Annotated in this window: 45 protein-coding genes, 4 tRNA genes and 1 pseudogene (1 of these 50 cut by a window edge); 16 read left to right on the forward strand and 34 right to left on the reverse strand. The window is 53.6% G+C overall.

The features are described from left to right. The 5 genes in view from ccoG to MRBBS_RS11500 are tightly spaced (at most 54 nt apart) and all read left to right on the forward strand, a layout consistent with a single transcriptional unit that may run on beyond the window. A protein-coding gene (ccoG, locus tag MRBBS_RS11480; protein ID WP_014871687.1) for a cytochrome c oxidase accessory protein CcoG crosses the window boundary here: on the forward strand, window positions 1-1,248 show its 3' portion. 180 nt of this gene lie to the left of the window's left edge; 1,248 of the gene's 1,428 nt are visible here — the last part of the coding sequence; its start codon lies beyond the left edge, outside the window; it ends in the stop codon at window positions 1,246-1,248. Between the two features lie 54 nt (window positions 1,249-1,302). Further along, entirely contained in the window at window positions 1,303-1,806 is a 504-nt protein-coding gene (locus tag MRBBS_RS11485) for a FixH family protein (RefSeq protein WP_014871688.1), read from the forward strand. Then, window positions 1,803-4,256: a heavy metal translocating P-type ATPase gene (locus MRBBS_RS11490; RefSeq protein WP_041635269.1), complete on the forward strand. Its 2,454-nt coding sequence runs from the start codon at window positions 1,803-1,805 to the stop codon at window positions 4,254-4,256. The genes MRBBS_RS11485 and MRBBS_RS11490 overlap by 4 nt, the downstream gene beginning before the upstream one ends. Window positions 4,257-4,295: 39 nt before the next feature. Continuing rightward, window positions 4,296-4,607: a cbb3-type cytochrome oxidase assembly protein CcoS gene (gene ccoS, locus MRBBS_RS11495; RefSeq protein ID WP_014871690.1), complete on the forward strand. Its 312-nt coding sequence runs from the start codon at window positions 4,296-4,298 to the stop codon at window positions 4,605-4,607. Further along, the gene (locus tag MRBBS_RS11500) at window positions 4,607-5,308 is read left to right on the forward strand and encodes a sulfite exporter TauE/SafE family protein (RefSeq protein ID WP_014871691.1); all 702 of its coding nucleotides are present in this window, start codon (window positions 4,607-4,609) and stop codon (window positions 5,306-5,308) included. The genes ccoS and MRBBS_RS11500 overlap by 1 nt, the downstream gene beginning before the upstream one ends. Window positions 5,309-5,323: 15 nt before the next feature. Here MRBBS_RS11500 and ttcA read toward each other — a convergent pair whose 3' ends face one another. After that, entirely contained in the window at window positions 5,324-6,238 is a 915-nt protein-coding gene (gene ttcA / locus MRBBS_RS11505; RefSeq protein WP_014871692.1) for a tRNA 2-thiocytidine(32) synthetase TtcA, read from the reverse strand. A 128-nt stretch (window positions 6,239-6,366) separates the two neighbouring features. On the opposite strand from ttcA, the gene MRBBS_RS11510 reads away from it, so the two are divergent. Both MRBBS_RS11510 and MRBBS_RS11515 read left to right on the forward strand, forming a co-directional pair. Next, on the forward strand, window positions 6,367-7,068 hold the full coding sequence (locus MRBBS_RS11510) for a DNA-J related domain-containing protein (RefSeq protein WP_041635270.1): 702 nt from the start codon (window positions 6,367-6,369) through the stop codon (window positions 7,066-7,068). Between the two features lie 52 nt (window positions 7,069-7,120). Continuing rightward, window positions 7,121-8,143 carry a polysaccharide deacetylase family protein gene (locus tag MRBBS_RS11515; protein ID WP_014871694.1) on the forward strand — a complete coding sequence of 341 codons (1,023 nt, stop codon included), beginning with the start codon at window positions 7,121-7,123 and terminating at the stop codon, window positions 8,141-8,143. A gap of 34 nt (window positions 8,144-8,177) precedes the next feature. On the opposite strand, the pseudogene MRBBS_RS11520 reads toward MRBBS_RS11515, so the two are convergent. Beyond that, window positions 8,178-8,768: pseudogene (locus tag MRBBS_RS11520) on the reverse strand (SLC13 family permease); the annotation flags it as partial. Between the two features lie 307 nt (window positions 8,769-9,075). Between MRBBS_RS11520 and MRBBS_RS11525 the strand changes: the two are divergent. Continuing rightward, a complete protein-coding gene (locus MRBBS_RS11525; RefSeq protein WP_014871697.1) occupies window positions 9,076-10,848 on the forward strand; it encodes a diguanylate cyclase domain-containing protein in 1,773 nt (590 codons plus the stop codon). Here MRBBS_RS11525 and MRBBS_RS11530 read toward each other — a convergent pair. The 8 genes from MRBBS_RS11530 to MRBBS_RS11565 form a co-directional block, all read right to left on the reverse strand. Next, window positions 10,802-11,329, reverse strand: coding sequence for a methylated-DNA--[protein]-cysteine S-methyltransferase (locus MRBBS_RS11530; protein ID WP_014871698.1), 528 nt, complete (start codon window positions 11,327-11,329; stop codon window positions 10,802-10,804). The genes MRBBS_RS11525 and MRBBS_RS11530 overlap by 47 nt on opposite strands. Before the next feature lie 85 nt (window positions 11,330-11,414). Continuing rightward, window positions 11,415-13,421: a methyl-accepting chemotaxis protein gene (locus MRBBS_RS11535; RefSeq protein WP_014871699.1), complete on the reverse strand. Its 2,007-nt coding sequence runs from the start codon at window positions 13,419-13,421 to the stop codon at window positions 11,415-11,417. 202 nt (window positions 13,422-13,623) lie between these two features. Next, window positions 13,624-15,372, reverse strand: a complete 1,749-nt coding sequence (locus MRBBS_RS11540; RefSeq protein ID WP_014871700.1) for an ABC transporter substrate-binding protein — start codon at window positions 15,370-15,372, stop codon at window positions 13,624-13,626. Window positions 15,373-15,638: 266 nt separating this feature from the next. Continuing rightward, a complete protein-coding gene (locus MRBBS_RS11545; protein WP_014871701.1) occupies window positions 15,639-15,914 on the reverse strand; it encodes a DUF2160 domain-containing protein in 276 nt (91 codons plus the stop codon). Window positions 15,915-15,925: 11 nt separating this feature from the next. Then, the gene (locus MRBBS_RS11550) at window positions 15,926-16,732 is read right to left on the reverse strand and encodes a carbohydrate ABC transporter permease (RefSeq protein WP_041635271.1); all 807 of its coding nucleotides are present in this window, start codon (window positions 16,730-16,732) and stop codon (window positions 15,926-15,928) included. 10 nt (window positions 16,733-16,742) lie between these two features. Next, window positions 16,743-17,609 carry a carbohydrate ABC transporter permease gene (locus tag MRBBS_RS11555; protein WP_014871702.1) on the reverse strand — a complete coding sequence of 289 codons (867 nt, stop codon included), beginning with the start codon at window positions 17,607-17,609 and terminating at the stop codon, window positions 16,743-16,745. Next, the gene (locus MRBBS_RS11560; protein ID WP_014871703.1) at window positions 17,609-18,709 is read right to left on the reverse strand and encodes an ABC transporter ATP-binding protein; all 1,101 of its coding nucleotides are present in this window, start codon (window positions 18,707-18,709) and stop codon (window positions 17,609-17,611) included. The genes MRBBS_RS11555 and MRBBS_RS11560 overlap by 1 nt, the downstream gene beginning before the upstream one ends. After that, window positions 18,709-19,803 carry an ABC transporter ATP-binding protein gene (locus MRBBS_RS11565; protein WP_014871704.1) on the reverse strand — a complete coding sequence of 365 codons (1,095 nt, stop codon included), beginning with the start codon at window positions 19,801-19,803 and terminating at the stop codon, window positions 18,709-18,711. Before MRBBS_RS11565 ends, MRBBS_RS11560 begins: the two co-directional genes overlap by 1 nt. 329 nt (window positions 19,804-20,132) lie before the next feature. On the opposite strand from MRBBS_RS11565, the gene MRBBS_RS11570 reads away from it, so the two are divergent. Continuing rightward, complete coding sequence (locus MRBBS_RS11570; protein WP_014871705.1) at window positions 20,133-22,040, forward strand: sigma-54-dependent Fis family transcriptional regulator; 1,908 nt, start codon at window positions 20,133-20,135, stop codon at window positions 22,038-22,040. Between the two features lie 34 nt (window positions 22,041-22,074). Here MRBBS_RS11570 and glpK read toward each other — a convergent pair whose 3' ends face one another. Then, the gene (gene glpK / locus MRBBS_RS11575; RefSeq protein WP_014871706.1) at window positions 22,075-23,547 is read right to left on the reverse strand and encodes a glycerol kinase GlpK; all 1,473 of its coding nucleotides are present in this window, start codon (window positions 23,545-23,547) and stop codon (window positions 22,075-22,077) included. Between the two features lie 202 nt (window positions 23,548-23,749). Here glpK and MRBBS_RS11580 point away from each other — a divergent pair, with 202 nt between their 5' ends. Both MRBBS_RS11580 and glpD read left to right on the forward strand, forming a co-directional pair. Next, window positions 23,750-24,508, forward strand: a complete 759-nt coding sequence (locus tag MRBBS_RS11580) for a DeoR/GlpR family transcriptional regulator (protein WP_014871707.1) — start codon at window positions 23,750-23,752, stop codon at window positions 24,506-24,508. Between the two features lie 179 nt (window positions 24,509-24,687). Continuing rightward, complete coding sequence (gene glpD, locus MRBBS_RS11585) at window positions 24,688-26,184, forward strand: glycerol-3-phosphate dehydrogenase (protein ID WP_014871709.1); 1,497 nt, start codon at window positions 24,688-24,690, stop codon at window positions 26,182-26,184. Window positions 26,185-26,358: 174 nt separating this feature from the next. Here glpD and edd read toward each other — a convergent pair whose 3' ends face one another. Continuing rightward, window positions 26,359-28,191, reverse strand: a complete 1,833-nt coding sequence (edd, locus tag MRBBS_RS11590; protein ID WP_014871710.1) for a phosphogluconate dehydratase — start codon at window positions 28,189-28,191, stop codon at window positions 26,359-26,361. Window positions 28,192-28,362: 171 nt separating this feature from the next. Here edd and gap point away from each other — a divergent pair, with 171 nt between their 5' ends. Then, window positions 28,363-29,367 carry a type I glyceraldehyde-3-phosphate dehydrogenase gene (gene gap, locus MRBBS_RS11595; RefSeq protein WP_014871711.1) on the forward strand — a complete coding sequence of 335 codons (1,005 nt, stop codon included), beginning with the start codon at window positions 28,363-28,365 and terminating at the stop codon, window positions 29,365-29,367. A 68-nt stretch (window positions 29,368-29,435) separates the two neighbouring features. Continuing rightward, window positions 29,436-30,884, forward strand: a complete 1,449-nt coding sequence (gene pyk, locus MRBBS_RS11600) for a pyruvate kinase (protein ID WP_014871712.1) — start codon at window positions 29,436-29,438, stop codon at window positions 30,882-30,884. A 79-nt stretch (window positions 30,885-30,963) separates the two neighbouring features. Here the strand turns inward: pyk and MRBBS_RS11605 are convergent, their stop codons facing one another. The 3 genes from MRBBS_RS11605 to zwf are packed head-to-tail and all read right to left on the reverse strand — an operon-like array spanning window position 30,964 to window position 33,834. Beyond that, window positions 30,964-31,638, reverse strand: coding sequence for a bifunctional 4-hydroxy-2-oxoglutarate aldolase/2-dehydro-3-deoxy-phosphogluconate aldolase (locus MRBBS_RS11605; protein WP_041635608.1), 675 nt, complete (start codon window positions 31,636-31,638; stop codon window positions 30,964-30,966). Window positions 31,639-31,646: 8 nt separating this feature from the next. After that, complete coding sequence (gene pgl, locus MRBBS_RS11610; protein WP_014871714.1) at window positions 31,647-32,372, reverse strand: 6-phosphogluconolactonase; 726 nt, start codon at window positions 32,370-32,372, stop codon at window positions 31,647-31,649. After that, window positions 32,359-33,834: a glucose-6-phosphate dehydrogenase gene (gene zwf, locus MRBBS_RS11615; RefSeq protein ID WP_014871715.1), complete on the reverse strand. Its 1,476-nt coding sequence runs from the start codon at window positions 33,832-33,834 to the stop codon at window positions 32,359-32,361. The genes pgl and zwf overlap by 14 nt, the downstream gene beginning before the upstream one ends. Window positions 33,835-33,998: 164 nt before the next feature. On the opposite strand from zwf, the gene MRBBS_RS11620 reads away from it, so the two are divergent. Next, window positions 33,999-34,886 carry a MurR/RpiR family transcriptional regulator gene (locus MRBBS_RS11620; RefSeq protein WP_014871716.1) on the forward strand — a complete coding sequence of 296 codons (888 nt, stop codon included), beginning with the start codon at window positions 33,999-34,001 and terminating at the stop codon, window positions 34,884-34,886. Between the two features lie 143 nt (window positions 34,887-35,029). Here the strand turns inward: MRBBS_RS11620 and MRBBS_RS11625 are convergent, their stop codons facing one another. The 11 genes from MRBBS_RS11625 to MRBBS_RS11675 all read right to left on the reverse strand — a co-directional run bounded on the left by MRBBS_RS11625 (window position 35,030) and on the right by MRBBS_RS11675 (window position 45,066). Beyond that, window positions 35,030-36,883, reverse strand: coding sequence for a SurA N-terminal domain-containing protein (locus MRBBS_RS11625; protein ID WP_014871717.1), 1,854 nt, complete (start codon window positions 36,881-36,883; stop codon window positions 35,030-35,032). A 194-nt stretch (window positions 36,884-37,077) separates the two neighbouring features. Continuing rightward, on the reverse strand, window positions 37,078-37,350 hold the full coding sequence (locus MRBBS_RS11630; RefSeq protein ID WP_007352523.1) for an HU family DNA-binding protein: 273 nt from the start codon (window positions 37,348-37,350) through the stop codon (window positions 37,078-37,080). A 253-nt stretch (window positions 37,351-37,603) separates the two neighbouring features. Beyond that, window positions 37,604-40,021 carry an endopeptidase La gene (gene lon / locus MRBBS_RS11635; RefSeq protein WP_014871718.1) on the reverse strand — a complete coding sequence of 806 codons (2,418 nt, stop codon included), beginning with the start codon at window positions 40,019-40,021 and terminating at the stop codon, window positions 37,604-37,606. Between the two features lie 126 nt (window positions 40,022-40,147). Beyond that, the gene (clpX, locus tag MRBBS_RS11640; protein WP_014871719.1) at window positions 40,148-41,431 is read right to left on the reverse strand and encodes an ATP-dependent Clp protease ATP-binding subunit ClpX; all 1,284 of its coding nucleotides are present in this window, start codon (window positions 41,429-41,431) and stop codon (window positions 40,148-40,150) included. A gap of 84 nt (window positions 41,432-41,515) precedes the next feature. After that, window positions 41,516-42,151 carry an ATP-dependent Clp endopeptidase proteolytic subunit ClpP gene (gene clpP, locus MRBBS_RS11645; protein ID WP_014871720.1) on the reverse strand — a complete coding sequence of 212 codons (636 nt, stop codon included), beginning with the start codon at window positions 42,149-42,151 and terminating at the stop codon, window positions 41,516-41,518. A 196-nt stretch (window positions 42,152-42,347) separates the two neighbouring features. After that, window positions 42,348-43,652 carry a trigger factor gene (gene tig / locus MRBBS_RS11650; RefSeq protein ID WP_014871721.1) on the reverse strand — a complete coding sequence of 435 codons (1,305 nt, stop codon included), beginning with the start codon at window positions 43,650-43,652 and terminating at the stop codon, window positions 42,348-42,350. Window positions 43,653-43,824: 172 nt separating this feature from the next. After that, window positions 43,825-44,352 (reverse strand): PaaI family thioesterase, encoded by a 528-nt coding sequence (locus tag MRBBS_RS11655; protein WP_041635272.1) that lies wholly within the window; start codon window positions 44,350-44,352, stop codon window positions 43,825-43,827. Between the two features lie 177 nt (window positions 44,353-44,529). Continuing rightward, window positions 44,530-44,614: transfer RNA gene (locus tag MRBBS_RS11660), tRNA-Leu, on the reverse strand. A gap of 114 nt (window positions 44,615-44,728) precedes the next feature. Beyond that, window positions 44,729-44,804, reverse strand: a tRNA-His gene (locus MRBBS_RS11665). 74 nt (window positions 44,805-44,878) lie between these two features. Then, a tRNA-Arg gene (locus MRBBS_RS11670) sits at window positions 44,879-44,955 on the reverse strand. Window positions 44,956-44,989: 34 nt separating this feature from the next. Next, window positions 44,990-45,066: transfer RNA gene (locus tag MRBBS_RS11675), tRNA-Pro, on the reverse strand. A gap of 219 nt (window positions 45,067-45,285) precedes the next feature. Here MRBBS_RS11675 and folD point away from each other — a divergent pair. Continuing rightward, window positions 45,286-46,143, forward strand: a complete 858-nt coding sequence (gene folD, locus MRBBS_RS11685; protein WP_014871723.1) for a bifunctional methylenetetrahydrofolate dehydrogenase/methenyltetrahydrofolate cyclohydrolase FolD — start codon at window positions 45,286-45,288, stop codon at window positions 46,141-46,143. Window positions 46,144-46,281: 138 nt separating this feature from the next. Here folD and MRBBS_RS11690 read toward each other — a convergent pair whose 3' ends face one another. The 6 genes from MRBBS_RS11690 to dctP form a co-directional block, all read right to left on the reverse strand. Then, window positions 46,282-47,037, reverse strand: a complete 756-nt coding sequence (locus tag MRBBS_RS11690; protein ID WP_319795907.1) for an Asp/Glu racemase — start codon at window positions 47,035-47,037, stop codon at window positions 46,282-46,284. 29 nt (window positions 47,038-47,066) lie between these two features. Further along, entirely contained in the window at window positions 47,067-48,590 is a 1,524-nt protein-coding gene (locus tag MRBBS_RS11695) for a malonate--CoA ligase (protein ID WP_014871725.1), read from the reverse strand. After that, complete coding sequence (locus MRBBS_RS11700; RefSeq protein WP_014871726.1) at window positions 48,587-49,948, reverse strand: malonyl-CoA decarboxylase; 1,362 nt, start codon at window positions 49,946-49,948, stop codon at window positions 48,587-48,589. Before MRBBS_RS11700 ends, MRBBS_RS11695 begins: the two co-directional genes overlap by 4 nt. Before the next feature lie 40 nt (window positions 49,949-49,988). Next, complete coding sequence (locus MRBBS_RS11705; protein WP_014871727.1) at window positions 49,989-51,320, reverse strand: TRAP transporter large permease; 1,332 nt, start codon at window positions 51,318-51,320, stop codon at window positions 49,989-49,991. A 2-nt stretch (window positions 51,321-51,322) separates the two neighbouring features. Continuing rightward, window positions 51,323-51,778 (reverse strand): TRAP transporter small permease subunit, encoded by a 456-nt coding sequence (locus MRBBS_RS11710; RefSeq protein ID WP_014871728.1) that lies wholly within the window; start codon window positions 51,776-51,778, stop codon window positions 51,323-51,325. Between the two features lie 186 nt (window positions 51,779-51,964). Then, window positions 51,965-53,002 carry a TRAP transporter substrate-binding protein DctP gene (gene dctP / locus MRBBS_RS11715; RefSeq protein WP_050996638.1) on the reverse strand — a complete coding sequence of 346 codons (1,038 nt, stop codon included), beginning with the start codon at window positions 53,000-53,002 and terminating at the stop codon, window positions 51,965-51,967. Window positions 53,003-53,121: 119 nt separating this feature from the next. Between dctP and MRBBS_RS11720 the strand changes: the two genes are divergently transcribed. Beyond that, a complete protein-coding gene (locus MRBBS_RS11720) occupies window positions 53,122-53,823 on the forward strand; it encodes a GntR family transcriptional regulator (protein ID WP_014871730.1) in 702 nt (233 codons plus the stop codon). 65 nt (window positions 53,824-53,888) lie between these two features. Here the strand turns inward: MRBBS_RS11720 and MRBBS_RS11725 are convergent, their stop codons facing one another. Both MRBBS_RS11725 and cysS read right to left on the reverse strand, forming a co-directional pair. Beyond that, complete coding sequence (locus MRBBS_RS11725; protein ID WP_014871731.1) at window positions 53,889-56,069, reverse strand: malate synthase G; 2,181 nt, start codon at window positions 56,067-56,069, stop codon at window positions 53,889-53,891. A gap of 138 nt (window positions 56,070-56,207) precedes the next feature. Next, on the reverse strand, window positions 56,208-57,608 hold the full coding sequence (gene cysS / locus MRBBS_RS11730) for a cysteine--tRNA ligase (RefSeq protein ID WP_041635274.1): 1,401 nt from the start codon (window positions 57,606-57,608) through the stop codon (window positions 56,208-56,210). Window positions 57,609-57,671 lie beyond the last annotated feature (63 nt).

The following is a 57,671-nucleotide window of genomic DNA, read 5'->3' on the forward strand; positions in this document are numbered from 1 at the left end:
TTCGCCTGGCTGACGCTGAACGGTGATCCGTTGATTCACTTTGATCTGCCAGCCCGCGAATTCCACCTGTACGGTGCTACCTTCTTCCCGAAAGACTTCTTTCTACTGTCAGGCATGCTGATCATCAGTGCTTTTGGTCTGTTTTTTATCACCACCCTTTTAGGTCGCGTATGGTGTGGTTACACCTGCCCGCAAACGGTATGGACCTTTATCTTCATGTGGGTGGAAGAACGCATCGAAGGTGGCCGCAACAAGCGTATGAAGCTCGACAAAGCGCCCAACTCCCCCTCAAAAGTCGCAAAGAAAACCGCCAAACACTTCATTTGGCTGCTCATTGCGCTGGCAACGGGTTTGACCTTCGTTGGCTATTTTTATCCAATTCGTGAGCTGGTTGTCGATCTTTTTACCCTGCAGGCCAATGGCTGGGCTTACTTTTGGGTGGCGTTTTTCACCATCGCCACTTACTTGAATGCCGGCTGGATGCGCGAGCAGGTATGCCTGTATATGTGCCCGTACGCACGCTTCCAATCGGTTATGTTTGACCCCAACACCCGTATTGTGTCCTACGACCCTAATCGTGGCGAACCCCGCGGCGGCCGCCGGAAAGAAGTCAAACCCGATGAAGTCGGCCTGGGCGACTGCATCGACTGCGGCCAGTGCGTTCAGGTGTGCCCGACCGGTATCGACATTCGTGACGGCCTGCAGTACGAGTGTATCGGCTGCGCCCTGTGCATCGATGCCTGCGACGACATCATGGACAAGATGGATTATCCGCGAGGTTTGATTCGCTACACCACCGAAAACGAGCTGGAAGGAAAAACCTCCAAGCTACTGCGCCCGCGCACCTTCGGTTACGGCTTTATGCTAGCGCTCATGTTTTGCGCTATGGGCTACACGGTAGCCAGCCGGGTTCCAGCGCAATTAGATGTGCTGCGAGATCGTGGTGCACTGTTCAGCTTTAACGGCCAGGGCCGGATCGAAAATTCCTACACCCTGAAGCTGGCCAATATGTCTGAAGCAACGCAAATCTTCACCCTGAGCGTAAGTGGCATGGACGACATCCAGATTCTGACGCCGACCCAGATCACCGTGACAAGCGGCGAAAAATACTCGCTGCCGACCGTGGTGGACGTTCCGCCGGAATCTATTAGCCAAAGCAACAGCGATATTGTCTTCACCGCCGTTTCTGATGACGAAATTGTTCTGACGCTTGAAACTGAAAGCCGATTTGTCGGTCCAACGCGCTAGCGGCGATTGAGCCGCAACGCACCGCGTTTGAATTTAACACCGAGACATAACTATATGACCGCTGAAACACCCGTTGCACCCTGGTACCGCCAGCCCTGGTTCTGGTTTTTGACCATCGCTCCACTGGCCGCCATTACGTGGAGTATGACCATGTTGGTCGTTGCCGTTAACATGGAAGACAGCATGGTGTCAGACGACTATTCGAAGGAAGGTCGGGGTATCAACCTTGAATTAGCCCGTGACGACAAAGCCACCGAACTGAAACTGGCCGCCGACATCCAGTTTAATGGTCGCCAACTGTCCCTGGACCTGACCTCCACCGAGGATTTTCCGTATCTGGTTTTGAACCTGTTTCACCCTACCCTGGACAAGTACGATCGGGTGCTACAGTTCCGCCGCGAGAGCGCGGGCCACTATACGGCGCAGATGAATGAAAACATCGAAGGGCGCTGGTACTACGATTTGCGCGGGCCTACCAACGAATGGCGACTGAAAGGCGAAGCCTGGCTGCCAGCAGAGAAGGGACTCAGGCTGAAAGCGGGCTTGATCACAGAGTGACCCTCTTGAATTGCTTCCACTGCGGCGAGCCGGCAAACGGTGAGCCGCCTATTACCCTGCTATTGGATGACCAACAAAGGCTCTTTTGCTGCCAGGGCTGTAAAGCCGTTTGTGAAACCATCCATCGGGAAGGCCTGACCGGGTTCTACGATTTTCGTACAGAACCCGCTATTACTCCGCGACAACTGACCAACGCCGAACTTGGGCGCCTGCGCGAACTTGACCATCCTTTAGTTCAACAATCGTTTGTCAGCCCGGTAAAAGCCGGCCAGGAAGCCCAGATCTTAATTGGCGGCATTACCTGCGCAGCCTGCATCTGGCTGCTTGAAAACCACCTGCAGAGACAGGCCGGAGTGCTGTCGTTTACCGTCAACTACACCACCCAACGCGCGCGACTGGTGTGGGCCTCAGATCAGGTTCAGCTCAGCGACCTTTTGGTAGCGGTGCACCAGTTGGGCTATACCGCCCGGCCCTACCACGCAGACGAAGTAGAAAGTGCACTAAAAGTAGAACATCGCTCTATGCTGATCCGCCTGGCCGTGGCGGGCATTGGCTCGTTCCAGAGCATGATGCTGGCGTTTCCCATGTATTTTGAGATGGTCAGCGGCTTATCGTCGGATTTTATCAGCTTCTTCCGCTGGTTCAGCCTGCTAGTCGCCACCCCGGTGGTGTTTTACAGTGCCAAACCGTTTTTCCAGAACGCCAGCCGCGACCTTCGGAGCCGCCACCTGACCATGGACGTGCCGGTCGCTATTGCCATCGGCTTGGCCTTCGGCGCCAGCGCCTGGGTAACGGTAATGGGCGGCGACGAAGTCTATTTTGAATCGGTATGCATGTTCACCTTTTTCTTGTTGCTGGGCCGTTATATTGAAGTTCAGGCGCGTTATCGTGCCGGCCTGTCCGGTAACGCTCTGGTGGGCTTTCAGCCCAGAGTAGCTACACTTGTTAGCAGTCAAGACAGTGAAACCAGCATTGTTGCCACCCACAGCCTGAAAGCCGGCGACGTGGTGCGCATTCGCCCGGGCGAAACGCTACCCGTCGACGGCGAAATACTTCGCGGCCAGTCTACCCTCAACGAAGCCGCGTTAACCGGTGAGTATCTTCCGGAAACCCGAATACCCGGGGATACCGTGCACGCTGGCAGCGTTAATGGCGAAAACCCGCTGGATATCAAAGTGGTGAGTGCCGGCGCGCAAACCCGCCTTTCGAGTATTCTGCGGGTGCTTGACAGAGTGCAGTCAGAAAAACCCAAGGCAGCCCGCATGGCCGACCAGATGGCTGGCAAATTTGTCGGCCGAGTGTTGATTCTGGCGCCGCTAGTGTGGCTGGGCTGGTGGTGGTACGGCGCCGATAACGCGTTTGATATTACTCTGTCAGTGCTGGTGGTTACTTGCCCCTGCGCGTTGTCGTTGGCAACGCCCACGGCCATTACAGCAGCCACCGTAAAGCTGCGCAAACTGGGCCTGCTGCCCACCCGCGGTCATACCCTTGAGTCCATGAACGATGTCGATACCGTGGTGTTTGATAAAACCGGCACTCTGACCCGTGGTGAACTCAGTCTGTTGAGCCAGCACAGCGCTGGCACTCTGGATGCTGACCAGTGCCTGCGCCTGGCCGCCGGCCTGGAAGCGTTTTCTGAGCACCCCATTGCCAGGGTGTTTCACGATTTGCCAAAAGCCCAGGTCAGCAACGTCAAAAATTACCTGGGCGGCGGTTTGTCTGGCCACTGGGGCGACCAAACTTTGTACATCGGCCATCCACAATTTGTTGCCGAGCACAGCGGCCTGGCCTTGCCAGAAGCGCCTGAATGCACAGGTATCGCCATTTGGCTGGCCTCAGACCAGCAATGGCTGGCCCGCTTCCAGCTTGACGACCAACCCCGTGCCGATGCGGCCAACGCCATTGCGGCCCTGCACGAGCTCGGCATTCGCACCCTGTTGCTCAGCGGTGACCGCTCCGGACACGTGCAGCAGATTGCGCGGCAGCTGGGTATTGGTGAAGCCATTGGCCAGGCCTCGCCAGAAGACAAACTGGCGGTGTTACAAAAACTCAATGCCGAAGGCTGCAAGATTATGATGGTGGGCGACGGCCTGAACGATTTGCCGTCTATGGCCGGTGCCAGGGTGTCTGTGGCCATGGGCTCGGCGGCAGATCTGACCCAGCTTAAAGCCGACGCCGTTCTGCTCAATGGCCAACTGATGCAACTGGTGGAAGGTCTGGCCACAAGTCGCCAGACCCGCAAGGTTATTCGCCAGAACTTGTGGTGGGCACTGATTTACAATCTTGCCGCGCTGCCTTTGGCGGCGGCAGGCCTGGTGCCACCTTGGTTGGCGGCCATCGGTATGTCCGCCAGTTCTCTGGTGGTGGTATTAAACGCGCTGCGACTGGGCAACATGCCAACGCCCGCGCGCGAGTCACGGCCATTATTGAGTAGCATAGCGTTACCCTGATAGCCTGATTTTTTTAACCCCAAACTCCGGGAGTGCATTGTGGAAATTGTTGTGGTGCTTGTGCCAATAATGTTGATGCTGGTCACTGGTGGCATTGTTTTGTTCAACTGGGCGGTCAAAAACGGCCAGTATGACGACCTCGAAGGGCCCGCCCACCGCATTCTGTATGACGACGACAAAGACCTGATTCCGGAAGACGCCATCACCGGGCTGGAAAAAACCCGGCGCAGCGCCAGTGATGTGCAAGGCGAGCCGAAAACCAACACCGAAACCGAAACCGAAACCGAAACTGACGCAGATCCATCGAAAGCCGATGAAGCGGCCAGCAATCGTGGCAATAGCAGCACCTGATGGCGGGCGAACTTTACCTTAGCTATCCCAGCGCGTTTCTGATTGGCATTCTCGGCAGCACTCATTGCCTGGCCATGTGTGGTGGAATAAGTGCGTCGCTGTCCATGGCCATGCCAGTAGGCCAGGGGTTTCGCCTGCGCCAGACACTAACGCTGCTGGCGTTCAACGGCGGGCGCATTGGTAGCTATGCGCTAATTGCCGCCTTGGTGGCATTATTGAGCACCTCGGCGGCAAGCCAATGGGCGTCTATGGGGTTAGTATTACGCACTCTGGCAGGGCTGCTACTGATTTTTATGGGGCTGTCCATGGCGCAGTGGTGGCAGGGCATTCGCTACGTGGAAAAACTGGGGGCGCCGGTGTGGAAAAAACTGTCGCCGCTAACCCACAAACTGCTGCCGGTGCATAACCCCTTGCAGGCACTGGCGTTGGGCGCGCTTTGGGGCTGGCTGCCCTGCGGCCTGGTGTACAGCACTCTTGGCTGGGCAGCACTGCAGCCAACCGTGCCCTCAGCGGCACTGACCATGTTTTTCTTTGGCCTTGGCACCTTGCCCTCTATGCTGGCCACCGGTTATGCCGCGCGCTGGGTGCGCGGACTGCAAAGCCACCGGTTGTTCCGTAGGTTCAGCGGCGTGATGCTGATTGTGTTCGGGGTCTGGACCCTGCCGCTGATGGCATTGCTGGGCACCGGTGGCGGACACTAGCCAGAACCTGCAGCGTCACAGATTCAGGACGTCAAGGCGCCCGAACTCTTCCGCAGCCTTGCCTGAAACCGACGTAACGCCCTTCTTTGCGGCGCCATTCGGAGCAACAGAGCGCGGCGCCGACTTTCTAGAATTGTCAGCAAAATTGTATAACTGCGGGTCTGCCAGATGTGACGGTTCTACGTTACGCAAAGCGCTGAACATGGTTTCCAGACGTCCGGGGTGCTCTTCATCCCAAACCTTGAACATGTCTTTTATCACTTGGCGTTGCAGATTTTTCTGAGAGCCGCACAAGTTGCAGGGAATGACGGGATAGTTTCGCAGCTCGGCGAACCGCTCGAGGTCCTTCTCGCGGCAGTAAGCCAGCGGTCGGATAACCGTATTCCGGCCGTCGTCACTGCGGAGCAGCGGCGCCATCGACTTGAGTTTGCCACCGTAGAACATATTTAGAAACAAGGTTTCCAGCAGATCGTCACGGTGATGGCCAAGAGCAATTTTGGTGACCCCATTGGCCTCGGCAAAGGCATATAAAATCCCCCGCCGCAGGCGTGAGCACAAACCACAAGTGGTTTTGCCGGCGGGAATTTTGTCTTTAACGACGCTGTACGTATCGCGCTCGATAATATGGTATTCGATGCCCATGTCCTGCAGGTATTGCGGTAGAACATGCTGCGGGAAACCTGGCTGTTTCTGGTCCAGATTGACCGCAATCACTTCAAAGCGCACCGGTGCCTTTTTCTGCAGGCTCAGCAGAATGTCCAGCATCGCATAGGAATCCTTCCCGCCGCTGAGGCAACACATAATTTTGTCGCCGGCCTCGATCATCGCGAAGTCCGCAATCGCTTGCCCGGCTTCCCGTTGCAGACGCTTCTGCAGTTTTTGTTGCTCGTGCCGCGCGTCGGGTTTTTGCGCATCGGTTACTGGGTGCATAGCAGCTTCAACGTTGGAAAATGTTAGGCCGAATTATACCCGTCACCTTCCGCTGTTAACACTGACACAGGACCACATAGGTGCCATCAGGCTGGCAGGCGGACCCTTGTTTGCTCTACCATAAAGTCATGACCAACTCCTCAACACCCAAACAGCCCGGCGCCATTACCCACCCTGGTGATTCTCGGCCTCATGAGGCTCTGCAAAGCCACATAGCTCACCTGCAAGTTGCTCTGGAGCACGAGCTACGCCAAGCATCTGGCGGGCTGAGTGAATATACCCTGATCAAAAAACTGCAGCAGTCACCCTGGCAACTTCTGGGTGAGGTGCACTTCGATCAACCCGAGCGGTTATACCAGGTTCACTTCTTGCTGTTTCACACCCTCTATACGCTGCGCGATCAATTGGCAGAAGACGGCGAAACCCTGGCGATATCACCCATGCTGACCCGCCTTGAAAACCGCTCCGAAGAGCCTCGGCACCAGCTGTCTGACCACAGCCCGCTAGCCCAGGCAGATTCTTTGCGGGCATTCTATCTGGATCTGAATCAATACCGGCTATCCACAGCGCAGATCCACGCCATGCTTGACAACTTCTACGCCGGTCATCGGGGTGCCAATCATTATCACGACACATCGGAGGTTGCCGCAGCCGCTAACTGTCTGGGCTATGGCGACAGGCCTTTGCCAGACTGTTTTCACGAGGTAAAACAGCGTTTTCGCCGTGCCGTCATGCAGGCGCACCCCGACAGAGGCGGCAGCACCGAGCAAATCCAGAAACTTAACGCAGCCTTTGCCGTTATCAGACAGCACTATCGCGGGCGCGACTAAGTCGCTGCGGTAAGCAGCGTGAGGGCCACCCTTTAAAATGAAGGAATTTTACATGCGCCGACAGGATTTTGTAGCCACCACGCTGGCTATCGCACTGGCATTGCCTGCGGGCGCCAGCGCAGATCTGGCCATATTGCAGTACCACCACATCAGCAATAACACGCCCGGCGCCACCAGTACTTCGCTGGCACTGTTTCAAGCCCAACTGCAAATGATCGAACAACTCGGGCTGTCGGTTGAACCACTGTACGAGGCAACGCAAAAAGCCTTGGCGGGTGATGGCGGCGATGCCGTTGCCCTGAGCTTTGATGACGCCTACAGTTCTGTATATTCCAACGCAGCACCCATTTTGACGCGACTGAACTATCCCTACACCCTGTTTGTGAACACCGACACCATCGGCAACAGCGGTTTTATGACGTTACAGCAGCTGCAAGAACTGGAGTCTACGGGCCTGGCGACCATTGCCAACCACAGCGCTGGCCACGGGCACCTGGCCAAAGCACCTAACGAGAAAGTGGAGCAGTGGCGAGAGCGTGTTCGTCAAAGCCTTGATGGTGCGCAAACGTTGCTTGAAAGAGAGTTTGGAAGTGCCCCGCCAATGTTTGCCTACCCCTATGGCGAATTTGATGCAGCACTGGAACAGCAAATGAACCAGCGTGGCTGGCTGGCCTTCGGGCAGCAATCCGGCCCCGTCGGCGCAACCTCAAGCCGCACCCGACTGCCACGATTTCCCATGGCCAACGCCTATGGGCAGCTACAAGGCCTGGAGAACAAGTTGCTGAGTAAGGCTTTACCCGTGCCGGCCAAGGATCTTCCAGACGGTATTGTCAGCGCTAACCCGCCGCACCTGCGGATGACTCTGCCGAGTGGATTCACGCCAGATAAACTGACCTGCTTTGGCTCCGGCCAGGGCCGAATCAAGGTAACCGCCAACGCACAGCAGGCGAATGTTCAAGCGCCCGCTGCATTCAGCAGCCGCCGCTTTCGCTATAACTGCACCTACCCCGCAGGCGACGGACGTTTTTATTGGCTGTCCCAACCCTGGCTGAATTTATCCCGGCCAGAAGATTAAATGCCTGAGCGCCACCACAGCTGGCGCCTAGACATCACAGGCCAAACACCCAGTTCATCAACCAATAACTGGCCAAGCCGGAGCTGCTAATAGCGCCAGCCATGGCGAGGCCACCGCCGAACAGCAGCAACACACCCCAAAGCAATTTTTCAGCGATCTCCCAGTCCAGCAGAAATTTGCGCTCGCGGGTGTTCACCGGAATCAGGAACAACGCCAACGCAGCGGCAATGGCGATACCCGTATCACTCAGCCAGGGCGCCAGGTTAGCCGACAGCAACGGGCGGAATATCCAGGCGCTCGCCGTTAGTACAAACACCAGCCCCACCAGTTTTTCACCGCGGCCAAGAGGCCCAAGGGCCTCGATCTCGCGGCGGATCATTTCGCTGCTGTCATCAGCGCGACCGATACCAAAATCGACTCGGGTCAGCCACCACCACACTAGCAATAGCATCACCACAGCAACCGGCAGCCCCAGCAGCATCCATTGTGAAAAGCCCACTTCAATATCCTAGGTATCCAACAAATAAACCGCCAACAAGGCGTTGGGATGCGTGCCAATCAAGGTGGCAATACCGCCAATACTGGCGGAGTAGGCAATCGCCAGCAGTAACGCTGTGCCGAAGCGGCACAGGCCTCGACTGACATACCACCAGGCGGCGGTATAATCAGGCACGCCAAAAAGCCGGCCAAACCGACCACCAATCCGATTACCTGACTTCGCGGCAAACCTTTCGGCGGCTCCACTGACAAAGGCTGGTTGCTAATATCATTTGTTCCATTTTGTTAAGACACCGATGTAAAACCAAACACTGTATACACAACACAAAAGCGACAGGTGCTATTGGTAGATCAACCCGTTTAAGGCATACTTAATCAAATTCTTCTGTAAATTCATGCCTTCAGCATGGCACCGCAAACAGGATTCTATTCGTATGGTACCGCAACTTCTTGTCTCCCGACTGATGCACAGCGGTGCCCTTCTACATTGCGAGCCTGATACTACTATAGCCACGGCCGCCGCAATGATGGCGGAGCGAAGTGTCAGTTCCATTCTGGTTATCCGCAATGACGACGTGTTGGGCATCTGGACAGAGCGCGATGCCCTGGGCCTTGATTTTACATCATCTTCGATCTTTGCCCTGCCGGTCAGTTCGGTAATGAGCTCACCGGTTATCTCCGTGCCCACCTACATGCCCATGCAGGAAGCCGCGGTTAAATTCCGTGAAACCGGTAAACGTCACTTACTGGTGGTCGACGCCGATGGCAAGGCAGCCGGTATTCTCTCGCAAACTGACATGGCGATAAACCAAGGTATTGAACCCTATCTGCGTTTGCGAGACGTGCGCTCCGCCACCGCCACAATGCCACTGTCTATAGACGGTGATAAGACCCTGGCGGAAGCAGCGGCTAGCATGTACAAAAACCGCGCTCATGCGGCGATTATTGATTGTAAAAAGCTGGGATTGGGGATTCTTACCGAGCGCGACATAGTCCGTCTTATCAGCCGCAATACCGGTAATAAAGTGGTCGGCCCCCTGGCTAGCCGCCCATTGATAACCGTGCACGAGGACGAGCCGCTTATTCACGCCCGTGATCGCCTTATGAACCTGCGCATCCGTAACTTGGCGGTGATCAATGACGATAACCAGGTGATCGGCCTGGTGGGCTACGGTCAGATGCTTGCCGGTGTGGAACAGCTATATATGCAGGATTTACGCGCTGCACTGGAGCTTCGGGACTCGGCCCTGGCCCAGTCGCGGCGAACCCTGCAATTGGCTGAGCGGGTGATTTCCTCTTCAATGGAAGGCATCATGATTACCGATGCCAAATCGCGCATAGAATTCACTAACCCCATGTTTACCCAACTGACCGGTTACAACACGGACGATGTCATTGGTAAAACGCCGGCGCTGCTTTCGTCTGGTCGCCATGACAAAGCCTTTTACGACCAGATGTGGCAAGCCCTGGGGCGGGAAGGCGTATGGCGTGGCGAAATCTGGAACCGGCGCAAAACCGGCGAGCTGTATCTGGAATTGCTGACCATTACTGCAGTAACAGATGATGATGACATCATAACCCACTACGCGGCCCTGTTTACCGACATCACCCAGAACCGCCGCAACGAGGAACGCATTTGCCAGATGGCCTATTACGATGCGCTCACCGGCATCCCCAACCGCCGGCTGATGGAAGACCGCCTGGAACACGCTATCCGCCAGGCCCACCGCAACCGACTGGTGCTAGCCGTGCTGTTCATTGACCTGGATCATTTCAAACAGATTAACGACACTCTGGGGCATCAAGTAGGCGATTCTTTGCTGCTTCAGTTCACCGAAAGAGCACAGACCTGCCTTCGCGAGGGCGACACATTAGCCCGCCTTGGCGGCGATGAATTTGTGGTGATACTGCCAGAATTGAACAGTCCCGAAGCGGCAAAAAAGATTGCGCAGCGCTTGCTGAACAAGCACCGCGAGGACTATCAAATTGATGGCCATACCCTGAGCGCCAGCGCCAGCGTAGGCATAAGCCTGTATTCGAGCGAAGCCGACACCGCCCGTCAGCTGCTGGAGAGGGCCGATGCGGCCATGTATTCGGCCAAACGCGCCGGCCGTAACGCCATTTGCTTATTTACAAACGCCGAAAACGAAAAAAACGAAATTAGCGGGCAGATAGCGTCTGCTCATGTGCCAGCAGCGCTTTTTTGATAGCAACACCACCGTTATAGCCGCCCAGGTCGCCATTGCTGCGCAATACCCGATGGCAAGGCACCAGCACAGCCACCGGGTTGGCCCCGCAAGCGCTGGCGGCGGCGCGCACAGCTTTTGGGCACCCTGCCCGCCGCGCCAGCTCGGCGTAGCTGATGACTTCACCACTGGGAATGCTTTGTAGCGCTTGCCAGACTTGCTGCTGAAACTTCGTACCGCGCAAATCCAGAGCTAGGGGTTCCGCGCTGCGGCCGTCTGTCAGGTGGGCTTTCACTTTGCCCAGCCAACTCGGGCAAGCACTCTCTGCTTGGCATAATTGAGCGCGTGGGAAGCGGCTGCGCAATCGCTCCATTAGTGGTGGCAGTGTCTGCCCGGTCAGCAAAGCGCACACACCCGTGTCACTGCAGGCCACAAGCACCTGGCCGAGATAGCATTGCGCTGATTGCCAGGTGATGTGCTCTGCGACTTGAGATGATGACATAGCGACCTCCTCTTTTTACGCCAGCGTAAGAAAGCAGTATGGCGCAAATTTCGGCCGCCGCGTAATCAGAACCGAGCAGGCCAAATTAATTAACGCGGAATCGCCCCGCCAAAGCTTCGATATTGCCGACAGAGGCCTCAAGGCGCTCGCAGGTTGCAACGAGTTCGTCAATTTCATCAAGGCTGGCGTTTGCGGAGCTGCTGATTTCGTTTACCTGGCGAGCAACCGACTTACTTACACTTTCCTGTTCATCCATCCCCAAACGGGTTTGATCGGCTCCGTGATGAATTCGCGCCATGGCACTGCGGATCTTTTCGGCGCCTTCGGAAACACTGGCCATCAGCGTTCTGACTGCCGCCAGTTGCGAAAAGTTATTATTCATTGAGCGGACGGATTCTGATGCCTCACCCTGAAGACGCTCTACCAACGTGCGGATGGTCTCGGTGCTTTCCGTGGTTTTCCGGGCCAGGCCCCGAACCTCGTCCGCGACGACTGCAAAGCCGCGCCCGGCTTCTCCGGCCCGGGCAGATTCAATCGCGGCGTTCAATGCCAGTAGATTCGTCTGATTGGCGATACCATCGATCACTTCGGTAATTCGCCCGATGTCCTGAGACGCCTTTTCAAGTTCATGAAGCTTGGCCGCCGTGTGACCGGATTGGGTCTCGAGCTCTGCCACACAGAGGCTTCCACGTTCTGCATCGGACAGGTTCTCTGCAACCTGCTGATTTATCTCACCGACCAATTCGTGAGTTCCCCGTACTGAACCCGCCACCTCGCGAGCAGACGCCTCCATTTGGGTCATAGCCGCCGCTATGGCAACGAGTTCTTCAGACTGTCCGCGCACCCGTTCATTGAAGTCCCGGGCAAAACGGGCATTGCCTGTTGCAATAACGGCAATGTCGCCACCCGCCTGCTGCAGGCTTCCCAGAACAGTCGCCATAGCGTCTGACAACTGGTTCACGGAAGCTTTAAGGTCAATAAACTCACCCTTGGCGTTGAACTCCAGTCGGCGCGAATAATCACCCTTTGCCATGCTGGCCAAGTGCGAAAGTGTGGCCCTAAGGGGCAGGCTGATCATTCTGGCAAGCCACACCGAGGTACCCAAAGCGAACAAAACAACCAGCGATAACAACCAGTAAACCAACTGTTCGGACCGCCTGGCAGACTCGTCAAGCACCGCGACCGTTTGGGTAATCCGGTCTGAAACCGCCACTCTCATCCCGTCGAGATTATCCGCAAGATCACCCAAGTGCTGATCCACTTCCCGCCCGGCCTCAGCCAGCTTCAGGCGATTCTGACGATAACCCAAGTACTGGTTAATGATGCCGTCATCTTGATTCACCGCCGCCATAAAATGACTGATCAAAACGGGAAGCCCTTCCAGTCGCGGAACTTCTGACACTAACGCATTAATATCCGGTTCAATGATCTGGGTATTCATCCGCAGATTCTCGATGACACTCGCGAGTTTATTTGCATCGTCGGTACTGACCATTCGCATAATGAGCAGTTCAATGTTCGCCAAGTTTTCCATAATCGTAGTAAACAAGTCCCGGATATAAATATCGTCACCGGCGGGTTCCGTGCCCTCTCTCACTAAGAGCCGTTTCATTTCTGCGTTATTAGCCAGAAATGCTGACAAACCTTCGTTAACTATTTCGGAAACTTCCAACACCGAACGATTGTATTCGTCCAGCTGATCAACGGACAATTTCAACGCGATAACATTCTGTGCGACACGTTGATTTCGAGTTTGCACCACAGGAAATTTTTCTATGTTGTCTAACGAAGAAATACCATTCGCTAACATGTTTAATGTACTAATGGTTGTTTCAAGCGCAGAGAGCCTGACAGACAACACATCGGGGTCTTCTGCCGCCATCATAGAAAGCGCCTGCTTTCCGGCTTCAGCCCGGTGAGTGTCAACTTGTTGGATTTGAGCAGCGAGGGGAAAGTAGTCTGATGTCAGCTCGTGGGTGGTGTCCGAGAAAGACGACATAATGCGACTGTTAAACACGCCCCAACAAACAATGATTAAACAAAGAATCGCAAAACCAGCGTAGAGCCGGTGAATGACTGAGATTTTATTCATGTTTTTTTACTCTCACCACTAGCCCAAAATGAACTGAGCAAAAGAGCAGAAAAGGCCGACAAAAAACACGTGGGCCAGGACAGATAATGTGACCTAATATAATCGGGGGGGAAATGAGAAATTAACCAGACTCACCATGGTAACGGTGAATTGCAGGTCGCAATCGAGAGATTCGATTGCGACCTGCATCGGTCTTCGGGAGTTAGCTCTTGCGAGCGTCTTCCCAAGTTTTGAGCAGTTCATTGTAAGGTACGGTTACGCCTTGTACCTTTTCGTTGGCCAGCTTGGGCTTGGGTGCGCCCGGCTGATCCAACCAGTACTGCGGGTCACGCGGCTCGTTCAGCTTAGGACCGCAGGTTTCCAGTACGTTGGCACGTTCCAGACGCTCCATTACGCGATCTTGAGCATCTGCCAAGCCATCCAAAGCTTCCTGAGGAGTCGCTTCGCCACTGGCTGCCTGGGCAATGTACTGCCACCACAACTGGGCCAACTTCGGGTAATCAGGAACGTTGGTGCCAGTCGGCGTCCATTGAACCCGTGCCGGGCTGCGATAGAACTCAACCAGACCACCGAGCTTCGGCGCCATTTCCGACATTACGTCAGAGTTGAGGTCAGATTCGCGAATCGGCGTCAGGCCAGCAACGGTTTTTTCCAGAGACACAGTCTTGGAAACCGTGAACTGGGCGTACAACCAAGCCGCCAGGCGACGCTTCTCAGGAGTTGATTCCAGGAAGGTCCAGGAACCTACGTCCTGATAGCCCAGCTTCATGCCTTCTTCCCAGTAAGGGCCACGGGGCGAAGGCGCCATACGCCATTTCGGAGTACCGTCTTCATTTACAACCGGCAGTCCTTCTTCGATCATGCTGGCGGTAAAGGCCGTGTACCAGAAAATCTGCTGGGCGATGGCGCCCTGGGCAGGTACTGGGCCAGATTCAGAGAAGGTCATACCCGTTGCTTCGGGCGGCGCATACTTTTGCATCCATTCCACGTACTTGGTGGTCGCGTAAACCGCTGCTGGGCCGTTGGTGGCACCGCCACGGGACACGTTGGAACCGACCGGACGACAGTCTTCAACCCGAATACCCCACTCGTCTACCGGCAAGCCGTTAGGCAGGCCTTTGTCGCCGGCACCCGCCATAGAAAACCAGGCATCAGTGAAGCGCCAGCCAAGAGACGGGTCTTTCTTGCCGTAGTCCATGTGGCCGTATACTTTCTTGCCATCAATTTCTTTCACGTGAACCGAGAAAAACTCGGCAATATCTTCGTAGGCCGACCAGTTTACCGGAACGCCCAAGTCATAACCGTAGATATCTGAAAACTGCTTTTTCAGGTCTTCACGTTCAAACCAGTCAGCTCGAAACCAGTACAGATTGGCGAACTGCTGAGTAGGCAACTGATACAGTTTGCCATCAGGCCCAGTGGTAAACTCCAACCCGATAAAATCTTCAAGATCCAGCGTTGGCAGAGTTAGATCTTTGCCAGAGCCAGCCATGATGTCGTCAACTGCTACAACCTTACCGTACCGGAAGTGAGTACCGATCAGGTCGGAGTCATTCACATAGCCGTCGTAAATGTTTCGGCCTGACTGCATCTGGGTCTGCAGCTTTTCGATAACGTCGCCTTCCTGGATCAGGTTATGGGTCAGTTTGATGCCGGTAATTTCGGAGAATGCTTTAGCCAGAACGTTGGATTCATACTCGTGAGTGGCAATGGTTTCTGAAACCACGTTAATTTCCATTCCACGGAACTCTTCCGCAGCCTGGGTAAACCACGCCATCTCCGCCAGCTGCTGTTCCTTGCTGAGAGTCGACTTTTTGAATGACTCACTCACCCACTTTTCAGCCGCGTCCGAATACTGATCGGCGTAAGCTTGCAGGCTCAGACTCATACTGGCAGCGGCAATCGCGGCACTGAGTATAAGAGTTTTAGGATGTTTGTTATTTTTGAACATACCCGACCTCATTTACTTTTTATGGATGGAGCGGGACCAGACCGCACTCCGTTTTTACATCTACATCACTTATAGCACTAGAGTCCTTAAAGCGTGGTACACATTGCACGTTATACGCACTAAACGTTGTGCTCGCGAATTGGTTAATGATCGCTTTCGATCATGGATTTAAAAATAGTTCGGTTCCGAATCCTTTACAACCACTTTTAACCAAATATTGTCCATTATTTCAAGACACACTGTGCTTTTCAATGCACCGCTTTGGTTTAACCCCAGCGCAGCAACACGCCCATCCAGGCTACAGAGACCGCCAGCGCTACCCACAAGCTCACATCGCTGACCGCAAGAAAGGTCAGATGAATGTAAGCGGTCGACAGCAAGCCAATAAACAACCGGTCGCCACGAGTGGTTTCGATAGGCAAAAATCCTTTGCGCTCACGACAAGGCGAAACGACTTCGTAAACAGTCATAACCGCAAGAATCGAAGCGATCACCACAAAAAAGATTACGACCGTGGGGGTCCAGTTCATCCAGTCAATCATCAGTATTCTCCTTATACGCGTCCGAGAGCGAAGCCTTTGGCCACATGGTTACGAACGAACCAAATCACCAATATGCCGGGAATAATCGTCAGAACGCCGGCTGCCGACAGCACACCCCAATCAATACCGCTGGCCCCGATGGTCCGCGTCATGATGGCGCCAATCGGCTGGGCGTCTACAGATGTCAGAGTGCGGGCAAGCAACAGTTCTACCCATGAAAACATAAAGGTAAAAAACGCGGTTACGCCGATGCCAGAGCGGATCATTGGCAGGAATACTTTGATAAAGAACCTTGGAAAGCTGTAACCGTCAATAAAGGCCATCTCGTCGTACTCACGCGGTACACCTTTCATAAAGCCTTCCAGAATCCACACTGCCAGAGGTACGGTGAACAAACAGTGCGCAAGTGCAACGGCAATGTGTGTATCAAACAGACCAATCGACGAGTACAGCTGGAAGAATGGCAACAGGAATACCGCCGGCGGCGCCATTCGGTTGCTCAGCAGCCAGAAAAACAGATGCTTGTCGCCCAGGAATTTGTAGCGGCTGAATGCGTAAGCGGCCGGCAACGCCACCAGAAGCGTGATGACCACGTTCATGGACACATACGTCATCGAGTTCAAGTAGCCATTGTACCAACTGGGATCACTAAAAATGACCGCATAGTTATCAAGGGTGAAGATTTTTGGAAAAAACGTAAGGCCCCCCAGAATTTCCTGGTTTGTTTTGAACGACATATTCAATAACCAGTAAACCGGGGTTAGCAAAAGCGCTATAAAAAGGGTGATCGCGACGCTTTTTAAACGGGTTTGTTTCATCACACTCTCCTTATTTTTCTTTGTCAGCTTGAGTGATGGCGGTAAAGAACAGCCACGAAATCAACAGCACAATCATGAAGTAGATCAGCGAGAAGGCAGCTGCACGACCCAGGTCAAACTGTCCGATGGCCATGGTGGTCAATGTTTGGCTCAAGAAGGTGGTCGAACTGCCAGGCCCACCGCCGGTCAATACAAACGGCTCGGTATAAATCATAAAGCTGTCCATAAAGCGCAACAGCACCGCAATGATCAACACGCTTTTCAGCCGTGGAAGCTGGATGTAACGGAACACTGCCCATTTAGAGGCGCGGTCAATCTCAGCTGCTTGATAAAAGGCTTCCGGGATGGCGCGCAGGCCCGAGTAGCAAAGCAGCGCTACCAGCGGAGTCCAGTGCCACACGTCCATTAGCAAAACCGTTAACCACGCGTCGACGGTGTCGCCGGTGTAGTTGTAGTCAAAGCCAAGCTCGTTAAGACCCCAGCCAAACAGGCCAATGTCGCCCCTGGCGAAAACCTGCCAGATGGTGCCTACCACGTTCCAGGGAATCAGCAGCGGAATAGCGATCAGAATCAGACACACAGACCCTTTAATGCCAGACTTCGGCATCATCAGCGCAACGCTGATGCCCAACGGGATCTGAATAAGCAGCACAGCGCCAGAGAACATGAACTGGCGAATCAGGGAATCCTGCAAACGCTCGTCACCCAGGACCTCTTTGAACCACTCGGTACCGACGAAAAACGCCTGCCCCGGGCCAAAAATATCCTGTACCGAATAGTTTACAACGGTCATCAACGGGATCAACGCTGAAAAAGCGACCAGCAAAAATACCGGCAACACCAGCCACCACGCGCGGTTATTCTGAATTTTTTGCATCACTGCTGCTCCTGTACCAGGAATTCATCGACATACAGCTTCAGCCACTGTTGCGGGAACGAAAGGTTCGTGCGGCTGCCAATGGCGCCCTCAAACTCTTCGTTCATCCGCACTTTCATCTCCTGCTGATCCAGCTGCACGGTGATAATTTTGTAGGTACCGAGGTCTTCCATATCCAGAATCTCGGCCTCGTAGGTGTCGTCCGAAGCAGTCGGGGACAGCTGGATAAATTCCGGACGGATCCCGATTTTGATGTTTTTGGATGTGAGGCGTTTCAACAGTTCGACCTGCCACGGCGCCAGGTCTACCTGAGTAGACCTGAAACGAACCCCTGCGGCGCTACGCTCTACTTCAACCAGGTTCATACCCGGGCTGCCAATAAAGTAGCCAACAAAGGTATGGTTAGGCTGCTCGAACAACTCGGTGGGCGTGCCGAACTGAACGATCTGGCCGCCATACATCACCGCAATCTTGTCGGCAAATGTAGACGCTTCCAGCTGATCGTGGGTCACGTACACCATGGTGATGTCAAACTGCTCGTGAATCTGCTTCAGTTTGCGCCGCAGTTTCCACTTCAACTGGGGGTCAATCACCGTAAGCGGTTCATCAAACAGAATGGCCGACACGTCTTCCCGCACCAGACCGCGCCCCATGGACACTTTCTGCTTTTCGTCGGCGGTCAGATTTTTAGCCTTCTTGTAGAGCTTGTCTTCAATTTCCAGCACTTCGGCAATTTCTTGCACCCGCGCCTTGATGCGTGACTTCGGTATTTTGTTGTTCTTTAACGGAAATGCCAGGTTATCAAACACGGTCATGGAGTCGTAAACAACCGGAAACTGGAACACTTGGGCGATGTTACGATCCCGCGGCGACAGCTCGTTGACCCGCTTACCGTCAAACAGTACTTCACCTTCAGAAGGCTGAACCAGGCCGGAAATAATATTCAGCATGGTGCTTTTGCCACAACCAGATGGCCCTAGCAGAGCGTAGGCGCCGCCTTCATGCCAAACGTGGTCGAGCTGGCGAATCGCATAGTCTTCTGGCCCGCCAGGCTTATCGCTGTAGCTGTGAGCCAGTGATTTCAATTGAATTTCAGCCATTAGACAGCCCCTCCTGGTATCCGCGATGGTGTTTGCACCAACTTTTCGGCGCTGTCGAAAACGAACAGCTTGTTGATGGGCAGGTAGACCTTAACCGGGGCACCGGTGTGGTATTGGTGAACACCCATCAGCTGCATCACCATTTCAAAATGGCTGTTTTCGATGTGTATAAACGTTTCCGAACCGCTGATTTCGCTCAGCGCGACTTCCATCGAAATTTCAAGATCGTCGTCGTTGGCCGGCACCAGAGCGATGTGGCTAGGGCGAACCCCGAACCAGTAATCTCCTGGCATCAGTTTGGACAATTCTTGAGTCAAAGCATGATGGGAGTATTCATCAAACGTTACTTCGGTGTCTGTCACGCGTCCGCGGATCATATTCATCGGCGGTTCGCTGAACAGCTGCGCAGCCAGGGTATTTACCGGTGACCGGTACACATCCATAACCGGACCGTTCTGAATCACACTCCCTTCATGCAACAGCGTGGTTGTACCGCCTAACGCCAAGGCTTCGTTGGCTTCCGTGGTGGCGTATACCGCAATACACTGGCGTTCACGGAACAGGTCGCGCAGTTCGGCCCGCAGTTCTTCCCGCAATTTATAATCAAGGTTGACCAAGGGTTCATCGAACAGCACCAATGTGGCATCTTTAACCAATGCTCGCGCCATCGCCGTACGCTGTTGCTGGCCACCGGAAAGTTCAAGAGGATAGCGCTTCAGAAGGGGGCTAATCTGCAGCATCGCCGCGGTTTCTTTCACCCGGCGGTCAATCTCAGACTCAGTCATTTTCGCCAGGCGCAAAGGCGACGCGATGTTTTCATACACGGTTATGCCTGGGTAATTGATGAACTGCTGGTAGATCATCGAGACGTTCCGGGCTTGCACGCTCTGTCCGGTTACATCTTGGCCGTTGAAGATCAACCGACCTTCGTTGGGTTTATCAAGCCCGGCCATCAAGCGCATCATCGAGGTCTTGCCCGAGAGCGTTCGACCTAGCAGCACATTGAAAGAGCCAGCCTGAAAGGTGAGATTGGCATTCCGGATATAGTCGACACCGTCGACCCTGTGGGAGAGGTTCTCCAGGGTTAAGGACATATCTGTTCCTTGTTGTTCTTGTGGAAACACATCTGAGCAAATGATCGCACCCGATCTTTTGATTGCGTGTCAGGCAACGCAAAGGCCATACCAGCTTTTCGTAATTCTACGTAAGAATACTTATATTTATGATTTATATAAACTTTTTTTATACCCGTTCTTTCTAAATCGAAATTAAAGATGTTCGCTTAACACTACTTTGTTCAACTTGAACATTGACCTCAACACAAATTACACAGATTATTGAACAGTATTTAGGGCAATAATGACCAACCCGCTCCGCACATCGGCACCGAATAACTCGAAAACGAACACAGAGATGCGGCTTAATGAAAAATACCAAATACGAAATTGAACGCAGTCTGGTCGAACAATCCTGGGATCGCTGCATCGCCTGGGGCCTTGATCACGACTTCGAACCCACTCCACCGGCACCCGGTGCGGCACAGGTAGAAGAGCTGGAACGCCAATATCACGAGCTACTGGCCAGTACCGAAGCCGAAGTGCTGCCGTACTATCGCAACGTGCTTTCCAGTAGCCGCTGCCTGATTCTGCTGGCAAACCGGCACGCAACGGTGCTTAAAAGCTGGGGGGACGAGCGCGTTACTGAGGCACAGTTGAAACCCTGGTTCCAGCAAGGCGCAAACTGGCAGGAGGAGCGCTGTGGTACAAACGCCATAGGCACTGCGATTGCCACCAACAAAGCGGTGCAGATTCAGCGCAACGAACACTTTCTAAAACTCAATCGCAGCATGATTGGTTCAGCCGCGCCTATTTTTGACGCACACAAGCAGTTGGTCGGCGTACTCAGCGTATTCAGTGACGCCTACCTGCCCCAGGCTCACACTCTGGGCGTGGTTCGGTTGCTGGCGCAGTCGGTAGACAATCGCCTGCTAAAGCGGCAATTTGAGCGCGACCATTTCATGCTGACACTCAGTACCACCGCAGACAACTTCGACAGCCCCTGGTCTGGCATACTGATTTGCGATGATTTGGGGCGTGTCGTGGCCAGCAATCAACGGGCCGACCAACTGTTAAGTAGAACGACCGTTGGGGTTCGGCTGGACGACCTGTTTACGACCCATCGCAATCACATTCTTGGGCACCCAGCGCAATCTGCATTACAACTCAGCACTAAAAATCGGGTGCGCCTGAGTGCTAAAGTCCAACGACCCACGGTTGCTCAGGTACGGCCGCCCGCCCGGGCCCCGTCAGCAGTAGCAACTCAAAGCAAGGCGACAAATACAAACAGCGCCGACTTTTCAACACTCGAATACGGCGACGCAACCGTTCGCCGCTGCGCCGAGCAAAGCCTGAAAGTGCTGGAGCGCGGCGTGCCAGTGCTGATTACCGGGGAAACCGGGGTTGGCAAAGAAGTTCTGGTTAAAGCACTGCATCAGGCCACACAGCGCAAAGAGCAGGCGTTGGTTGCGGTTAATTGCGCGGCTATTCCGCTGGAGCTGGTGGAATCGGAACTGTTCGGCTACGAAGCCGGCGCCTTTACCGGAGCACGGGCGCAAGGTTCATTGGGGTTCATTCGTAAAGCTCACAAAGGCATTTTGTTTCTGGATGAAATTGGCGAAATGCCATTATCGGCACAGTCCAGGTTATTGCGGGTACTTCAGGAACGGGTGGTAACACCGGTTGGGGCCACCGACAGTATTGCGGTAGATATTCTACTGATAACAGCCACGAACCGTGCACCGGCCTTACACGTTGAATCGGGACAATTACGCGCAGACCTTTACTATCGCATCAACGGGCTGTGTGTCGAGCTGCCAGCACTTCGTGATCGCACTGACAAACACAAGCTGGTGCAACATATTTACAGCCAATACCGCGATCCAGTGCAAAGCGAGGCACTGTCGCCGCGAATTCTGGCAGCCCTGACCCATCACCCGTGGCCCGGAAATATTCGCCAACTGGTCAATGTGATCAGGGTAGCTGTTGCCATTGCCGACGGCGAAGATCTCCAGATATGGCATCTGCCCGCCGATTTTCTGGCCCAGCTTGATGCTACCGCTACCGCAAACCTGCCAGGCGCAGTTAACTCCGCCAACGGCAAGAGCGGCTCGGGGCCCACGTTTGGCGAACTGAAAAAAGTCGCGCCAGAACCCCTTGCTCACACCTTGCAGGTCTATCAAAAATGCATGGGCAACATTTCCAGCGCAGCGCGGGAGCTATCAATCAGCCGCAACACACTCTACAAGCGCCTGCGGGAACTGGGGGTGCGCTAGCGCGCGCAACCGAGGTTTATAATTCCCGCTTTGCTCAAAGCTTGTGCACCGCCTGAATCCAGCCCGCATACAATCGGTCGCGATCTGACTTCGACATCATCGGTTCAAAGCGGCGTTCGCAGCGCCATAACTCGGTGAGCTCTTCCAGCGAACCGTATACACCGGCTTTTAAGCCCGCCAAATAAGCGACGCCCAGGGCCGTGGTCTCTACCATCGACGGCCGATCGACGGTAGCGCCCAAAATATCTGCCAAGAACTGCATCACCCAGTTGTTTTTGACCATGCCACCATCGACTCGCAAAGTGATTGGACGAATACCGTCTTTCTCCATGGCTTTCTGCAGATCTTTGGTCTGATAACACACCGACTGCAATCCGGCGGTCACAATTTCCTTGATGCCGGTATCGCGGGTCAGGCCAAAAATAGCACCGCGGGCGTTAGGGTCCCAGTAAGGTGCACCCAGCCCGGTAAACGCCGGCACCAAATAAACGCCGTGATCTACCGGCGTGCCTTCCGCCAGCGGTTCGGCCTCGGATGCGTTACTGATCAGTTGCAAACCATCGCGCAGCCACTGAATCGTTGCCCCGGCAATAAAGATACTGCCCTCTATCGCATAGGTCGGTTTACCCTTCAGGCGGTAGGCGACCGTTGTCAGCAAGCGATGCTCGGATTGCAGCGCTTTATCGCCGGTATTGAGCATTAAAAAACAACCGGTGCCGTAGGTGCTCTTTGCCATACCAACCTCGAAACAGGTCTGGCCGAACAACGCCGCCTGCTGATCGCCGGCAACCCCTAAAACAGACACGCCGTTCAGGGCACCGCCTTCCGTGATTTTGCCAAAATCGTCTGACGAGTCCATCACCTCGGGCAGCAAGGACGCAGGAATGTCGAATAATTCCAGTAGCTCTTCATCCCACTGCTGGGTATGAATATTGAACAGCAACGTGCGGCTGGCGTTGGTTGCGTCGGTGCGGTGTACCTGCCCCCCTGTGAGCTTCCACAACAGAAAACTGTCAACGGTTCCAAAAGCCAGTTCCCCACGTTCCGCCCGCTCTCGCGTGCCGGGAACATTTTCCAGGATCCAACGGATTTTTGTGGCAGAAAAATAAGGGTCTATTAACAGTCCGGTTTTGCTGTGCACTGCGGGTTCATGGCTGGACGACTTCATTGTTTTACAGTAATCGGCAGTTCGACGATCCTGCCAAACAATCGCGTTATAAACCGGCTCGCCGGTTTTCCGATCCCATATAATGGTGGTCTCACGTTGATTGGTAATACCCACCGCGACCACTTCGTCATTAACACCGAACTCTTCTGCCATCACGTCGTCACAGGTACTTTTCACCGTTGACCAGATGTCTGCAGGCTTATGCTCTACCCAGCCACTGTCAGGAAAATGCTGTGGAAACTCCTGCTGCCGTACCGCATGAATATTGCCGTGCAAATTAAAAAGAATGGCGCGGGAACTGGTGGTTCCCTGATCTATGGAAAGTATATATTGACTCATTTTTTGTAGACCTCGCTTTCTTATTTGTTCGAATTTTTACTTTTTTGAACATGAATGCCAAGAAGTTTCGCCTATATCTGCACTCCACTCACCTCTACTGGACCCGAACGGCTGCATACAACATCGAAAACGACTAAACTTTTATAGTATTTTCAATTAAACACACAATCATACAAAAAGAACCCAAAGTGGAGGATGTTGAATGGCTCAGCGGCGCCGACAGGATTTGATTATGGAACTGATCCAGCACAACGGGTTTGTAACCACCGAACAGCTGGTAGAACAGTTCAAAGTAACGCCGCAAACCATTCGCCGAGACTTGAACGAGCTAGCAAAACATAAAAAGCTAAGGCGCCATCACGGTGGCGCGGGCATAGACTCAAGCACCGTCAACACCGATTATCAGGCTCGCAAGATTATGGACCTGGACGCCAAAGAACGCATTGCCGAAGCCATGATCAAGCTGATTCCCGACAATTCCTCGATGTTCATCAATATTGGCACAACCACTGAAACCATTGCCAAAGCCTTGCTTGAGAAGAAAAACTTGCAGATTGTAACCAACAATTTGCATGTAGCCTCTATTTTATCCGCCAAAGACGACTTCCACGTTATTATCGCAGGTGGCGAAGTACGTAGTCGCGATGGTGGCATTGTAGGCGAAGCCACACGAGATTTTATCAATCAGTTCAAAATGGATTTTGGCATTATCGGCATCAGCGGTATTCACAACGACGGCTCACTACTGGATTTTGATTACCGCGAAGTGCGGGTAGCCCAGTCAATCATTGCCAATTCCGGTCAAGTTCTGCTGGCGGCGGACCACTCCAAGTTTGGCCGCAACGCCATGGTTCGGCTAGGCAACATCACCCAAGCCGATCACGTATTTACTGACCAGCCACCCCCCCCGGAAATCTCGCGACTGCTCATTGAGCACGATGTTACCCTTCATTTAGTCTGATTTTTGTGGAACTAGTTGGATTGTTGCTTTATATGTCCTTTTATTTTCGCTTTTTTTCCATTTTTTCCTTTACGAATATATCGAGCTTCCGCATACTAGATTTTTTAGCGCGTATGAACTCTGAAAAGCGCGCATAACCAGAAAGCGCCCTTTCGAATGGCATCAGGAGATGACCGACTATGACTGCAGATCACCAACGTTATGACGTCGTTATCGTTGGCGGCGGCGTAAATGGTACAGGCATCGCAATGGACGCTGCAGGCCGAGGCTTAAAAGTACTGCTTTGCGAAATGAATGATTTGGCTTCGGCGACGTCATCCAGCAGCAGCAAGCTTATTCACGGCGGACTGCGTTACCTGGAACACTATGAATTTCGCCTGGTGCAAAAAGCACTGGCCGAGCGCGAGTCGCTTTTGCGCAATTCTCCTCACATCATGTGGCCCATGCGCTTTCGTTTGCCACACCGGTCGCACTTGCGCCCGGCGTGGATGATTCGCGCAGGTTTGTTTCTATATGACCATTTGGCCAAGCGGGAAATTTTGCCCGGTTCCAAATCCATCCGTTTTGATGAGTCCGGTCCGTTAAAACCGGATATCACCCGCGGCTTTGAATATTCCGATGGCTGGGTAGACGACGCACGACTGGTGGTTCTGACCGCTAAAAAAGCCCAGCAATCTGGCGCCACCATTTTAACTCGCACCAAGTGCGTAGATGCGGTACGCGGTCGCGACGAATGGCAAATTACCCTTCGTGACACCGACACAAACGCAGATCAAATGATTTCTGCCAAGTGCATTGTGAACGCTTCGGGCCCTTGGGTAAGTTCATTGTTTGGTGAGAGTCTGTCGATGCCGGCGCCGAAAATGATCCGCATGGTAAAAGGCAGCCACATTGTAGTGCCCCGCCTGAACCAGGAAGAAGAGGCCTATATTCTTCAAAACGAAGACGACCGCATTGTGTTCGTCATTCCTTACGAAGATAACTTCTCGCTGATTGGCACCACCGACGTTGAATACGAAGGAAACCCGAAAGATGCCAAAATTTCGCCGGAAGAAACCACCTATTTGCTGAAAATTGTGAACTCGCACTTTAAGCGACAGCTGCAACCGTCTGACGTGGTCTGGTCTTATTCGGGCGTGCGCCCGCTGATGGACGGTGAAGAAGAGAACGCACAGAAAGCCTCCCGCGACTACACCTTTGAAGTGAGCGAAGAGAAAGACAAAGCGCCTTTGGTTTCGGTGTTTGGTGGCAAAATCACCACATATCGCAAATTGGCGGAAGCGGCTACCGATAAAGTGTGCCACTTCTTCAAAAACACCCAGGGCCATTGGACCAAAACGGCCGTGCTTCCAGGTGGCGACTTTGACAACCAGATTAATCTGGCCGCTTCACTCAATCAGGCCTATCCGTGGTTGCCGGAAAAACTGGTCAGCCGCTACGTGCGCACCTACGGCACAACGTCACGGGATATTCTGAACAATTGCGCTAGCGTAGATGATCTTGGCAAGCACTTCGTGGGCACGCTGTATGAGAGAGAAGTAGAGCACTTGGTCAGAAACGAATGGGCCATGACCACTGAAGACATCCTTTGGCGCCGCACCAAGCAAGGACTTTACGCCTCAGACATCGACGTTGCGGCATTGGACAGCTACCTGGCAGACAAAGAAGCAGCGTAACGCGACAAATCCTGTCCACGCTCTATTTTCTTTTCTCCATTCTCCAATACAGTGCCTGATACTTTCTCAGACACTTTTCTCCGGCCGGACTGTTCCGTCCGGAGTTTTTTTTGCCTGATATTAAGGAAAAAGTCAGACCTGACGTTGTTTTGTAAAAAAAACAAAATTGCAGTCCTATATGTCAGTTTCGTTGTCGTAATTCCAGAACACACTGGCGCCCTGTTCCGGACTGCTGGCGCTGCGGCGCATCCAACCAAACAGTTCACGGCCATGGCCGTGATGGGATGCCGCTAGGTTAGGTTTTACCGGTTCGCGACTGGCAAGAACCTGTTCGTCTAACAAAAGCTCCAGCGAACCGGTACCTGCATTCAGGGATATAACGTCACCATTGCGCACTTTGGCCAGGGCACCACCGGTAAGTGCTTCCGGATAAACGTGTATGGCCGCTGGCACTTTGCCCGAGGCGCCAGACATACGCCCATCGGTCACCAGCGCCACCTGAAATCCGCGATCCTGCAGAACACCCAGGTAGGGCGTCAGCTTATGCAACTCCGGCATGCCGTTGGCTTTTGGCCCCTGAAAACGCACAACCACTACGCAATCCCGATTCAGCTCACCGGCATCAAACGCGGCTTTCAGTTCGTTCTGGTCGTTGAATACCACTGCTGGCGCCTGCACTTTGTGATGCTGAGGTGCTACCGCCGACACTTTTATAACTCCACGGCCAAGGTTGCCGTTAAGCACCTTCAGGCCTCCGCCTTCGGCAAACGGCTTGGCAGCACTGCTCAGCACGCTCGGGTCAAGGCTCTTTGCCGGTGCCGGCTGCCAGGTCAGTTCGCCGTTTTTCAGCGCAGGCCCCCGGGTGTAACGCTCAAGACCAAAACCCATCACGGTTTGTACATCGTTGTGCAAATAGCCGTGGCTGAGCAGTTCGCGAATCAAAAAAGGTGTGCCACCGGCGTCGTGGAAGGCATTGATATCCGCTTCGCCATTGGGATAAATGCGGGTCATGGAAGGCACCACCGACGACAGCTCAGCGTAGTCGTTCCAGTCAATAATAACGCCGGCAGCGCGAGCAATGGCCACCCAGTGCAAGGTGTGGTTGGTGGACCCACCAGTGACCAGCAATGCTACCAGCGCATTTACAATGGACTTTTCATCCACCATGTCACCCAACCCTAGAGTGCCGCCCTGGGGTTTCGAAAGGCGAATAACCTGCTCTGTAGAGACACGAGTCAGCTGCTCACGCAAGGGCGTGCCAGGATTCACAAACGCACTGCCCGGCAGGTGCAGACCCATCACCTCAACCAACAACTGGTTGCTGTTGGCAGTACCGTAAAAGGTGCAGGTGCCGGGACTGTGGTAGGACTTACTTTCGGCTTCCAGCAGTTCTTCTTTACCAATTTTGCCCTCGGCGTGCAGTTGCCGAATGCGCTGTTTCTCTTTGTTAGGAAGCCCGGACGGCATGGGGCCGGCCGGCAACAGAATTGTTGGCAAGTAGCCGAAGCTGAGTGCGCCTATCAACAGTCCCGGAACAATCTTGTCGCAAATGCCCAGCAGCAATGTTGCATCGAACATGTTGTGGCTGAGCGAAACCGCCGTACTCATGGCGATGGTGTCTCGAGAAAACAGGCTAAGCTCCATACCCGGCTGGCCCTGGGTAACGCCATCACACATGGCCGGTGTACCACCCGCGAACTGGGCCATAGACCCCATGCCACGGGCAGCCTTACGAATAACATCGGGAAACGACGCGTAAGGCTGGTGCGCCGACAACATATCGTTGTACGCAGACACAATCGCTACATTGGCCCGGTTCATCAGCTTAAGAGTGTCTTTATCACCCTGCTCGCAAGCGGCAAAACCGTGGGCCAGATTACCGCAAGACAAGGTGCCGCGCTGGGGCGAACTGTTCTTCAACGCCTGCATACGGGTCAGATAATCTAGACGCCATGCTCGGCTGCGCTCAATAATTCTTTGGGTTACGCGATCAACGGTCGGGTTCATGGCAAGCTCCACTGGCAGCAGGTTTGTTTGATTATTTTGGCAAAAAACGTAGTTTTACGTTCGATTTCTTACATTTTACCGGTTTCAGTGTTCATTTGTTTGCGTTTTGTTGATACATTTACTACATCAGTCGTGTTTTCGAAAAAAGATCATCCGCACAGGAGTAAGATTATGACCATCCTAATCGCAATTAACGGGTTTGGCCGCATTGGCCGCAACACGCTTCGCGCTCTTTACGAGAACAATTATCGCGAGCAGATGCAGGTGGTCGCTATTAATGACCTGGGCGATGCCGAAACCAACGCTCACCTGCTCAAGTATGACAGTGTTCACGGGCGTTTTGCTGCCGACGTAAGCCACGATGCCGACTCCCTCAGCGTGAACGGCGACCGCATTGCCATCAGCGCGATCCGCAACCCCGTCGACCTGCCGTGGAAAGATCTGGGCGTAGACGTGGTGCTGGAATGCACAGGCCTGTTCACAACACGTGAAAAAGCCGCGGGCCATTTACAGGCGGGAGCGCGCAAAGTGATTATTTCTGCACCCAGCCCAGACGCAGACGCCATGGTGGTTTTCGGTGTAAACGACCAGATTCTGAACGCCGACCATCACATTATTTCCAACGCCTCCTGCACCACTAACTGCCTGGCACCGATTGCAGAAGCGTTGAACAATGCGGTCGGAATTGAAAGCGGATTAATGACCACCATTCACTCCTATACCAACGACCAGAATTTGAGCGATGTGTACCATTCAGACCTGTACCGCGCGCGCTCAGCCACCCAGTCGATGATCCCTACCAAAACCGGTGCCGCGGCCGCGATTGGTAAAATCATTCCGGCACTGAACGGCAAGCTGGACGGCCTGGCGATTCGTGTACCGACCATTAATGTATCGCTGGTCGACTTTGGTTTTATCGCGAACCGCGACACCTCCGTAGAGGAAGTCAACGCAGCGGTAAAAGCCGCGGCTGAAAAAAACAGCGTACTGGGATACAACCAGGAAAAACTGGTAAGCGTTGACTTTAACCATGACGCTCGTTCGAGTATTTTTGATGCCAACCACACACGCGTGATCGGGCGTCATGTAAAAGTCATGGCTTGGTATGATAATGAATGGGGTTTCTCGAACCGAATGCTGGATAATGCGGCTGCACTTATAAAAGTCAGCCAATGAAGGCAAAAGCCGACAGCCAGCCAAACCGCATAAGCGAAACACCTTCCCATTCTGAAAGGACACCCACTATGCTCCGGCGTACAAAGATTGTTGCCACCCTTGGTCCCGCTACCGACAGCCCCGAGTCTTTGGGCGCTATTATTGCTGCGGGTGTCGACGTTACCCGTCTGAATTTTTCCCACGGCACTGCGGAAGATCACGAAAAGCGCGCGCGCCTGGTCCGCGACACCGCCAAGGCACAGGGACGTTTTGTCGCTATTATGGCCGACCTGCAAGGACCAAAATTGCGCATTGCCCGCTTTTGCGACAATAAAGTTACCCTGACCGCCGGCCAAACCTTTGTGCTGGACGCCACCATGGACAAAGAAAGTGGCACCTCCGATTGCGTAGGCATCGATTACGAACAGCTTATCCGCGATGTAAAACCCGGTGACATTCTGGTGCTGGACGACGGCCGTATCGAAATGCAGATAGACGCGGTAGACGATCACAGCATCACCTCCACAGTTTTGATTGGTGGACCCTTGTCTAACAACAAAGGCCTGAACAAGCGCGGCGGTGGCCTGTCGGCTGAGGCGCTGACCGAGAAAGACAAGCAAGACATTGTTACTGCCGCCAGATTGGGCGCAGATTATGTTGCCGTTTCTTTCGTTCGCAACGCCGAAGACATGCACACCGCCCGTCGTTTGCTGAAAGAGGCCGGCTCTGAAGCAGGGCTGGTCGCAAAAATTGAACGCGCCGAGCTGGCCCACGATGACGCCGCACTGGATGCGGTTATCGAAGCTTCTGACGTGGTCATGGTTGCCCGCGGCGATCTGGCAGTGGAAATCGGCGATGCCGAACTAGTCGGTGTGCAAAAGCACATTATTCAGCGCGCTCGAATTCTCAATCGCGCGGTGATTACGGCCACCCAGATGATGGAATCGATGATCACCAACCCTATGCCCACCCGCGCCGAAGTGTCGGATGTGGCTAACGCGGTGATGGATTACACTGACGCCGTGATGCTGTCGGCAGAAACTGCTGTGGGTGATTATCCGGTGGAAGCGGTAGCCGCCATGGTGCGAATTTGCATTGGTGCGGAGAAACACCCCTCCATGCACCAGTCCAAACATCGGATGCACGAATCCATGGGACAAGTAGACGAAGCCATTGCTCTGTCTACCATGTACGCGGCCAATCACTTGAACGGCATAGCCGCTATCATCTGCCTAACCGAAACCGGTGCAACCCCGCGGCTAATGTCTCGTATCAAGTCCAGCCTGCCGATTTATGCGTTTTCACGCCATCACACCACCCAGCACCGAGTCGTGATGTACCGTGGCGTACAAACCGTACCCTTTGATGCTGCAAACTTTGCAGCCGAAGAGACCAATACCCAGGCGGTTGAGCAACTGGTAAAACGAGGCGTGGTGAAAGACGGCGACTTGGTTGTTGTTACCAAAGGCAACTTTACCAATGCCCAAGGCGGCACGAACTCCATGCAGATTCTGCGTGTTGGTGAACATCTGCACTAAACCGCGGGTTATTCAGACAAAAAAAACGCCGGCTTGCTGGCGTTTTTTTGTGTCTGTTCACGGCCTATTCGTGTGAACTTTACGTCTCAGTTACGCTACTCCACACGCCTAGTTCGGCTAGGCTTGCCCTGGCCAGTTCGCGGACTCTCGCCCAATCGCCGGTGACCACTGCGTCTTCCGGCGCCAGCCAGGTTCCGCCCACGGTCATCACGTTGTCCAAAGCCAGGTAATCCGCTGCGGTGTTTTGGCGAATACCGCCGGTAGGGCAAAACCGAACTCCGGCAAACGGTCCACTTAGCGCTCGCAAGCCCGCCGTGCCACCGGCCACTTCTGCTGGAAAGAACTTGAAACGGCGGTATCCCAACTGGTAACCACTCATTAATTCTGACGCCGTAGCAATGCCTGGCAGCAGCGGCACCTGAGCTTGCAACCCGTATTCCAGCAACGGCAGTGTGATTCCCGGTGTTACGACAAAATGCGCACCCGCCGCCTCTGCCTGCTTATACTGCTCTACCGTTAACACCGTACCGGCGCCTACAAAGGCGTCAGGAAGCGCCTTACGCAGAGCACGAATAGCATCCAGGCCGTATTCAGTGCGCAGAGTGATCTCGAACACCTTAAGCCCGCCTTGCATCAACGCCTCGCACAGAGGCACTGCGGTGTCTGGGTGATTAATGGTGATCACCGGCAGCAGCGGCGACAGGCTGACGATGTCGTCTAACCGCTGGCATTGGGCTTGCGCTTGAACATTCATCAATAAGGTCACTTTGCGGGGCTCCAAAAAATGTGCAAACCCGACCGCAGAAACACGCGGATTGGCATTTGCGCCCAGTTATCAGGTTCGATCAATGCCTTGCTTAGAGTGGCCAGTTTGTCGTCGCCCTGAATGTGCAGAATACAATTACGGGCGCCGGCAATGGCGCTGCGGGTCAGAGTGATTCTCGCCTGGGCTTGTTGTGGTGGGGTTATCGCCGCCAATTTACTGCCGTTATGCTCCGCCATGGCCGCGACCAGTTCCGGCGCATCCGGAAATAACGATGCGGTATGGCCGTCGTTGCCCATACCCAACACCACTACGTCCAGCGGCCAGTTCAGAGATTCAAGCCGCTGGCCAACCGCACCCAGGCCGGCTGAAGGACTTGCGACGTTTTCGTACAGTGGATGAAAACGTGCCACTGCAGCCCCTCCCTGCAACAGATGCGCGCGTATCTGGGCGCTGTTGCTGTCTGGGTGCGACGGATCTACCCAGCGTTCGTCTACCTGCACAACGTCTATACGCTGCCAGTCCAGAACTTGCTGGGCCAAAGCCTTAAACAGCAAAATCGGTGTACTGCCGCCAGACAACGCCACGCTAGCCCGCGGCGCTGCTTCAAGACGTTGGCGCAGAATCAACGCAATTTGCTCTGCCAATTTCCGGGCAAGGTCGGCCGGTGTTGCAGCCTGGAACCAAAATACGCCATTAGGCAATAAGGGCTTAAACATCTTCATACCAGTTTCGTCCGTCACGGGTTATTAAAGCCACCGATGCCACCGGCCCCCAACCACCTGCAGCGTAACGTTTTGGTGGCTCGCCGCTGTCTTGCCAATTGGTGATGATCTGGTCTATCCAGCGCCAGGCGTGTTCAACTTCGTCGCGGCGCACAAACAGGTATTGGTGGCCTTTCATGACTTCCCACAGCAGCCGTTCATAAGCTTCGGGGATGCGAACCTTGGCAAAAGTTTCGGCGAAACTCAGTTCCAACGGCCCCTGGCGCAGGCGCATGCCTTTATCCAGGCCTTGGTCTTTGGTGAGTATTTTCAGCGCCATACCTTCGTCTGGCTGCAGGCGGATAATCAATTTATTGTTGGCCAGATGTTTCTGGTCCGGGTCAAAGATATAGTGCGGTGCCGGTTTGAAATGAATTACGATTTGGGAAAACTTTTCAGGCAGCCGTTTGCCTGTGCGGATGTAAAATGGCACACCGGACCAGCGCCAGTTATCGATTTCTACTTTCAGGGCGACAAAGGTTTCGGTATCACTGGATTTATCAGCACCTTTTTCATCAAGGTATCCGGGCACCGCCTTGCCCTCGCTGGAACCTGCAGTGTACTGCCCGCGCACCGCGTAATGTTCCATCATGGCGGGCGTAATTTTGCGCAGAGCCTTCAGTACTTTCACTTTTTCATCGCGAATGCTGTCTGCCGACAAATCAGACGGTGGATCCATGGCAATCAGGCACAGCAGTTGCAAAAGGTGGTTCTGAATCATGTCACGCAATTGCCCGGCCTTGTCGAAATAGCCCCAACGCCCTTCAATACCCAAGCTTTCTGCCACAGTTATTTCCACGTGAGAAATGTGGTTCTGATCCCACTGGGAGGCAAAAAGATTGTTGGCGAAACGCAGGGCAATCAGATTTTGCACGGTCTCTTTGCCCAGATAATGGTCAATACGGAACAGCTCACTTTCAGCGTATACCTCACCCAGTGCATCATTGATGACCCGCGACGATTGCAGATCATGGCCAATGGGTTTCTCAACCACCACCCGAATGTTCTCACTGCAACAGTCGGAATCTCGTAGATTGCGCGCAATCACCCCGTACAACGACGGTGGTGTAGCCATGTACACAATCAGATTGTTATTGACGCTGTCGCGCCAACCGTTCAATTCCGGGTAACTCTCGCGGCAGCTGAAATCAAGGCTGCGGTATTCCACCCGCTGCACCAGACGCTCTACAACCAATTGGTCAAATTCTTCAGCCGGAACCCGCTGGCGCAAATTATCGGCAATCTGCTGGCGCACGTCGTCAGTGCTGTGCTCGTGCCGGGCCAGTGCCAGAACACGGCTTCCTTCAGCAAGCAATTCCGCGCGCTCAAGCTGGTAAAGCGCCGGAAACAGTTTGCGGTTGGCCAGGTCGCCCAAAGCGCCAAAAATCATCAAGTCGCAGCGAGTATGGTCTGATTTGGTCATTGTAGTAATTTTATCCAATAATCGTCGCTAAAATGTGAGCATCTCATCATTTAACCCCACTTCCGACACTTTTACTACACCCCAAACCCGTCAAACAGGGTATAATTTTTAAAAATTCGCATCAAACATTTCGTATCAACCAAAGTAATCAGGGAGCTTCAGGCATGGCTGCAACTACCCTCACCCATTCCCGCCGGGATGACAATCTGCTTGAGGATATTCAGCAGAGGCTGGAGCAGCTCAACAAATCCGAGCGCAAGGTGGCAGAGGCCATCATGCGCGACCCCAGCGCCGCAACGCGTTACAGTATTGCCGCGCTGGCGCGGGCGTCTGACGTTAGCGAGCCGACGGTTAACCGTTTTTGCCGCGGGTTCTCCGCCACCGGTTTTCCCGACTTCAAGATTCGTCTGGCACAAAGCATTGCCACCGGCACTCCCTATGTCGGTCAGAACGTTGAGCCCGACGACACGGTGGCAGAGTTTTCCGACAAAATCATACTCAGCACCATGGCGAGCCTGGATAAGGCACGCCAGACGCTGGATGCCAAGGCACTGGCGCAGGCCATCGATTCGCTGATTCAAGCCAAGCAGATCAGCTTCTTTGGCATGGGTGCCTCGGCGTCGGTGGCGATGGACGCCCAGCACAAGTTTTTCCGCTTCAACATACCCGTTACGACTTACGACGACGCCTTGATTCAGCGAATGGTGGCTGCTGGCTCCAACGTGGGCGATGTGATTGTGGCTATCTCTTACACCGGCCGCACCCGAGAAACCGTGGAAATAGCACAAATTGCCCGCGATAACGGCGCCACAGTCATTGGCATTACCAACCCTCAATCGCCCCTGGCGGCAGTGTCCAGCGTGGTGTTACCGGTGATTTCGCCGGAAGATACCGAAGTTTATATGCCCATGTCGTCGCGTATTATCCAGCTTACCGTCATCGACATTCTGGCTACTGGGGTGACGTTAAAACGCGGTCCGGATTTTCTCAGCCACTTAAAAAAGATTAAAGAAAGCCTGCGCCCTACCCGCCTGCCACTGACGCAACCCTGACAGCACATGCGCTAAAAGCAACGTTGACGTTAGAAACAAAAAAACCCGAACCGGAGAGCCGGTTCGGGTTTTTTTACTCTCTTTGGGCGTCATCCTGCCCTGGCGTTTCCCTAGCTTTGTTCTAGCTGCGTACTAAAACTGTACTACGGACGCTCCACCTCGGCGTTATTCCGCAGCCACTGTTGGTAAGCCGTATATTCGCGCTGGCCGTCCAGTGAAGCCAGAAACTCCTGCAACTGCAAGTATTCGGTGCTGTCGGTGTTGACCTCGCCTTCATTAACCTTATCCAGAGCGATTATAACGGCACCGTTGCCGGTAACAGTGTGGCCATAGCTGACGCCACCTGCTTGTGGGCGCGGCAACGCGTAAACCGTCTGCATGACCCCACCGCCTAATTCCGGCGCACTGCGCGGCTGTTCGATGTACGTCGTCCAGCTGTCGTCGGTGATATCCTGCAACGATTCGCCGGCCTGTAACTGCGCGGCCATTTCGCTGGCACGGGCCACCAGCGCGGTACGGGTTTTTTCGGCCTCCAAATTGCTGCGAATAGCGTCCCCTACGTCGGCTAGCGGCAACATCTCTGCCCCGCGATAAACCCGCACGCGGGCGACCACAGCGCGATTGTCGGCAACGTCAATCAGCTCGGTGTTATAGCCACCGCTCAAAACGTCTTCCGAAAACAGTTGGCGCACCAGTCCGGCATGGTCAAACGGCTCACCGCCGCCGTTACGGGTAATATTGTCAGCCTGGCGAAGCTCAAGATTCAGGTCTTTCGCTGGCCCTTCCAGATTGTCGGCCGCGTAAGCCGAGTCCGCCAGTGTTGTACGTGCCTGGGCATAAGCTTCACGCGCTTGCTCGCGGGCCAGATCGTCACGCAACTGCGCAGCGACGTCAGCCAGGGCGGGCACGTCTGAACGGCGAACGTCGTTCACTTTGATCAGGTGTACGCCAAAGCTGGTGCGAACCGGGTCTGAAACAACGCCGGGTTCAAGGCTGAACAGAGCCTCATCGAAGGCCGGGTCGTAAACGCCACGGCCGGCAAAGCCCAGATCGCCGCCCTGCTCGCCAGAAACCGTATCAATCGACAGTTCCTGCGCCAGCGCTGCGAAGTCTTCACCGTCAGCCAGGCGCTGTTGGATACTCTCAACCAAGGCGTTTGCATCGGCGGTGTCTTCAATCAGGATATGCGCCGCTCGGCGCTCTTCGCGAGCCAGGTCGGCCTCGCGACTTTGGTAATAAGTCAGCAACTCTTCGTCGCTGATGACGATGGCGTCAGCAAGCGCGGTTAGCGATAACACAACATAGCTGACATCGACTTGTTCGGGCTGCTGAAACAAGTTTGGATTGCTGTCGTAAAACGCTTGTATGTCATCGGCGCTGACGTTCACCTGGTCAGCCACGGCATTGGCCGAAATACTCAACAGGCGGAAGTCGCGGGTTTGATTTTGAATCTTCATCAGCCGCGTAATGCTATCGCTGGTGACAACGCCACTGGCGACGATACCGGCGCGAATCTGGTTGACAACGGTTTGCTTGCGCATGGCACTGCGGAATTCGCCAACGCCCATACCCGCATTGCGGACGACAGCAACAAACTGATCGCGATTGAACTGGCCGTTTACTTGAAACTGCGACATCTGGGTGATCAGCGCATCAACATCGGCGTCCGACAACGCCAGACCCTGCTCGTCTGCATCCTGCGCCAACACCTGCTCTTCAATCAGTGCCTGCAGTACGTCAACTCGAATCTGATCTTCGTCCAACAGAGAAGGATCCGGCCGTTCCATACGGGACAGGCGATTCTGGCTTTCCAGCTGCACCACCCGCAAAAATTCGCGCTCAGTAATGTCTTGGCCATTCACCGTAGCCACTTCCGGTTCGCCACCGAAGCCGCCAATAATGGCGTCCATTCCCCAAACGGAAAGCGATAAAATCAGCAAGCCGATAATAACCTTGGCAATGGTGCCCTGAGCGTTTTCCCGCATATCTTGAAGCATGTATCTCCCGAATCCCTGTTCAAGGTCGTGCTGTGCCAGCGAATGCCGGCGGATTTTTCGTCGTCATCAACGCCACTCTGGCGTTGATGACGTAAATCTGTCGCTGTTAACGTGAAAAGGCGCATTCAGTGTGGAATGCGCCTTTAATATCTCTGGCGCAGCTCCAAAACTCGGAGCTGCCGTCAAAAAACCCGTTACTTAACGGCGTCTTTCAGGGCTTTACCTGCTTTAAAACCAGGCACTTTAGAAGCTTTAATCTGAATCTCGGCGCCTGTCTGCGGGTTACGGCCAGTACGGGCAGCTCGTTCTTTCACGGAGAAAGTACCAAAACCAATCAACGTTACCTGGTCATCCTTTTTCAGGGCGCTGGTAATGGATGTGGTCATGGCATCCAGAGCGCGGCCAGCGGCGGCTTTGGAAATATCAGCAGACTCTGCAATTGCATCAATAAGTTCGGACTTGTTCACACTAAACCCCTTCGTTTTCAGGTTGAAGATGTTATAGGTCGGTGGATCTCAAACGCAGAGACTATTGCACATACGTTTACAGAATTCCATTCGGCAATTATTTTTATTCCTTGCGGCAACAATCCGTGAGTCGGAGCGGTAAACCGTCAATCGGAATAACATTATATAACGCGGGAGCCCTTGGTACAGGCTGCTTCACGGCGAAACAGTTATACCAATGGGCTCTTCCGTGTGTCAACAATTCATGTCGGGTTTAGTGCGTATTTGGGCGTTCGTTCGATTCTGCGTCGTCACCACAACCGGCCTTGGCGGCCGATTTTGCAGCGATCTCACCTGCCATTACCTCCGGCGAATACACCAACGCAATGTCCAACACTTCGTCAATCCATTTGACCGGACGAATCTCCAGAGACTCTTTTATATTTTCAGGTATCTCTTTGAGATCTCTGACATTTTCATCAGGAATTAGAACCGTTTTGATGCCTCCCCGGTGCGCTGCCAACAGCTTTTCCTTAAGCCCGCCAATGGGCAGAACTCGACCCCGCAGAGTTATTTCACCGGTCATGGCAACGTCGCTGCGCACCGGGTTACGGGTTAACGCCGACACCAGTGCTGTACACATACCAATACCAGCGCTGGGGCCGTCTTTTGGCGTCGCGCCCTCGGGCACATGCACGTGCAAATCGTGTTTTTCATGGAAATCATCGGCAATACCCAGCGCTTTAGCGCGACTGCGCACAACAGTTAATGCCGTCTGGATAGACTCCTGCATAACGTCGCCCAGCGAACCGGTTTTCACCACCCGACCTTTGCCCGGCGTAAGCGCACATTCGATGGTCAGTAATTCGCCGCCCACTTGGGTCCAGGCCAGACCGGTCACTTGGCCAATTTCGTTATTTTCTTCTGCTAGACCGTATTTGAATTTCTGCACGCCAGAATAGTCTTCCAGCATCGCCGGCGTTATCGCTACCTGGCTCTTATCGCCGCTTGAGACGTGCTCACGCACCACCTTACGGCAGATCTTGGCAATCTCGCGCTCCAGTCCACGCACTCCAGCCTCGCGGGTGTAGTAACGCACCAGGTCGCGCAGAGTTTCTTCCGGAAGATCCAGTTCTTTGTCGCGCAGACCGTTGGCTTTCGTCTGCTTGGGCACCAAGTAACGCAGAGCGATATTCACTTTTTCATCTTCGGTGTAACCTGGAATGCGGATAATTTCCATACGGTCCAGCAGCGCCGACGGAATATTCATCGAGTTCGAGGTGCACACGAACATCACATCCGACAGATCGTAATCCACTTCCAGATAGTGATCGTTGAAGGTGTGATTCTGTTCCGGGTCTAGCACTTCCAGCAGGGCAGAGCCGGGGTCTCCGCGCTGATCCATGCCCATCTTGTCAATTTCATCAAACAGGAACAGCGGATTTTTCACCCCGACTTTGGCCAGTTTCTGCAGCAGCTTGCCAGGCAAGGCGCCGATGTACGTTTTGCGATGGCCGCGAATTTCAGCTTCGTCACGCACGCCACCCAAGGCCATACGGGTGTACTTGCGATTAGTGGCGCGGGCAATAGACTGCCCCAAAGAGGTTTTACCCACTCCAGGAGGCCCTACCAGGCACAACACCGGCCCTTTGATCTTCTTCACCCGGGTTTGTACTGCCAGGTATTCCAGAATCCGGGTTTTTACCTCGTCCAGACCATAATGATCTTCATCGAGTATTTCACGGGCCCTATCAATATCGTGGCGCACCCGGCTGCGCTTTTTCCAGGGCACCGCTAACATCCAGTCGATATAGCCACGAACCACTGTGGCTTCCGCCGACATCGGCGACATCATTTTCAGCTTGTTCAGCTCGCTTTCCGTTTTTTTACGAGCTTCTTCCGGCAGACCGGCGTCTTCCAGTTTCTGTTCCAGTTCCTCAAAATCGTTATTACCGTCGCCCATCTGGCCTATTTCTTTCTGGATGGCCTTCATCTGCTCGTTCAGGTAATACTCGCGCTGGCTGCGCTCCATCTGTTTTTTGACCCGGCCACGGATGCGCTTTTCTACTTCAATCAGGTCAATTTCACCGTCCAGCTTGCCCAACAGCAGTTCAATTCGCTCACGGGTATCCAGCGCTTCGAGCAGCTCCTGCTTTTGCGGGATCTGCAAGTCCAGATGGGCAGCAATGGTATCCACCAGGCGCTCTACGCCGGTAATCCCGTTGAGCGCACCAGAGACCTCGGCCGGCACCTTTTTGGAAAGCTTCACAAACTTCTCGAACTCTTCCATCAAGGTCTTACTGAGCACTTCTTCTTCGCGCTCCGGCAAGGGTTCTTCGTGCAGAATTCGGGCGTGTGCTATCAGGTAGTCGCCATCTTCGATCTGTTCTAGCGCGGTACGCTCGTTGCCCTCTACCAGAACTTTCACGGTGCCGTCTGGCAATCGCAGCATCTGCAGGATAGTGGCCAGGGTGCCAATGTTGAAAACGTCGCTTACACCGGGGTCGTCTGTGGCCGCATCACGCTGAGCAACCAGCAGAATTTCCTTGCCGCGCTCCATCGCCGCTTCCAGCGCTTGAATAGACTTCTCTCGGCCCACAAACAGGGGCACAACCATGTGCGGGAACACCACCACGTCGCGTAGCGGGAGCAGTGGGTAAACTTTCACGGTTTCTTCGGGTGTCCGGGTCATAGGGAATCCTCTGACGGGGTATTAATAGAGAGTTTTAATCGGCATTACATCAATCATTGGGGCATCTGTGGCATAAAAAAAGGGGCTAATTAGCCCCTTTTTCAGTCATTACGCGGATTTAGCAAATCAATCGTCCGGCGCAACTTTGGCCAAGTCGTTGTTGGCGTAAATCTTAAACGGTTCAGAATCACCGCTGATCACGCTTTCATCAACCACTACCTTGCACACATCCTGTTCCGACGGGATCTGATACATGGTGTCTAGCAGCGTTGCTTCCATAATCGAGCGCAAACCACGAGCACCCGTATTGCGTTCTTTCGCTTTACGAGCCACCGCGCGCAGGGCTTCCTCACGGAAATCCAGTTCTACACCTTCCATTTCGAACAGCTTCTGGTACTGCTTGGTCAAAGCGTTCTTGGGCTCGGTCAAAATCTGAATCAGGGCGTCTTCGTCCAGCTCGGTCAGGGTCGCCACAACCGGCAAGCGGCCGACAAACTCCGGAATCAAACCAAACTTCACCAGATCTTCGGTTTGAACATCTTTAATGATCTCACCGGGGGATTTGATGTTGTCCTTGCTCGCCACTTCTGCTGAAAAGCCGATGGATGAACGCGCGGAACGTTGCTGTATCACCTTATCCAAACCGGCAAACGCACCACCGCAAATAAACAGAATATTGCTTGTGTTCACCTGCAGGAATTCCTGCTGCGGATGCTTGCGGCCACCTTGGGGTGGTACCGAAGCCACGGTGCCTTCAATTAGCTTCAACAGCGCCTGCTGCACACCTTCACCAGACACATCCCGGGTGATGGAGGGGTTGTCAGACTTGCGGGAAATCTTGTCAATTTCATCGATGTAGACAATGCCACGCTGGGCTTTCTCGACATCATAATCGCATTTCTGCAACAGTTTCTGAATGATGTTTTCAACGTCCTCCCCCACATAACCGGCTTCGGTCAGGGTGGTAGCGTCGGCGATGGTAAAGGGTACATTCAGTACCCGCGCCAAAGTTTCAGCCAGTAGAGTCTTGCCGCTGCCAGTAGGGCCAATCAGCAGGATATTGCTTTTACCCAGCTCGACTTCGGCCTTACCCTCACCGTAGCGCAAACGCTTGTAGTGATTGTATACAGCAACTGCCAGAACCACTTTAGCCCGGTCCTGGCCGATCACGTACTCGTTCAGTGTTTCACGAATTTCGGCCGGTGTCGGCAGACGATCGCTGGCCTCTTCCTGAGCATTTTCCTGAATTTCTTCACGGATAATGTCGTTGCAAAGGTCAACGCACTCGTCGCAGACGAACACCGAAGGCCCCGCTATGAGCTTCCGGACTTCGTGCTGGCTCTTTCCACAAAACGAGCAGTACAGCAACTTGCTGCTATCGTCACCTCTGCCGTTTCTTTCGTCTGCCATTGAAATACCTCTGATCTCTGTTTGCCGGCGGCGATTAAAAACAGAACGCCACGCCGGCCACGGATGGAGCGTGTTACCCAAGTATTATTTATTCGGTACGCGCTTATCAAGTACTGAATCGATCAGGCCATAGGCCTTAGCCTGGATCGGATCCATAAAATTGTCGCGATCGGTGTCGCGTGAAATGGTTTCTAGATCTTGGCCGGTATGGTGCGCCAGAATGGAATTCAGGGTGTGGCGAATCTTGAGAATCTCACGGGTGTGAATCTCGATATCCGTTGCCTGGCCCTGATAGCCACCCAGCGGCTGATGAATCATCACCCGCGAGTTGGGCAGGCAAGCACGTTTGCCCGCAGCGCCGCCCGCCAACAAGAATGCACCCATGCTGGCCGCCTGGCCCACGCATAAAGTCGCAACGTCGGGTTTGATAAACTGCATGGTGTCGTAAATCGACATACCCGCACTGACCGAACCACCCGGGCTATTGATATAAAGATGGATGTCTTTGTCCGGATTTTCTGATTCCAGAAACAGCAACTGTGCCACCACCAGGTTGGCCATTTGATCTTCCACCGGGCCTACCATAAATATAACCCGCTCTTTCAACAGGCGGGAAAAAATGTCAAACGAACGCTCGCCGCGCGCAGTTTGTTCAATAACCATCGGCACCAGAGCGGCACTGGTAGACATTGCGGGACCGTCAATCGGTTTTTGCATCATGATGCGCCTGAACTCCTTATGAACAATGGGCGTGAACCGTTGTCACCACTTTACGCGGCCTGTAGCCACAACAGCCTACAGGCGTTTATAAAGCGGGCAACGACCACTTGGGCCAACCTAGAAAAGACAGCCGGACATGCCGACTGCTTGCAATGATCGTTTGCGCCGGCTGCTAGCGTTCGCAACCGGCCAACCATCAACGCTGGGTTTGACCCGCCTGAATGGCCTCTTCGTACTTCATGGCCTTTTCAGTTACTTGGGCCTGACCCAGCACATATTCAACCACTGCGTCTTCCAGAACGGTAGATTCTATCTGGGACTTCTGCTCCGGGCTGCTGTTGAAGTGTGCAATCACTTCCTCAGGTTGTTCATACGTAGACGCAATTTCCTGGATCTTTTCTTCTACTTTTTCCGCGTCGGCGGTCAATTCGTTCTTTTTGACCACTTCCTGAAATAACAACCCGGTCTTCACGCGACGCGTAGCCTGCTCTTCAAAGATTTCCTTGGGCAACTGCTTGAAGTCCATCTGGCCGCCGAAACGCTGAACCGCGTCCTGACGCAGACGATCAATTTCCTGATCAACCAAGGACGCCGGAACGTCAAACTCTGTGCTGTTCAGCAGCGCGTCAACCACGTCATTTTTGACCTTGTTGGAAACCGCCTGTTTGAGCTCACGCTCCATGTTCTTTTTCACTTCGACGCGGAACGCAGCTTCGTCTTCGGCTTCAATACCGAACTTCTTGAAGAACTCGGCATCCAGCTCTGGCAGCTGCGGCTCTTCCACTTCGTGGATCGTGATCTGGAATTTGACCGGCTTACCTTTCAACTCTTCGTTGTGGTAATCCTCGGGGAACGTCAAGTCAATTTCCAATTCCTCGCCGGCCTTACTGCCCACGATGGCTTTCTCGAAGCCTGGGATCATCTGGTCAGAGCCCAGAGTCAAACGATGTTTTTCAGCCGTGCCGCCTTCGAATTCTTCACCGTCGATGGTGCCTTTAAAATCAATAACGGCGATGTCTTTGTTCTTGCACTTGCGTTTGACAGACTTCATGGTGGCCTGCTGGGTGCGCAGGTTGTCAATCATGGTGTCGATGTCTGCGTCGGCTACATCAGCCTGGGGCTTCTCGATGGTAACTGCAGACAGGTCTCCCAGCTCGATTTCCGGCAGCACTTCGAAGATGGCCACAAACTCAAGGTCTTTGCCTTCTTCCATAGTCTTGGGTTCAAAGCGTGGCCAGCCAGCGGGATTAAGGTCCTGCTCCTTCAACGCCTTTACGTAATTGTCGCGCATGATTTCGCCAACAATTTCCTGACGCACGCTCTCACCAAAACGACGCTTTACCACGCTCATAGGCACTTTGCCCGGGCGGAAACCATTCAGGCGTACGGTGCGCGCAGTTTCCTGCAGGCGCTTCTGAACCGCCTGGTCAATTTCTTGGGCGGGCACACCAATCGTCATATGACGTTCGATGTTGGAAGTCGTTTCAACAGACACTTGCATGGAGAATCCTCAAAATCAGGTTCGGACAATGGATGAATTTAACGCTTAAAAGCTCTCGGCGACACGCAGCCGCAGAAGCACTGAAAAATTAAAGCCGGCAGTTTATCACGGTTTGCCGTGCCGAGAGAATCACCTGTTTGCAACAAGCAACTGTTGACCGCACAAACGCCCATCAGACGTCACCGGGAATACCCAGGTCTGCAATCATTTTTCGGGCCTGAGCCCGCAGTTTGTCGGCCTGCACCCGCACAAACACGGAGTCGCCACGGCAGGTCATAATGTCGCCGGCCCAGACTTCACAAATCACCCGCGACTTGCAACCGACTTCACCTTCTACCCAGGCCTTTAGAGTCAGTTCAACGCCCATAGGTGTTGGTTTTTTATAGCCAATACCCAGATGCCCGGTGACGCATTCAATGGGCTCTTCGCCGTCGCCGGCGGTACGGCCATCCTGGCGGTAATGATAGGCGATCGAGGTGTGGTTGGAGTGACAATCAACCAGCATCGCAATCAGGCCACCGTAAACCAGCCCAGGCCAACCGATATAGCGCGTGTCGGGTGTAAACCGGCAGATGACCGATTCGCCATCGTCGCTCCAGTGGCTTTTAATCTGCAAGCCTTCTGGGTGAAGCGGCCCACAGCCGAAGCACTGACCGTTTGGCGTGGATAAATCTTGTAATGCAACGCTAGAATTCGTCATAAAAGGCTACCTATATAGTACATTCAGCAATGAGCCGAAAATTAGGTCGGCTATTTCAAAAATGCTTACTATACGAAAAAACCGGTTCTTCTTTATCCGATACGCTGGTCTATATAACCTTTTTTTCAGAAACCACAAAAAACCCCGCAGGCGCGAACCTGCAGGGCTTTCAAATAATGGTGCGGGTGGAGGGACTTGAACCCCCACATCTCTCGATACCAGAACCTAAATCTGGCGTGTCTACCAATTCCACCACACCCGCATAATTCTTTTGCACCCGCCTGATTTTGGCTGCCGCTGATCCAACACTTCTACTAAAACAAAAAAACCGGAAACCCGCTGTTGCAAGGTCCGGATCTGGCTCGAAGCGGTAAAATGGGGTGGACGAAGGGGATCGAACCCTCGACCGCAGGAGTCACAATCCTGAGCTCTACCAACTGAGCTACGCCCACCATATACACACGCCGAAGCGTGAAACACCATCAAAACCACTTGGAAGACTTTGCTGCCCCTGACCGAAGCTAAATGGTGCGCCCGGCAGGACTCGAACCTGCGACCACCGGCTTAGAAGGCTGGTGCTCTATCCAGCTGAGCTACAGGCGCATTAACCGCTTGCCCACCTGAACAGTCAGAAAAGTGGTCGGGGTAGAGAGATTCGAACTCCCGACATCCTGCTCCCAAAGCAGGCGCGCTACCAGGCTGCGCTATACCCCGTCTGAACTGCACAACAACGTGTGTCAGCAAAGTTGGCGCAGATATTAGCGGCGACGAGGGCCTTCGTCAACCATCATTTGAAAAGTTTGTTAAAAAAACGCCCAGTGAACGCGCCCAAGCCTTTAGAATCCGGGCGTTAATTGGCCTGAACCCGGAAGCATGCGACAATGCTGAGCCTTTTTAATCGACCAATTCACGTCCAACCCATAAAGACGAACCATGAGCGCCGAACTGATAAATGGAAAAAAGATTGCCACCCAGGTTCGCCATCAGGTGGCCGAAGGTGTAAAAGCCCGCCTCGACAAAGGTCTGAGGGCGCCTGGCCTGGCGGTGGTTCTGGTGGGCAGCGATGCTGCATCACGGGTTTACGTGGGCAACAAGCGCAAAGCCTGCGAAGCGGCAGGCATTGTGTCGCTGTCTTACGATTTAGCGACAGATACCTCGCAACAAGCTCTGGAAAGCCTGATCGACGAGTTGAATGATAACCCACTGGTAGACGGCATATTGGTGCAACTGCCCTTGCCCGCCCAGCTGGACGCCGACCCCATTTTGCTGAAGATTCGACCGGATAAAGACGTTGACGGCTTTCACCCGTTCAACGTCGGCCGCCTAAGTCAGCGCAGACCCGTTATACGCCCGTGTACACCGGCCGGTATTATCACCCTGCTAGACAGCATAGGCACTCCCTACAAAGGCCAGCACGCGGTCATTGTAGGCGCTTCTAACATCGTTGGCCGCCCCATGAGCATGGAACTGCTACTAAAAGGCGCAACCATTACCGTGTGCCACCGTTTTACAGCGGATCTGGAGCGTTTTGTGCGTGACGCCGATATATTGATTGCCGCGGTGGGCAAACCCGGGCTGATCAAAGGCGAATGGGTAAAACAGGGTGCGACAGTGATTGATGTGGGCATTAACCGGATGGAAGACGGCACTCTGCAGGGCGACGTGGATTTCGCCGCTGCATCGGAGCGCGCCGCCTACATTACTCCGGTACCAGGTGGCGTCGGCCCTATGACCATTGCTACTTTGCTGCAGAACACATTGCACGCAGCAAACATTCTGAGCAACGAATAATTGCATGGCACTCTTGCTCACGATTACAGAGAGAGCAGCCGAAAAAAATTTGCCTGGGCATGACATTTCGACTGCCCTCGTCAATACCATTTCGCGTTGCCCTGCAAGTTGCTCAGTAGAGAGCACTTGCCTGAACTATTATGTATATTGTCCGCTTAGCAGGCATCCGGCGTTGGGCACAATGGGCGCCAGACCCAACGCTTTTAACATCTGAAAAGTCGTGCAGGTGGCGGCCGACACTACCGGTAACCTGATGCTGTCTTCAACCTGCTGAATGGCCGCCAGTGATGGCATTTGAACACAGGCGGACAGCACTACCGCGTCTGCATCGACCCACTTTAGACGCTTGACGATCTCCAACAAATTCAGCGGATCCTGACGCCCAACCTCAAGGTTGTCAGGAATTTCCAGCGCAATGCTATCGACCACCTCAATACCTTCGGATTGAATGTAATCCACTACCATTTGCGTCAGTGGCTTCATATAGGGCGTAATAATCGCCACTTTTTTGGCTCCTAATGTCGCCAAGCCTTCCACAAGGGCACCTGCACTGCTGATCACCGGAGTCGGGAAACCATTATCAATGGTTGCTTCGTGCAACCGTCGCTGAGACTGCCGATGGTAACCCGCACCACGACTCATAATCGCGATCAGGCAGGCGTAACCCATCACGTCCACTTGGGCATCAGAAAGCTCAAGTGCGCAGCGACCGGACTCATCGTCCATGGCCGCCAGCTCCTCGCGGGTAACCTTTTTCATCCGCATGCGACTGGAGTGAAACGTAAAGCGCTCCGATGCAACCGCTTCGCGCGCGCGAAACATAGCAGGAATTTCCGTTTCCATCGTGGTGTTGGAACTCGGTACGATTTGGCCGATACGATAGCTTTTATTGATCATGAACATCTCTTTGCGCTAAATATGGATTAGGCGTCGGCGTAAATGTCTTTGTATTGATCCCGCAACTGATTTTTCTGGACTTTGCCCATTGTGTTGCGGGGTAAGCTGTCAACAAAAAACACCCGTTTAGGTTGCTTGTACTTGGCCAGCTTGTCAGACAACTCAAACAGCACATCGGCTTCTTCGACCTTGGCACCCGGCTTCAAAACCAATACGGCCGTCACACCCTCGCCGAAATCGGGGTGTGACACACCGATCACCGCCGACTCCACAACGCCAACCATTTCATCAATAACCTGTTCAACTTCCTTCGGATAAACGTTGAAACCACCTGAAATCACCAAGTCTTTGTCACGACCAACTATATGGATGTACCCGCGCTCATCGAGCATGGCGAGATCGCCGGTTACGAAGAAGCCGTCATCAAGAAGTTCGGCGCGGGTTTTCTCGGGCATACGCCAATAACCGCTGAACACATTAGGGCCGCGAACTTCCAACATACCAATATCGCCGGGCGCGATTGTCTTGTGAGTCTCGGCATCGGTGATTCGAACTTCGACGCCGGATAAAGGCATGCCAACGGTACCAGCAAGACGCTCACCATCGTAAGGATTCGAGGTAATCATATTGGTTTCAGTCATCCCGTAGCGTTCAAGAATGGCGAACCCGGTACGCTGTCGGAATGCATTGTGAGTGTCGGCCGTCAGGGGTGCAGAACCAGACGTAAACAAACGTATATTAGCGGTGAGCTCAGGGGTCAGGCGTGGGTCCTGCAAAAGGCGGGTATAAAATGTTGGCACACCCATGAGCACGGTGCCATCCGCCATAGCGCCAATAACGTTGTCGACGTCAAACCGGGGCAAAAAGTACATGCTGGCGCCGGACATCAGCACAACGTTGCAGGCTACAAACAAACCGTGAGTATGAAAAATAGGCAGGGCATGAATCAACCGGTCGGTTTCGGTAAAACGCCATGCCTCTGCCAACGTTTTGGCATTAGAGCCCAGGTTACCGTGGGTCAACATGGCGCCTTTGGAGCGTCCAGTCGTACCAGAAGTATAAAGAATAGCCGCCAGATCGCCATCAGCCCTGGTTTCAATACCTGAAAACGGTGTCGCGCCGGCGGTCTGTTCCATCAACGTGCCGTCACCCTTTGTACCCAGAGTGACCACCTGAGGGCAGCCGGTATCTGCCGCAACCTGGCTGGCCGCTTCAAGGGAATCGGGCCGGCAAACAAACAGAGCTGGCTCTGCATCGCCTAAAAAGTACCCGATCTCCGACGCGGTATAACCCGTGTTCAAGGGCAAATACACACCACCCATGCGCAAACAAGCAAGGTAAAGCAAGATGGCCTCTGGGCTTTTGTCGACCTGCACAGCCACCCGATCGCCTAAACTGACCCCCAAAGATATCAAAGTAGCGGCCAGAGTGGCGCTCATATCGAGTGCCTGGGCATAGGTGTAGTTGCGCCCTTCTGGTGTGGTGATGAAATTTGCATTTTGGCGAGCGCGCATACGGGTTGAGAAAGTTTCAAACAGGTTATGGCTCATTTTTCAGACTCTCCTTTGAGCAGCTTGCGGCTCCGGCGGCTAAGATCACGAACGCCTGATGAACACACAGTGGTGCCGCTGGTGCTGTATTGCTCATGATTGCGTTCAATGTTGTCGAGTACATACAGGTAATTAACCATAAGCCCGGCAGATTGCTTCATGCCTTTGGCCGACGTATCGCCGAGCCAATTGATGCGGTGCAGTTCAGCCCCATTACCCAGATGAAAGCGGGCAACCGGGTTCAGTGGCTGGCCGTTAGTGGTTTTTTCTTTCAGTAAGTAACGTGCCGCCAACGGTTTAATGACGCTACTGAGACGCTCCGAAAGCTCTTCGTTCTTTTGCCACGCAGGATCATCCAAATGTTTGAGTGTTGCCTGGGCTTCTGGGCTTAGCATGCCCGCATCATCGGAGCAGGTCGTTTCCAACCATATGCGGAAATTGGGCACCGGCGATAAAGTCACAAAGTATTTCAAGTTAGGTAGCTCTTGCTTCAGTTCCTGCACCACCTGCTTTATCAGAAAATTACCGAATGAAATGCCCCGCAACCCAACCTGACAGTTACTAATACCGAAGAAAGCCGCCGTATCAGCGGACTCAGGATCGTCAATATCGTAGCTGTCACTATCCAGAATAGGCTGAATCTGGCTAGGCAATCCTTTGTTGAGCGCAACTTCAACAAAAATCAGCGGTTCATCACCAATAGCGGGGTGGAAAAAACCGAAACAACGGCGATCCCTGGCATCCAATCGGCGCCGAAGATCATCCCAGTCCTGAATTTCATGCACCGCTTCGTAGCGGATAAGTTTTTCCAGGATATTGGCAGGCGTATTCCAGTCAATGCGCTTCAGCACCAGAAAGCCCCGGTTAAACCACGAGCCAAAAAGGTGCATAAAATCCGAATTAATGGCTTTAAGATCTGCACTATTAGCCATCAAGGCGAGCATGTCCTCGCGCATTTTCACCAGCTTGTGCGTGCCACCACTGGACAGGTTAAGCCGTCTTAATAACTCTTGCCGCCGTGGCTCGCAGGATTCAAACAAAGTCTCAAGATTTTCATTGGTTCGTGATGCTTTATAAGCCAGATAAGCTCGATCAATTTGCTCAGGCTCGGCTGAAAAAAGTATAGCCAACTGTTCAAAAAAAGAACGTTTTTCGTCATCGTCCAAACGGGCATAAATTTCCAGCGCCCGACTAGCGAGGCTTATACTTGAAGCCTCACCGTCGCTTTGTAACAGGGCCTGGCAGGCCGTTATCAGCTGACTGTGGGTGCAATGGTCAATGCCGCCAATGCGCCGCCAAACAGAAGCTTCTCGCTGGGTAATGCTGTTAAACAGCTCTTGCAGAAAACTCATGTTCATAACGCCTTTCCTCGGAGATACCGGAAATTTAAAGGGCGAGCTAGGAATCCATAATCAGGTCAGGAAGCCACGTTACAATTTCCGGGAAGAAGCACAACAGTATGATGCCAAGCACCATGCATAGAGCATAAGGCAGACTGCCCAGTAAGATGTCGCGCAGCGCAATATCAGGCGCTATGCCTTTTATAATGAACAGATTCAAACCAACCGGCGGTGTGATCAGACCAATTTCCAAGTTGATGGTCAGGATCACTGCAAACCAGTAAGGGTCAAAATTTGCTGCCAATATAATGGGCAATAAAATAGGAGCCGCCATCACGATAACGGCCACTGGCGGCAGGAAAAAACCCGACACCAACAAGAACAGATTAATAATGCCCATCAGCACCCATCGATTAACTTCAAGGTCGGCGATGGCGCCAGCGACGGTTTGAGTGATGAACAAAGACGACAACGCAAAAGCAAAAATCTCGGCGCAAGCGATGATCAACATGATCATCACGCTTTCACGTAGCGCGTCCCGCATAATGATAGTGATCGGTTTGACCTGCCACATTCTGTACACAATGATAGCAAGCGCCAGACACAGGAATGCGCCCACGCCGGCCGCTTCGGAAGGTGTCGCAACGCCGCCATATAAAGCAAACAAAATACCTGACACTACAACCATGAAAGGCAGCACCCGTATCAGGGCTTTCATATTGCCTTCAACATTGTCTTTCATTTGGGCGGCGGCTTGAGCCACTGGGTTGGAACTGCCATAACCACCGTGAAGCTTGCAGGCAATCAGCGTCCAAACCATGAAAAGGCCGGCCAACATAAGTCCTGGAATGGCACCTGCTATAAACAACCGGCCAATCGATGTTTCAGTGGAAATGCCATACACAATCATTGTGACCGAGGGCGGTATCAGGATGCCCAGGGTGCCACCGGCTGCAATACAGCCTGCGGCCACACCATCTGGGTAGCCACGCTTTCGCATTTCGGGAATACCAAGCTTGCCGATCGCTGCGCTCGTCGCCGGCGACGAGCCGGACAAGGCTGCAAAAATTGAGCAAGCGGCAATGTTTGAGATCGCCAGCCCTCCCGGCAGCTTACCCATCCACAGGTCCAGTGAGCGATACAGATCGCGGCCGGTCGGGGAAGAGGCAACAGCCGCACCCATCAGGATAAACATAGGAATGGCAACGAAACCGAACGAAGCCACATTGCCGAAAAAGGTTTCGCCAAAATAGATCAGCTCACCGATGCCGCGGTCTAACATTAAAGCGCCAAGGGAAACAGCGCCCAGAGCAAACGCGATGGGAGTGCCTATGGCCATTAGAATTAAAAGCGCCAAAACAACCAGAATACCACTTGTCACGGGATCCATGATCAGGTCTCTCCACGAAGAATTTCGGCTACGTACTGAAGCGACAACAGACTGATACCAACTGCCATGGGCAACACCGCGGGCCACAGGGGTGGGTTCCACACGGTACCGGTGGTCCAATCCATGCTGTAGGCTTCAAAAACGTAGTACCAAGAGCCATAGGCTAGGGCCAGGCAGAAACTCAGCCCAACCAGCGAGGCCATCAGGCGCATGATGCGCTTGGGTAGCCCGCTCAGGGAGTCAGGCAGCACGGTCACGGCAACATGGCCGCCCGTTTTCAAAACGTAAGGCGTTCCCAGCAACATGGCAGCAGTAATAGCAAAGGTCGTAAATTCGGTTTGCCAAACGGTGCTTTCACTAAGTACGTAGCGGGTAAAAACCATATGAACAACCACCAAGACTCCGAGCGCAAGTAAAGTGGCGGCGAGCACGGCCGTTGCAATGGAAAGCGTGTCCATAAGACGGATATACTTTGCAATTAAACTGTTCCGCGATTCTTTTGGGTAGATTAAAGGCTGAGATTGAGATTGGGACATGGGACCCCCGAAGACGGGCAATATGGGCATCGCCCCGGCAGCGGGGCGTCACGGATTGACACCAAAGGCACCGGGGCCTGAAGCCCCGGTCGATGGTCTATTAATGGCTTATTCGACGGCTAGCGCCGCGTCAATCAGGGCTTGTCCGTTTGGTACGTTTTCAGCAAACGTTTTGTAGGAGCTCTTTTTGGCAATATCGAGCCACGCCTGATAGTTCTCAGGTGACATGTTCACGACTTCAACACCATTCTCTGCAAAAACGTCAGCCATCTTCTGGTCAAGATTCGCAGCCTCTTTGGCAAAGTACGCTTCGGCCTTGTCCGCAGCAGCCATCAGGGCATTTTGCTGGGCTTCATCGAGTTTTCCCCAGCTTTGCTCCGAAATCAGAATTGGCTCATACATGAACCAAAGAGCGTTGGCCCCGGGTGCAGTCAGGCAAGTTACCTGCTCGTAGATGCGGTAAGAGACAAACGAACCTGAAGAGGTGTTGGCTCCGTCCAGCACGCCGGTTTGCATTGCAGTATATATTTCGGACGATGGCATAGAGGCAATTGATGCGCCCGCGACGGCAAGCATCTCATCAAATGCGGGGCCAGCCGCTCGCATGGTCTGCCCCTGGACAGTATCGGGCGAAGTCACACACTGCTTATTGGATGCAAAACCACCGGCTAACCAAGCATCTGCCAGCACCCGGGCACCCGCATCGTTAATAACCGTTTTAATCATATCCATAAATTTAGAGTCGTTCAGCCGCTGAGCGCGTTCATGGCTGCGAACCAAACCGGGCATCAGGGTTGCTGAGAATTCCGGGTGACGTCCACTGGCGTAGTCCAGCGGCAGAGAAGTCATATCCAGCCGTCCGCGAACGAGCGCACCCCACTGCTCTTTTGCTTTGAACAGTGACTGACCGGGGTAAATTTGTAGTTCCAGACCAACATCCGCGGCTTTTACTTCACGGGCCATGAGCTGGACCATTTCATCCCTGACGTCACCTTTGCCACCTGGGAACTGATGCGACACTCTTAATGTCGTATCGGCTGCGGCTGCACCAATGAGTGAAAACGAGAGGCTGGCAGCGATAGCCAGTTTTGCGAAAGGCAGTTTCATAGTGATCTTCTCCGAAGCTTTTGTTTTTGTAATATCCATCAGGCGTAGCTGATATATATATCATTATCCTTTATGTGTACTATTGTCAATGTGGCGTAATGAACAGCGAGAGACCACGAGGCAAAATCTGTGTTGACAACCGCCGGAGCAAAGCCAGCATGAAGCGTCCAAATACTCAAAAGCTCAAAGATTTCCTGGAAGACGCCATCATTAATGGCCGCCTGCTACCCGGAGAGAAATTGGATCCCGAAGCACTTTCAAAACAGTTCGGCGTGTCCAGAACCCCTATCCGAGAGGCGATTCAGCAGCTTTCTACCAGTGGCTTGGTGGTGGTATTACCGAAAAAAGGCACCTTTGTCGCAAAGGTGAGCTTCGATCAGCTCATCGAAATGTTCGAAGTGATGGCAGAATTCGAAGGGATGTGCGGACGGTTGGCCGCCCGCCGCATAACGGAAGATGAGCTGGTTGTGTTGAAGGGTGCGTTACTGCGCTGTGAAGACCCGGCTATTCGAGCAAACCCTGACGACTACTATTACGAAAATGAACACTTTCATAATTGTATTTACAACGCCAGTCACAATGCATTCCTTGCCACCGAAGCACGTCAACTCAAACAACGCTTGAAGCCATACCGTCGCTTACAGCTTCAAATTCGTGGTCGCGTAACAGACTCCATTAAAGAGCATCGCAATATCTATTCAGCAATTAATGCGGGGGATGCGGCACTAGCGGAGGAGAGACTTCGGCAACACGTGCTGATTCAGGGCGAGAATTTTGGCGATTTCGCGGTACGGGTCAAGGCGTACAGCGACTTGTCACGGGAACCGATTCAAAATGCCCGCGACCCAATAACCCAATAAAATCAAGAAACATGCAGTTCCTACCACATAGACTTCTGGGCGGTAGAAACTGCATCGACGGCGAATTATTGTCCGTATTTCGCTTTTGCTTTCAACCGGTATGCGTGCAGTAACGGTTCTGTGTAGCCATTAGGCTGCTCGGCGCCTTTCAGAACCAAATCCATAGCCGCCTGAAACGCAATGCTGTCGGTAAAGTTATCGGCCATTGGGCGATAACTTGCGTCACCGGCGTTCTGCTTGTCCACGATCAGTGCCATGCGCTTCATGGTCTCTTCAATCTGGTGCTTGTTGCAGATACCGTGATACAGCCAGTTCGCCAGCAGCTGCGACGAAATTCGCAGGGTGGCGCGGTCTTCCATCAGGCCCACGTTATTGATGTCAGGCACTTTGGAGCAACCTACGCCGCTGTCGATCCAGCGCACCACGTAGCCCAAAATACTTTGGGCGTTGTTATCCAATTCCTCTTGAATTTCCGCAGCGGTCAGATCTTTTGAATTCAGATTGATGGGCACCGTAAGAATATCATCCACACTTGCACGCTTGCGGCTTTCCAGCATCTGCTGGATATCAGCCACACTCACCTGATGATAATGCGTGGCGTGCAGGGTGGCAGCGGTCGGTGATGGAACCCAAGCGGTGTTGGCACCGGCTTTTAGATGCCCGATTTTCTGTTCCAGCATATCGGCCATCAAATCCGGCATGGCCCACATGCCCTTGCCAATTTGCGCCACACCGCGAAACCCGGTTTCCAGACCGATGTCTACGTTCGACTGTTCGTAAGCGCCAATCCACGTGGCCTGCTTCATTTTCCCTTTGCGGATAAATGGCGCAAGCTTCATGGAGGTGTGAATTTCGTCACCGGTGCGATCCAAAAAGCCGGTGTTAATAAACGCCACGCGATCTTTCGCGGCGTGAATGCAGGCCTTCAAGTTCACCGTTGTGCGGCGTTCTTCATCCATAATCCCCACTTTCAAGGTAAAGCGCGGCAAGCCCAAAACATCTTCCACCCGACCGAAAAACTCGTTGGTAAACGCAACTTCTTCCGGGCCGTGCATCTTCGGCTTAACAATATACATCGAGCCTTGGGCGCTATTCTGAAACCGGCTGTTGCCTTTCAGGTCGTGCATGGCCATCAGCGATGTCATCACTCCATCCAGCAGGCCTTCCGGCACTTCGCTGCCATCTGCCAGCAGAATCGCCGGGTTGGTCATCAGGTGGCCCACATTACGGATGAACATCACGCTGCGGCCCTTCAGTTGCAGCTCGCTACCGTCGGCGGCGGTGTAAACGCGATCCGCGTTCATCTTGCGGGTTAACGGCTTACCACCTTTATCAAAGGTCTCTTCCAAGCTGCCATTCATCAGGCCCAGCCAGTTGCGGTAAGCCAGGACTTTGTCGTCTGCATCTACTGCGGCTACCGAGTCTTCGCAATCCATAATGGTGGTCAGCGCCGATTCCATCAACACGTCTTTAACGTGAGCACCATCGGTTTTGCCAATGGGATGGGTGGCGTCAATCTGGATTTCAAAGTGCATGCCGTTCTTAACCAGCAGAATGCCCGTAGGAGCGTCTGCCGAACCGGTGTAACCCACAAAACCGGTTTCATCTTTCAAACCGATGCTGTCACCGTTTTGCAGGTCCACAACCAGTTTGCCACCGGCAACATGATAGAGCGCTGCGTCTTTGTGACTGCCGGAGGCTAAAGGTGCCGAACTGTCCAGAAGGTCACGGGCAAACTCGATCACGAGCTCGCCGCGCTTCGGATTGTAGCCTGCAGTCTTTTCGGCGCCGCCTGTTTCAGGGATCGCGTCGGTGCCGTAAAGCGCATCGTACAAACTGCCCCAACGGCTGTTGACTGCGTTCAGGGCAAAGCGCGCGTTCATGATTGGCACAACAAGCTGTGGCCCCGCCATGACGGCTACTTCAGGGTCTACGTTAACAGTGGAAATGCTGAAATTAGCGGGCTCGTCGACCAAATAGCCGATTTCTTTCAAGAAATCTTTATAGACGTGCATATCCGGAGTCTGGTGCTGGTGATTATGGTTCCAGGCGTCCAGTTTTTCCTGCAGGGAATCGCGTTTGGCTAGCAGCTCACGATTGCGAGGCGCAAGATCGTTGACGATTTTGGCGAAATCTGCCCAGAATTTGTCTGCGTCCAGACCCGTTCCAGGAATCGCTTCGCTGTTGATGAAGTCGTATAAATTCCCGGCAACCTGAAGACCGTCAAGCTGTACGCGTGATGTCATCGTATTTCCCTCACTAAGTTAAGAAATTACCAAACGCAGCATTCTACGTGATATCGCGTATCGGATCATACCCCAAATGAATCCTTCGCTCGGGGTACGATCCTAATAAAGCAAGGCTTATACAGCGTTTTAGGCGGCTTAACCGCGCCGCCAGCTGGTACCCTCGCGAGAATCGTCCAGAATAACTCTCCGTGTTAACAGCTCGTCACGAATCTGATCTGCGCCGGCGAAGTCGCGGGTTTTGCGGGCGTCCGCACGAGACTGAATCATCGTCTCGATTTGCTCGGCACTTAACTCATTGCCCTCCCCGCTGCCGCTGTCACTCTGGAAAAACAACTCCGGGTCTTGCTGTAACAAACCCAAAATCGAGCCCAAGCGAACAAGCACCGTAGCGCTAGCAGCAGCAGCTTGTTCGTCACCATCACGGCGCTGCTGATTCATCTCGCCGGCGAGCGCGTGCAGAATCGCCATCGCGCCCGCACAGTTAAAATCGTCATCCATGCGCTTGTCGAACAGCGTGTCGTGTGACGTCCGCGCCACCGCGTCACTGGCCAGCGGAGTAACACCGCGCAGCGCATTGTAAAGTTTGGTCAGGCTACGACCGGATTCAATCAGATTGTCTTCTGAGTAATCCACCTGGCTGCGGTAATGGCTGGACACTAAAAAGTAGCGCACCACTTCCGCCGGATAGGTTTCCATAATCTCGCGAATGGTAAAAAAATTGCCCAGTGATTTGGACATCTTTTCTTTGTTCACCCGAATGGCGCCGGCGTGCATCCAGGTATTCACAAACGTGTGGCCGGTGGCACATTCTGACTGGGCAATTTCGTTTTCGTGGTGGGGAAACAACAGGTCTGGCCCACCACCGTGAAGATCAAAGGTGTCACCCAGGCAGTGATTGGCCATGGCCGAGCATTCAATGTGCCAACCCGGGCGACCGTTGCCCCATGGCGATGGCCAGAACACTTCATCAGGCTTTGCTGCTTTCCACAAGGCAAAATCCGCCGGGCTGCGTTTTGCCTGTTCTACGTCTACCCGGGCGCCCGCCAGCAGGTCTTCCAACTTTTTCCTGCTGAGTTTGCCGTAATCCGCAAACGACGATACCGAAAAATACACATCGCCGTTGTCTGCCGCGTAGGCGTGGTCGCCGGCAATCAGAGTTTTAATCATCGCGATCATGTCACTAATGAATGCCGTAGCACGGGGTTCAGCGTTCGGCAACAGCACGCCCAGACGGGCTTCGTCTTCGTGCATGGCGGCAATCATGCGCTCAGTCAGGTCGGTGTACACCTCGCCGTTTTCAGCGGCGCGGCGCAGAATTTTGTCGTCTATGTCGGTAATATTGCGCACGTAGTTCACATCAAAACCACTGTGGCGCAAATATCGGGTGATCACATCAAACGCTACCAATATCCGAGCGTGGCCCAGATGACAGTAGTCGTACACGGTCATGCCGCACACGTACAGGCCCACTTTACCCGGCTCGATGGGTTTGAACTGTTCTTTTTTCTGGCTCAGGGTGTTATAGATTCTAATCACAAAATACTCTCGTTTACTGTTCCATTGCGGGCCTGAACGCAACGAGCCGGCCTTTTAAAAGGC

The sequence above is a fragment of the Marinobacter sp. BSs20148 genome (genome assembly GCF_000283275.1).
Classification (GTDB): domain Bacteria; phylum Pseudomonadota; class Gammaproteobacteria; order Pseudomonadales; family Oleiphilaceae; genus Marinobacter; species Marinobacter psychrophilus.

Bases quoted from the DNA above. Each gene is read 5' to 3' on its own strand.
- MRBBS_RS11695 (WP_014871725.1), bottom strand. From the start codon at position 48,590: ATGAGCCATAACCTGTTTGAAACTTTCTCAACCCGTATGCGCGCTCGC.
- MRBBS_RS11545 (WP_014871701.1), bottom strand. From the start codon at position 15,914: ATGATTGACTGGATGAACTGGACCCCCACGGTCGTAATCTTTTTTGTG.
- MRBBS_RS11530 (WP_014871698.1), bottom strand. From the start codon at position 11,329: ATGTCATCATCTCAAGTCGCAGAGCACATCACCTGGCAATCAGCGCAA.
- clpX (WP_014871719.1), bottom strand. From the start codon at position 41,431: ATGGCAGACGAAAGAAACGGCAGAGGTGACGATAGCAGCAAGTTGCTG.
- MRBBS_RS11525 (WP_014871697.1), top strand. From the start codon at position 9,076: ATGGTACCGCAACTTCTTGTCTCCCGACTGATGCACAGCGGTGCCCTT.
- MRBBS_RS11540 (WP_014871700.1), bottom strand. From the start codon at position 15,372: ATGTTCAAAAATAACAAACATCCTAAAACTCTTATACTCAGTGCCGCG.
- MRBBS_RS11570 (WP_014871705.1), top strand. From the start codon at position 20,133: ATGAAAAATACCAAATACGAAATTGAACGCAGTCTGGTCGAACAATCC.
- MRBBS_RS11605 (WP_041635608.1), bottom strand. From the start codon at position 31,638: ATGAATGTTCAAGCGCAAGCCCAATGCCAGCGGTTAGACGACATCGTC.
- glpK (WP_014871706.1), bottom strand. From the start codon at position 23,547: ATGAGTCAATATATACTTTCCATAGATCAGGGAACCACCAGTTCCCGC.
- MRBBS_RS11620 (WP_014871716.1), top strand. From the start codon at position 33,999: ATGGCTGCAACTACCCTCACCCATTCCCGCCGGGATGACAATCTGCTT.
- MRBBS_RS11535 (WP_014871699.1), bottom strand. From the start codon at position 13,421: ATGAATAAAATCTCAGTCATTCACCGGCTCTACGCTGGTTTTGCGATT.
- lon (WP_014871718.1), bottom strand. From the start codon at position 40,021: ATGACCCGGACACCCGAAGAAACCGTGAAAGTTTACCCACTGCTCCCG.
- edd (WP_014871710.1), bottom strand. From the start codon at position 28,191: ATGAACCCGACCGTTGATCGCGTAACCCAAAGAATTATTGAGCGCAGC.
- MRBBS_RS11515 (WP_014871694.1), top strand. From the start codon at position 7,121: ATGCGCCGACAGGATTTTGTAGCCACCACGCTGGCTATCGCACTGGCA.
- dctP (WP_050996638.1), bottom strand. From the start codon at position 53,002: ATGGATATTACAAAAACAAAAGCTTCGGAGAAGATCACTATGAAACTG.
- MRBBS_RS11705 (WP_014871727.1), bottom strand. From the start codon at position 51,320: ATGGATCCCGTGACAAGTGGTATTCTGGTTGTTTTGGCGCTTTTAATT.
- MRBBS_RS11700 (WP_014871726.1), bottom strand. From the start codon at position 49,948: ATGAACATGAGTTTTCTGCAAGAGCTGTTTAACAGCATTACCCAGCGA.
- gap (WP_014871711.1), top strand. From the start codon at position 28,363: ATGACCATCCTAATCGCAATTAACGGGTTTGGCCGCATTGGCCGCAAC.
- MRBBS_RS11555 (WP_014871702.1), bottom strand. From the start codon at position 17,609: ATGCAAAAAATTCAGAATAACCGCGCGTGGTGGCTGGTGTTGCCGGTA.
- ttcA (WP_014871692.1), bottom strand. From the start codon at position 6,238: ATGCACCCAGTAACCGATGCGCAAAAACCCGACGCGCGGCACGAGCAA.
- glpD (WP_014871709.1), top strand. From the start codon at position 24,688: ATGACTGCAGATCACCAACGTTATGACGTCGTTATCGTTGGCGGCGGC.
- MRBBS_RS11560 (WP_014871703.1), bottom strand. From the start codon at position 18,709: ATGGCTGAAATTCAATTGAAATCACTGGCTCACAGCTACAGCGATAAG.
- MRBBS_RS11720 (WP_014871730.1), top strand. From the start codon at position 53,122: ATGAAGCGTCCAAATACTCAAAAGCTCAAAGATTTCCTGGAAGACGCC.
- MRBBS_RS11625 (WP_014871717.1), bottom strand. From the start codon at position 36,883: ATGCTTCAAGATATGCGGGAAAACGCTCAGGGCACCATTGCCAAGGTT.
- MRBBS_RS11550 (WP_041635271.1), bottom strand. From the start codon at position 16,732: ATGAAACAAACCCGTTTAAAAAGCGTCGCGATCACCCTTTTTATAGCG.
- MRBBS_RS11655 (WP_041635272.1), bottom strand. From the start codon at position 44,352: ATGACGAATTCTAGCGTTGCATTACAAGATTTATCCACGCCAAACGGT.
- MRBBS_RS11580 (WP_014871707.1), top strand. From the start codon at position 23,750: ATGGCTCAGCGGCGCCGACAGGATTTGATTATGGAACTGATCCAGCAC.
- MRBBS_RS11485 (WP_014871688.1), top strand. From the start codon at position 1,303: ATGACCGCTGAAACACCCGTTGCACCCTGGTACCGCCAGCCCTGGTTC.
- MRBBS_RS11510 (WP_041635270.1), top strand. From the start codon at position 6,367: ATGACCAACTCCTCAACACCCAAACAGCCCGGCGCCATTACCCACCCT.
- tig (WP_014871721.1), bottom strand. From the start codon at position 43,652: ATGCAAGTGTCTGTTGAAACGACTTCCAACATCGAACGTCATATGACG.
- pgl (WP_014871714.1), bottom strand. From the start codon at position 32,372: ATGAAGATGTTTAAGCCCTTATTGCCTAATGGCGTATTTTGGTTCCAG.
- folD (WP_014871723.1), top strand. From the start codon at position 45,286: ATGAGCGCCGAACTGATAAATGGAAAAAAGATTGCCACCCAGGTTCGC.
- MRBBS_RS11565 (WP_014871704.1), bottom strand. From the start codon at position 19,803: ATGTCCTTAACCCTGGAGAACCTCTCCCACAGGGTCGACGGTGTCGAC.
- MRBBS_RS11710 (WP_014871728.1), bottom strand. From the start codon at position 51,778: ATGGACACGCTTTCCATTGCAACGGCCGTGCTCGCCGCCACTTTACTT.
- MRBBS_RS11500 (WP_014871691.1), top strand. From the start codon at position 4,607: ATGGCGGGCGAACTTTACCTTAGCTATCCCAGCGCGTTTCTGATTGGC.
- MRBBS_RS11725 (WP_014871731.1), bottom strand. From the start codon at position 56,069: ATGACATCACGCGTACAGCTTGACGGTCTTCAGGTTGCCGGGAATTTA.
- zwf (WP_014871715.1), bottom strand. From the start codon at position 33,834: ATGACCAAATCAGACCATACTCGCTGCGACTTGATGATTTTTGGCGCT.
- clpP (WP_014871720.1), bottom strand. From the start codon at position 42,151: ATGATGCAAAAACCGATTGACGGTCCCGCAATGTCTACCAGTGCCGCT.
- pyk (WP_014871712.1), top strand. From the start codon at position 29,436: ATGCTCCGGCGTACAAAGATTGTTGCCACCCTTGGTCCCGCTACCGAC.